Origin of the sequence: Desulfotomaculum sp. 1211_IL3151, from assembly GCF_036763075.1 — a bacterium.
In the GTDB taxonomy this organism is placed as follows: Bacteria; Bacillota; Desulfotomaculia; order Desulfotomaculales; family Desulfotomaculaceae; genus Desulfotomaculum.
This window is the reverse complement of the sequence record NZ_JBAIYV010000009.1, coordinates 1-57,671: the sequence shown is the minus strand read 5'-3', so window position 1 is coordinate 57,671 and position 57,671 is coordinate 1. Positions and strand designations below refer to the sequence as shown.

General features: G+C 42.4%; 47 protein-coding genes and 1 pseudogene (1 of these 48 running past the window's edge). 19 read left to right on the top strand and 29 right to left on the bottom strand.

Going from position 1 to position 57,671, the window contains the following annotated elements:
- Positions 1 to 124, top strand: the 3' portion of a protein-coding gene (locus V6C11_RS01315) for a LysR family transcriptional regulator (protein ID WP_333529276.1). It extends 791 nt beyond the left edge of the window; the window shows 124 of its 915 coding nt (coding positions 792-915); the start codon falls outside the window, past its left edge; the stop codon is at positions 122 to 124.
- Between the two features lie 54 nt (positions 125 to 178).
- On the opposite strand, the gene V6C11_RS01310 is transcribed toward V6C11_RS01315, so the two are convergent.
- Positions 179 to 985: a YkgJ family cysteine cluster protein gene (locus tag V6C11_RS01310; RefSeq protein WP_333529275.1), complete on the bottom strand. Its 807-nt coding sequence runs from the start codon at positions 983 to 985 to the stop codon at positions 179 to 181.
- A gap of 151 nt (positions 986 to 1,136) precedes the next feature.
- On the opposite strand from V6C11_RS01310, the gene V6C11_RS01305 reads away from it, so the two are divergent.
- Positions 1,137 to 1,379 carry a hypothetical protein gene (locus V6C11_RS01305; protein WP_333529274.1) on the top strand — a complete coding sequence of 81 codons (243 nt, stop codon included), beginning with the start codon at positions 1,137 to 1,139 and terminating at the stop codon, positions 1,377 to 1,379.
- Positions 1,380 to 1,491: 112 nt separating this feature from the next.
- On the opposite strand, the gene V6C11_RS01300 is transcribed toward V6C11_RS01305, so the two are convergent.
- From V6C11_RS01300 to V6C11_RS01290, 3 genes are all read right to left on the bottom strand, one after another.
- Entirely contained in the window at positions 1,492 to 2,772 is a 1,281-nt protein-coding gene (locus V6C11_RS01300; protein WP_333529273.1) for a [Fe-Fe] hydrogenase large subunit C-terminal domain-containing protein, read from the bottom strand.
- A gap of 130 nt (positions 2,773 to 2,902) precedes the next feature.
- Positions 2,903 to 3,289, bottom strand: coding sequence for a hypothetical protein (locus tag V6C11_RS01295; protein ID WP_333529272.1), 387 nt, complete (start codon positions 3,287 to 3,289; stop codon positions 2,903 to 2,905).
- A 65-nt stretch (positions 3,290 to 3,354) separates the two neighbouring features.
- Positions 3,355 to 4,491, bottom strand: a complete 1,137-nt coding sequence (locus V6C11_RS01290) for an FUSC family protein (protein ID WP_333529271.1) — start codon at positions 4,489 to 4,491, stop codon at positions 3,355 to 3,357.
- 110 nt (positions 4,492 to 4,601) lie between these two features.
- On the opposite strand from V6C11_RS01290, the gene V6C11_RS01285 reads away from it, so the two are divergent.
- The gene (locus V6C11_RS01285; protein WP_333529270.1) at positions 4,602 to 5,060 is read left to right on the top strand and encodes a hypothetical protein; all 459 of its coding nucleotides are present in this window, start codon (positions 4,602 to 4,604) and stop codon (positions 5,058 to 5,060) included.
- Positions 5,061 to 5,067: 7 nt separating this feature from the next.
- Here V6C11_RS01285 and V6C11_RS01280 read toward each other — a convergent pair whose 3' ends face one another.
- Together V6C11_RS01280 and V6C11_RS01275 are read right to left on the bottom strand one after the other, a co-directional pair.
- Complete coding sequence (locus V6C11_RS01280) at positions 5,068 to 6,309, bottom strand: NAD(P)/FAD-dependent oxidoreductase (RefSeq protein ID WP_333529269.1); 1,242 nt, start codon at positions 6,307 to 6,309, stop codon at positions 5,068 to 5,070.
- Positions 6,302 to 7,915: an NAD(P)/FAD-dependent oxidoreductase gene (locus V6C11_RS01275; protein WP_333529268.1), complete on the bottom strand. Its 1,614-nt coding sequence runs from the start codon at positions 7,913 to 7,915 to the stop codon at positions 6,302 to 6,304. The genes V6C11_RS01280 and V6C11_RS01275 overlap by 8 nt, the downstream gene beginning before the upstream one ends.
- Positions 7,916 to 8,193: 278 nt before the next feature.
- On the opposite strand from V6C11_RS01275, the gene V6C11_RS01270 reads away from it, so the two are divergent.
- Positions 8,194 to 8,364 (top strand): hypothetical protein, encoded by a 171-nt coding sequence (locus tag V6C11_RS01270; RefSeq protein WP_333529267.1) that lies wholly within the window; start codon positions 8,194 to 8,196, stop codon positions 8,362 to 8,364.
- 112 nt (positions 8,365 to 8,476) lie between these two features.
- Complete coding sequence (locus tag V6C11_RS01265) at positions 8,477 to 8,743, top strand: GIY-YIG nuclease family protein (RefSeq protein ID WP_333529266.1); 267 nt, start codon at positions 8,477 to 8,479, stop codon at positions 8,741 to 8,743.
- A gap of 150 nt (positions 8,744 to 8,893) precedes the next feature.
- Here V6C11_RS01265 and V6C11_RS01260 read toward each other — a convergent pair whose 3' ends face one another.
- Positions 8,894 to 9,727, bottom strand: coding sequence for an MBL fold metallo-hydrolase (locus V6C11_RS01260; RefSeq protein ID WP_333529265.1), 834 nt, complete (start codon positions 9,725 to 9,727; stop codon positions 8,894 to 8,896).
- A 292-nt stretch (positions 9,728 to 10,019) separates the two neighbouring features.
- Between V6C11_RS01260 and V6C11_RS01255 the strand changes: the two genes are divergently transcribed.
- Positions 10,020 to 11,918, top strand: coding sequence for an ABC transporter ATP-binding protein (locus V6C11_RS01255; protein ID WP_333529264.1), 1,899 nt, complete (start codon positions 10,020 to 10,022; stop codon positions 11,916 to 11,918).
- A 23-nt stretch (positions 11,919 to 11,941) separates the two neighbouring features.
- Here the strand turns inward: V6C11_RS01255 and V6C11_RS01250 are convergent, their stop codons facing one another.
- The 10 genes from V6C11_RS01250 to V6C11_RS01205 form a co-directional block, all read right to left on the bottom strand.
- Positions 11,942 to 12,697, bottom strand: a complete 756-nt coding sequence (locus V6C11_RS01250; RefSeq protein WP_333529263.1) for a globin-coupled sensor protein — start codon at positions 12,695 to 12,697, stop codon at positions 11,942 to 11,944.
- A gap of 46 nt (positions 12,698 to 12,743) precedes the next feature.
- Positions 12,744 to 14,060, bottom strand: a complete 1,317-nt coding sequence (locus V6C11_RS01245) for a replication-associated recombination protein A (RefSeq protein ID WP_333529262.1) — start codon at positions 14,058 to 14,060, stop codon at positions 12,744 to 12,746.
- A gap of 246 nt (positions 14,061 to 14,306) precedes the next feature.
- Complete coding sequence (locus V6C11_RS01240; protein WP_333529261.1) at positions 14,307 to 15,020, bottom strand: hypothetical protein; 714 nt, start codon at positions 15,018 to 15,020, stop codon at positions 14,307 to 14,309.
- A gap of 1 nt (position 15,021) precedes the next feature.
- Positions 15,022 to 16,308, bottom strand: a complete 1,287-nt coding sequence (locus V6C11_RS01235; protein ID WP_333529260.1) for a sulfite exporter TauE/SafE family protein — start codon at positions 16,306 to 16,308, stop codon at positions 15,022 to 15,024.
- A gap of 195 nt (positions 16,309 to 16,503) precedes the next feature.
- Positions 16,504 to 17,796 (bottom strand): hypothetical protein, encoded by a 1,293-nt coding sequence (locus V6C11_RS01230; RefSeq protein ID WP_333529259.1) that lies wholly within the window; start codon positions 17,794 to 17,796, stop codon positions 16,504 to 16,506.
- 486 nt (positions 17,797 to 18,282) lie between these two features.
- Complete coding sequence (locus tag V6C11_RS01225; protein ID WP_333529258.1) at positions 18,283 to 18,999, bottom strand: hypothetical protein; 717 nt, start codon at positions 18,997 to 18,999, stop codon at positions 18,283 to 18,285.
- Positions 18,999 to 20,282 carry a sulfite exporter TauE/SafE family protein gene (locus V6C11_RS01220; protein WP_333529257.1) on the bottom strand — a complete coding sequence of 428 codons (1,284 nt, stop codon included), beginning with the start codon at positions 20,280 to 20,282 and terminating at the stop codon, positions 18,999 to 19,001. Before V6C11_RS01220 ends, V6C11_RS01225 begins: the two co-directional genes overlap by 1 nt.
- A gap of 151 nt (positions 20,283 to 20,433) precedes the next feature.
- On the bottom strand, positions 20,434 to 21,798 hold the full coding sequence (locus V6C11_RS01215) for a hypothetical protein (RefSeq protein ID WP_333529256.1): 1,365 nt from the start codon (positions 21,796 to 21,798) through the stop codon (positions 20,434 to 20,436).
- Positions 21,799 to 22,190: 392 nt separating this feature from the next.
- Positions 22,191 to 23,990, bottom strand: coding sequence for a vWA domain-containing protein (locus V6C11_RS01210; protein WP_333529255.1), 1,800 nt, complete (start codon positions 23,988 to 23,990; stop codon positions 22,191 to 22,193).
- Positions 23,991 to 24,026: 36 nt separating this feature from the next.
- On the bottom strand, positions 24,027 to 24,863 hold the full coding sequence (locus tag V6C11_RS01205) for an AAA family ATPase (protein ID WP_333529254.1): 837 nt from the start codon (positions 24,861 to 24,863) through the stop codon (positions 24,027 to 24,029).
- Positions 24,864 to 25,072: 209 nt separating this feature from the next.
- On the opposite strand from V6C11_RS01205, the gene V6C11_RS01200 reads away from it, so the two are divergent.
- From V6C11_RS01200 to V6C11_RS01180, 5 genes are all read left to right on the top strand, one after another.
- Positions 25,073 to 25,351 (top strand): hypothetical protein, encoded by a 279-nt coding sequence (locus V6C11_RS01200; RefSeq protein WP_333529253.1) that lies wholly within the window; start codon positions 25,073 to 25,075, stop codon positions 25,349 to 25,351.
- Positions 25,352 to 25,393: 42 nt separating this feature from the next.
- Positions 25,394 to 25,717, top strand: coding sequence for a hypothetical protein (locus tag V6C11_RS01195; RefSeq protein WP_333529252.1), 324 nt, complete (start codon positions 25,394 to 25,396; stop codon positions 25,715 to 25,717).
- A 272-nt stretch (positions 25,718 to 25,989) separates the two neighbouring features.
- Positions 25,990 to 26,265, top strand: coding sequence for a hypothetical protein (locus V6C11_RS01190; protein ID WP_333529251.1), 276 nt, complete (start codon positions 25,990 to 25,992; stop codon positions 26,263 to 26,265).
- Between the two features lie 57 nt (positions 26,266 to 26,322).
- The gene (locus V6C11_RS01185) at positions 26,323 to 26,766 is read left to right on the top strand and encodes a hypothetical protein (RefSeq protein ID WP_333529250.1); all 444 of its coding nucleotides are present in this window, start codon (positions 26,323 to 26,325) and stop codon (positions 26,764 to 26,766) included.
- Between the two features lie 259 nt (positions 26,767 to 27,025).
- Positions 27,026 to 28,411 carry a trypsin-like peptidase domain-containing protein gene (locus V6C11_RS01180; RefSeq protein WP_333529249.1) on the top strand — a complete coding sequence of 462 codons (1,386 nt, stop codon included), beginning with the start codon at positions 27,026 to 27,028 and terminating at the stop codon, positions 28,409 to 28,411.
- A gap of 141 nt (positions 28,412 to 28,552) precedes the next feature.
- Here the strand turns inward: V6C11_RS01180 and V6C11_RS01175 are convergent, their stop codons facing one another.
- The 6 genes from V6C11_RS01175 to addB form a co-directional block, all read right to left on the bottom strand.
- Positions 28,553 to 29,410 carry a YitT family protein gene (locus V6C11_RS01175; RefSeq protein ID WP_333529248.1) on the bottom strand — a complete coding sequence of 286 codons (858 nt, stop codon included), beginning with the start codon at positions 29,408 to 29,410 and terminating at the stop codon, positions 28,553 to 28,555.
- 173 nt (positions 29,411 to 29,583) lie between these two features.
- Positions 29,584 to 29,754, bottom strand: a complete 171-nt coding sequence (locus V6C11_RS01170; RefSeq protein ID WP_333529247.1) for a toxin-antitoxin system HicB family antitoxin — start codon at positions 29,752 to 29,754, stop codon at positions 29,584 to 29,586.
- A gap of 11 nt (positions 29,755 to 29,765) precedes the next feature.
- Entirely contained in the window at positions 29,766 to 30,608 is an 843-nt protein-coding gene (locus V6C11_RS01165) for an SPFH domain-containing protein (RefSeq protein ID WP_333529246.1), read from the bottom strand.
- A 328-nt stretch (positions 30,609 to 30,936) separates the two neighbouring features.
- Positions 30,937 to 31,065: a hypothetical protein gene (locus tag V6C11_RS01160; protein ID WP_333529245.1), complete on the bottom strand. Its 129-nt coding sequence runs from the start codon at positions 31,063 to 31,065 to the stop codon at positions 30,937 to 30,939.
- Between the two features lie 121 nt (positions 31,066 to 31,186).
- Positions 31,187 to 34,912: a helicase-exonuclease AddAB subunit AddA gene (gene addA / locus V6C11_RS01155; protein WP_333529244.1), complete on the bottom strand. Its 3,726-nt coding sequence runs from the start codon at positions 34,910 to 34,912 to the stop codon at positions 31,187 to 31,189.
- Positions 34,905 to 38,378, bottom strand: a complete 3,474-nt coding sequence (gene addB / locus V6C11_RS01150; RefSeq protein ID WP_333529243.1) for a helicase-exonuclease AddAB subunit AddB — start codon at positions 38,376 to 38,378, stop codon at positions 34,905 to 34,907. Before addB ends, addA begins: the two co-directional genes overlap by 8 nt.
- Before the next feature lie 349 nt (positions 38,379 to 38,727).
- Between addB and V6C11_RS01145 the strand changes: the two genes are divergently transcribed.
- Complete coding sequence (locus V6C11_RS01145; protein WP_333529242.1) at positions 38,728 to 39,087, top strand: BlaI/MecI/CopY family transcriptional regulator; 360 nt, start codon at positions 38,728 to 38,730, stop codon at positions 39,085 to 39,087.
- Positions 39,084 to 41,288 carry a M56 family metallopeptidase gene (locus V6C11_RS01140; RefSeq protein WP_333529241.1) on the top strand — a complete coding sequence of 735 codons (2,205 nt, stop codon included), beginning with the start codon at positions 39,084 to 39,086 and terminating at the stop codon, positions 41,286 to 41,288. Before V6C11_RS01145 ends, V6C11_RS01140 begins: the two co-directional genes overlap by 4 nt.
- Before the next feature lie 118 nt (positions 41,289 to 41,406).
- On the opposite strand, the gene V6C11_RS01135 is transcribed toward V6C11_RS01140, so the two are convergent.
- Positions 41,407 to 41,751, bottom strand: a complete 345-nt coding sequence (locus V6C11_RS01135; RefSeq protein WP_333529240.1) for a hypothetical protein — start codon at positions 41,749 to 41,751, stop codon at positions 41,407 to 41,409.
- Between the two features lie 226 nt (positions 41,752 to 41,977).
- Here V6C11_RS01135 and V6C11_RS01130 point away from each other — a divergent pair, with 226 nt between their 5' ends.
- On the top strand, positions 41,978 to 42,952 hold the full coding sequence (locus tag V6C11_RS01130; RefSeq protein WP_333529239.1) for a LysM peptidoglycan-binding domain-containing protein: 975 nt from the start codon (positions 41,978 to 41,980) through the stop codon (positions 42,950 to 42,952).
- Between the two features lie 142 nt (positions 42,953 to 43,094).
- On the opposite strand, the gene V6C11_RS01125 is transcribed toward V6C11_RS01130, so the two are convergent.
- From V6C11_RS01125 to V6C11_RS01105, 5 genes are all read right to left on the bottom strand, one after another.
- Complete coding sequence (locus V6C11_RS01125) at positions 43,095 to 43,955, bottom strand: DUF6385 domain-containing protein (RefSeq protein WP_333529238.1); 861 nt, start codon at positions 43,953 to 43,955, stop codon at positions 43,095 to 43,097.
- A gap of 82 nt (positions 43,956 to 44,037) precedes the next feature.
- Complete coding sequence (locus tag V6C11_RS01120) at positions 44,038 to 45,585, bottom strand: glycosyltransferase (RefSeq protein ID WP_333529282.1); 1,548 nt, start codon at positions 45,583 to 45,585, stop codon at positions 44,038 to 44,040.
- Positions 45,560 to 47,089 (bottom strand): glycosyltransferase family 2 protein, encoded by a 1,530-nt coding sequence (locus V6C11_RS01115; protein WP_333529237.1) that lies wholly within the window; start codon positions 47,087 to 47,089, stop codon positions 45,560 to 45,562. Before V6C11_RS01115 ends, V6C11_RS01120 begins: the two co-directional genes overlap by 26 nt.
- A gap of 17 nt (positions 47,090 to 47,106) precedes the next feature.
- Positions 47,107 to 48,843 carry a glycosyltransferase gene (locus tag V6C11_RS01110; RefSeq protein WP_333529236.1) on the bottom strand — a complete coding sequence of 579 codons (1,737 nt, stop codon included), beginning with the start codon at positions 48,841 to 48,843 and terminating at the stop codon, positions 47,107 to 47,109.
- Complete coding sequence (locus V6C11_RS01105) at positions 48,836 to 50,797, bottom strand: glycosyltransferase (RefSeq protein WP_333529235.1); 1,962 nt, start codon at positions 50,795 to 50,797, stop codon at positions 48,836 to 48,838. Before V6C11_RS01105 ends, V6C11_RS01110 begins: the two co-directional genes overlap by 8 nt.
- Positions 50,798 to 50,916: 119 nt before the next feature.
- Here V6C11_RS01105 and V6C11_RS01100 point away from each other — a divergent pair, with 119 nt between their 5' ends.
- The 5 genes and pseudogenes from V6C11_RS01100 to V6C11_RS01080 form a co-directional block, all read left to right on the top strand.
- On the top strand, positions 50,917 to 51,933 hold the full coding sequence (locus V6C11_RS01100; RefSeq protein ID WP_333529234.1) for a DUF6385 domain-containing protein: 1,017 nt from the start codon (positions 50,917 to 50,919) through the stop codon (positions 51,931 to 51,933).
- A 158-nt stretch (positions 51,934 to 52,091) separates the two neighbouring features.
- On the top strand, positions 52,092 to 53,657 hold the full coding sequence (locus tag V6C11_RS01095; protein ID WP_333529233.1) for a CsxC family protein: 1,566 nt from the start codon (positions 52,092 to 52,094) through the stop codon (positions 53,655 to 53,657).
- A 119-nt stretch (positions 53,658 to 53,776) separates the two neighbouring features.
- Complete coding sequence (locus V6C11_RS01090) at positions 53,777 to 54,562, top strand: CsxC family protein (RefSeq protein WP_333529232.1); 786 nt, start codon at positions 53,777 to 53,779, stop codon at positions 54,560 to 54,562.
- A 356-nt stretch (positions 54,563 to 54,918) separates the two neighbouring features.
- On the top strand, positions 54,919 to 55,680 hold the full coding sequence (locus V6C11_RS01085; protein ID WP_333529231.1) for a CsxC family protein: 762 nt from the start codon (positions 54,919 to 54,921) through the stop codon (positions 55,678 to 55,680).
- 111 nt (positions 55,681 to 55,791) lie between these two features.
- Positions 55,792 to 57,671: pseudogene (locus tag V6C11_RS01080) on the top strand (hypothetical protein); the annotation flags it as partial.

The window sequence follows — 57,671 nt, the reverse complement described above, 5'->3', positions numbered from 1 at the left end:
TGTCAATATCTTCCGCAATTTCTCTGTTATTGTTAATAAGGAGAAGCCTTTGTCCTCCATCGTACAAACCTTCCTGGACTTTATTTCAATGGAGGAAACACAAAAAGTATTTAGCAATTCTTAATCAAAAGGGGAGTGTCTCTTACTACAAAGTAGTTATGCGACACTCCCTTCTATACTATCCGGTAACCAGAACTTCCTTCATTCGTTCCATTAGGCTGCCTGAAAAAACCTCACCAGCATTCGGACCAAAGCCAAAACCTGCGGCAATATCTGTTAATATAACTTTCAATGCTTTCATTCTGCGGCGGTAAAAATCCTCGTGGCTCACTTCTTCCTCGGATATCCCCAACTTTCCCCTCAGTACATCTGGACCATACAGTAGGGGCAACATCATTCTAGCTATATTTTCATTGCTCCATGCCTGGCTGTTTAGTTGAGTTGTGGCATAATGGATAACCTCTAAATACAGATCGGATAATTCATAAAACTTCTCACACTGGGCATCTGCAAACCACTCTTCAACTGTCCAAGTCTTTTCCGATTTGTGTCCCAGGCAAAAACCCATTTTTTCCACAACAAAGATGCGTTCTGATTTGGTCCCATCCTGCTCAAACCGCACCGCTCTGCCAATAGGATAGGTTCTGCAATTGCGAGAACGTACTGGGTATATCTCACATCTCCCATCCTCCAACATAAAAATACAGGGTCCATCTTCAGCATGTTTCAATCTGACATAGGGCCATTTTAATTGGTTATTAAACTCATATTTGCAGTACTGCGCCAAAAATTTCTGTCCTGACATACCCAGGTGTCTAGCCATAATTTCAACATCCCAAGGGTCTAACAGAATCGTTATTGAATTGCAGCATCTGCCCATACACTGGTTTTTACACTCAAAGGTGAAACGATTTGATGGATCAATTTCAGGTAATGAGCCGTTTTCTAACTGTTCCAATAGTTCCTGTTTATAGCTGTAAGTCATAATCTGAACTCCCCTCCTACTATCTTACTAAAGATAATTCGACTCAATCCAAGTAAATCCTTGTGAAAAAATTATTTTGCCGGCAGGGACCGGGACTTGTATATAGAATAAATCTAATGATAAACAATTAATGTCAATGGAGGGTGCAGCAATGGAACAAAACAAAGAATTAGAGCTTAACCTGTCGGAAGAAACAATAAAGATGTTAGAAGAGTACGCCTCAAAGAAAGGTTCAACCCCAGAAGATGTGGCAGAGTATATTATCTATGAATTTTTACGCAATCAAATACACGTAATTGAAAAACGTTCAGAAGAAACCGGCGTACCGGTTAGCGAATTAGTTAGTTTACAATTTACCAAAATTCTTCTTTACTTGATGGACCAGAAACAATAAATAGCCTAAAAAATGTAAGGGAGCGACCCCGTGTCGTTCCCTTACATTTAATCCTTCCGCTGTTGCCGGCGTTGCGTGAACAGAACGGTCAAGACCGCTCCCTACAGTTCCTCTAAAGATTTAAGCTCCGACTGAACATCTTGGCCTTTTCTTCATCAAACAAATCCTCTATTTCATCAAAACCAAGGCTTTTTAACAAAGCCAGCACATATTTATTATCTGCCGGTGTGAGGCTTATGGCCTCGTCGCCGTACCCATTCACCAGGTTTGTTCCCTGGGCCGGGTCTATTAATACATGGGGACCTCCGACACAACCACCGAAACAACCCATTCCTTCATAAAAGTTTGCCGATGTTTTTCCTTCCAGGGCCTCTTGCAGCATTTTACGGCATTCTTTAACGCCGTGGGCTTGTACAGCTTTTATTTGGATCGGTTTATCCGGTCTTATCCTCTTCAAAGCAGCAGCAACAGCCTCACTTACACCGCCGGTACGGGCATAGATCCTGCCACCTGTGGAGGAATGTTCCTTTTCATCTGCTTCCACCTCCGCAGGGTTAATACCCACTGCCTCAAAAATCTGTTTTAGCTCCTTAAATGTAATGACTACATCCACTGCATCCTTTACGTCTGGTTCCTTTGCCTCGGCCTTTTTAGCTATACAAGGACCGATAAAAACTACCTTCGCGTCCGGGTGCAATTTTTTAACCCCCCTGCCGCAGGCCACCATGGGTGACACGGAGGGAGTTATATGGGGTGCTAATTGTTTATATACCTTTTTGACCATGGAGACCCACATGGGGCAACACATACTGGTAAGAACAAAGTCACCTTCTTTGCGTACATGGGCATCAAATTCTAAAGCTTCTCGAAAGGTAAGTATATCAGCAAAAAGGGCCACTTCCACCATACCGTAAAAACCCAACTTTTTTAAAGCTGCTCTCATTTTACCCGGTGTAACCTCGGGGCCAAATTGCCCTATAAACGCGGGTGCAATAATGGCATATACTGGAATATTGCGATTTTTTAATACCTCTATCAGAGGGATAAATTCTTTTTTATCCACCAAACAGTTATGCTCACAAAGGTTCACACAGTGGCCGCAGTCATTGCAGTCACTACTTCTGATGACTACGTTTCCTTTCGCATCACGTTCAATAGCACCCATCAAGCAGGAAACCTGACACCCCTGATCATTGCAACCGCAATCAAGGTCACAGTCCTTTATCTTAAATACAACTTTATCGGGATCTCCCCCGCCCGTGGCGTAATGAATAAAGTCATTAACATGGCTATGGCCATCTTTCTTTAGTCTTTCAACCTCTTGCTCCAAGTCACCATCATAGGCTGATTTGACAAGGTCTTTAAAAATATCATCATAGGTTAATTTAGTCACTTTGGGCCTCCATAATCACGTTTCTCCTATTTTGCCACAAAATAAAAGAGACTATTAGAAAAAGCCTCTTTTGTCTTCCGCACTCCGCTCTAATGCTATCCTAAAGCTGAGGGCTAACGGCTGATGACGATTATTTCCTTTTCTTTCCCTGTTTCTTGCCACCCTTTTCCCTCTCAGTTACTTGTGCTTTGCTTCCTTTTTGGGCCTTCTTCGCCTCAAACAGCATCGATCCACTCTTAAACAGCAGGTAGAGGACGCCAATCCACGATACAACTGGTAAAATGGCTAACAAACTGACAAACCATACGGTGTGTTGTTTGAGACCGATGGCGTAGCCAAACCATAGGGAAAGAGCTGCCAAAGACAATCTCCAGCCTAAGACAACATATTGAAGTTGATGTTCCGTTAGTTTAGTCTCCCCTTGCCAGAAAACGAGACCATAAATAGCTGTAAAAGCAACAAAAAGCACGGTAAATACCCGTCTTTTTTTCTGAAGGTCATCCACAAATGTGCTCATATTTTCACCTCTGTGCCGCAATATTTTCTCATTATACCATAATTTAAATCATATTCTAAATTCTTCTAAGAACGGACGGCAGACTTATTTCTTTTAGCAAAGGTTCCTGCGCTTTGCTTTTCGTTGATCATGTTTAAAAATTCCTTGGTGGCACGGGTTCCATACTTTAAGTTATTAGCAACCACGGCTAAAAAAAGTAAAGCATGCATATAATAGGCACCGGTTAATTTCTCGTGCCACATATCTACATAATCACTCATCTCTTGCCAAAATTCATCGTCCACAGGATAGCTTTGGGCTGGCTTTCCTTCGAATATAGACCTTCTTAACTGCTCATTCAACCGTTGAAACTCAATTAGACCGTGCTGCAGCATCGCTAAAATTGCCGCAAATTCTTCGGATATGACAGGGTTTCCCATATGTTCACGCCAGGCAATACGTTCCTTTGTATTCTCATAAATATCTTTGCATTTATGGTAAAGGTTAGCATTAAAATCAATATAGCGTTCCAGCATTTGGTCTTGCCAGGGGAAGGGGGATTTGTGCCGTCCCAATTGTTCATTCCATAATTCAAGGTACAAGCGGCTTTCCTTGAGGATGCTTTTAACCTCCTGACGTTTTTCTTCGTAAGCTTCAAAGGGCTTTTGTTGGGGAATGATAAAATCATTCGTCATCTCCGTAAAGAAATCCACTGTTGCAGTATTGAGTTTTTGCAGACTTACCAGCAATCGGTCCCGATAACGGGGCGGGGCAACCAGTCCATTAACAGCCATACCCACGGCCAAACCTAAAAATATAACCAGACTTCTATAAAGGGCTTCCGATAAAAAGGCCTCTTCCGGTGAACTTAAGATAATAACCATCGGCATCAGTGCCATAACAACTTCGCCAAATCCCAATCTTAGGGCAGACCAAATGACCAGCGGTGTAGCAATCCCCATGGCCAGTGGGCCTGGTGACCACAGAAATCCGATGGTTAAGCCAATGATTACACCAACAATATGGACAATGATTTGTTCAAAAGCATTGTGCAGGGATCTACTTAAGGTGGGCTGCACATTGACAATGGCTGTTATAGCAGCAACAACTGCATTTAACTCAAATTCCCTGGCCAGAAAAACTGCTATCATCACCGCTAGGGCGGTTTTTATCATTCTTGCCCCAAAGGGCATCTTTAATTTTAAAATACTTAATCTTAGCATAGAACCTCTCTTTAATCTTATCTTTAATCTTAATTGAAATAAATCTTGACAATATAGGTGGGATAATATAATACTATGTCATCCTGAGATATCAAAGGGAGGTGACCTAGTTGAAAATCATTAATAACCAGAACATCATCACCAATAAACAAATTGAACAGCTTATAAAGCTGCTGGGTAAGGACTACCGGCCCAAAACCGTCGTGGTCTATGAAACCAGGCTAGATATTTTTAAATTCTTCTCCCGCAGCTTAAGCTTTTCATTAGAGGAATTGCGAGGTGATCTGGAAGGAACCTATGATGAAGCAACGGATACTGCCGCCATATACATTTTTGTCCAAACGGATGATGGAGATGATCGACACAGTAAACAGCTTTACTCCCTGCACGCCCTCGTTCATGAACTAAGACACCGATTCCAATATGTCAACAGCTTCTTAACCAATAACGATGAAAAATCCGAGCAGGACGCCGACCAATTTGCTACCCGCTTTATAAATGGCAACTCACATCGAATCAGTAAGATTATGAACTGGCCGGATGAATGGACTGTAGAGGAGGAAGATTAATAACCAATCATGCCAATACCGCATTTCTTCCTGCTGCATAACCAGAGGACCAGGCCCATTGTAAGTTATACCCACCACAGTCACCGTCTATATCCATTATTTCACCAGCAAAATATAATCCTGGAACAATTTTTGATTCCATTGTTTGGGGATTAATATCCCGAACATCAACCCCACCGGCTGTTACTTGAGCAGCAGTCCAGGTGTTGGTTCCGATGACTTCAAATTGCCAGTCTTGTAAAATATCAAGTATTTTCTCCCGTTCAGCAGATGTAACCTCTGCTACTTTTTTATTAATATCACGAATCCCCGCTTGTTTCAACAATACTGGTATCAGTTGCTTATTAATAAACCCTACAAAACTAAAAACAAGATTTTTTGTCGGGTTGTCCTGAAATCGTTTCAGAATATACTGGGCCAATTCTTCCCTGGAAAGATGGGTGATTATGCTTACCTTAAGCCACACCTGTTTGTTTTTATGCAGCCATTGGGCCGCAGTACGGCTAAGATCAAAAATAGGTGGTCCTGATATACCATACTCTGTAAATAGGATTTCACCCTGGGCCTGGGCCATTGGCCTTTTATGAACGATAATCGCAGCTTCGCCATCAATTTTTATGCCCTTTATCTGCTTTAAAAAGGACTCCGCTAATTTTAGTTGAACCAGGGCAGGATAGGGCTCAACTAAACGATGTCCCAACTTTTCCGCCAGTTGATAACCACTTCCTGTGGAACCCAAATTTGGAGCAGCTTTCCCTCCGGTGGCTAGGATTACTTTATGGGCAAAAAAATTATCTCCATTTTTTATGGTAACGTCAAAACCGTTTTTATTTTTCTTTATTTCCTTAACCTCTGCCTCTACGATGGTTTCTACTTCTAAACGTTCCAATTCGTGCCTTAATACGTCCAGAACACTGGAGGCTTGGTTGGAAAAAGGATAGACCTTGCCCCTTTCCTCTACTTTATGAGAGATACCCAATTGCTCAAAAAACTCGATGGCTTGATAATTATTAAACTGCTGCAAGGCAGTAATGGCAAATTTAGGAGAAGAACCATGAAAATGCCCTATATCCATTTCCATATTGGTTAAATTGCATCTGCCATTGCCCGTGGCAAGAATTTTTTTGCCAACTCGTTGATTTCTCTCTAAAATAGTAACATGGGCATCGCACCGACCAGCCACAATTGCTGCCAACAGGCCGGCCGCTCCTCCCCCAATAACAATAATTTTGTTTTTAGACTTAGACATAGGTTCCATCTCCTAGGGGTTTATACTTAGCTATAACCGCTTCTGCCACACGAATACCATCCACTGCGGCAGACACAATGCCCCCTGCATAACCTGCCCCCTCGCCCACCGGATAAAGCCCCCCCATGTTAGACTGCTGCTGCTCGTTACGCTCAATACGAATCGGCGAAGAACTTCTGGTTTCAACCCCTGTAAGGATTGCTTCTGGCAAGGCAAAGCCCTTTAACTTTTTATCAAAATCCAAAATTGCTTCCTTTAAAGTTTCCACCACATAGGTGGGCAGACAATGTTTAAGCTCCGCCAAAGACACAGCTTTGCGGTAGGAAGGTTCCACCTGTCCAATTTGCCGTGATGGTCTGTCTGCCAGGAAATCTCCCACTAATTGAGCTGGTGCCTGATAATTGGCTCCTGCTAGCTCAAAGGCCTTCCTTTCCCATTGACGCTGAAATTCTACACCGGCTAAGGGATGCTCACTATTAAAATCTTCAGGCCTTACTCCCACCAATAACGCACTGTTGGCATTTTCAGCACTGCGGGCATATTCACTCATACCATTGGTTACAACGCCACCCTCCTCAGATGCGGCAGCCACAACGACACCCCCGGGACACATGCAAAAGGTATAGGCCGAACGTCCGCTTGATGAGTGATAGGCCAACTTATATTCTGCCGGCCCAAGCTTTGAATGGTGGGCAAACTGCTTGTATTGGGCACGATTTATTAATTCCTGGGGGTGTTCAACTCTTACCCCAATAGAAAAGGCCTTTGGGGTAATCTTGACACCTTTGTCATATAACATTTTAAAGGTATCCCTGGCACTATGGCCGATGGCCAACAGTACCACTTCTGCTTTAATTAATTCTTCATCATTTACCACGACGCCGGTTAACTTTCCTTGATCTATTTTAATATCTGATACTTTGGCATTAAAACAAACTTCCCCACCCAGGCTTATGATCCGATGGCGAATATTTTTCACTACACACCGTAAAACATCTGTCCCTACGTGTGGTTTATGGGAATATAATATCTCAGTTGGTGCCCCGGAGGACACCATTTCCTCCAAAACTTTGCGACAGCGGGGATCACGTATTAAGGTTGTTAATTTACCATCCGAAAAAGTCCCCGCTCCCCCTTCACCAAATTGGACGTTACATTCGGTATCAAGTTTGCCGGTTTTCCAAAAGGTTCTCACTGCCTCGCTTCTTGTGTCAACATCCGCTCCCCTTTCCAGCAATAACGGCCGATAGCCCATAACTGCTAAAATTAATCCGGCAAACAGCCCCCCAGGGCCAGTACCAATAATGATTGGTCTGTTCTTTAAAGGAACCACTCCTGGTTTGATATATTTATAATCAAGATCTGGGGAGGAAGATACATCTTTGTCCCCGGCAAATTTCTTGAGGATTTTATCTTCATGGGCAACCACTGCATCCACTGTATAAATAAAACAGACCTGATCCCTTTTTCTAGCATCCACGGAACGCTTAAAAATACGATAGTCAAGCAAATCTCTTTCCTTGATTTTGAGTTTCGACAATAATCCTTTTCTAATATCAGCTTCATCTTGATCCAAGGTCAACTTTATTCCAGAAACTCTTATCATGGTGTTCTTCCTTCCTCCAGCGGCATACTACCATAATTTTACACGAAAAAGCAAAATCCAATTCCTTAAATTACTATTTTCTTGATAAAAAGACTTGTTCCTGCATTTTTTGCAGTTTTATATAAAGATGACGGGACAAACTCCCTTTCTTTTTTAATTAATTATTAATCCATTATGCCTTACATAAAATGTATCTATTTATTATAGGGGGTTGTTTTATAGCTAATTTTGGAATACAATTCAATATATAGTTAGTTATTTGACTAGGAGGGATATTCTTGGAAAAATTCTGTGAAAAGGTAAATGAAGTTGTTACCATCGAACCTAAAATGGATTATGAAACCAGAGAAAAACAAGTTGGTTGGTTATTTTTCACCTGTTATAATTTTTACCGCAAGTGTAAAGGGGCTTGCCCTAAGCAGGAACAATTGATTAAAGATACAGAATAAGATGATGGGCTGTAACTTTTTAAGTTACAGCCCATTTATTATTTTTACTACCTTTTTTTGTCTGCCATTACTATAATAAAGAAGTAATCCTAACAAAAGGGGTACTATTAAAGTGAATGATTGCTATGTAGTTTATATTCTGAAATGTTCTGACGATACCTTATATACAGGAATTACCAATGACCTGTACAAGAGACTACTCATGCATGGCCAAGGCAAGGCCAGCAAATATACCCGTTGCCGGCTGCCTGTGCAGTTAGCCTATGTGGAAGGGGATTATACCAAGGGCCAAGCACTGTCCAGGGAAAAGGCGATTAAAAAATTAAACCGACAAAAAAAGCTTACTCTATGTGCGGCATCCGAGGGAATATGTATTTAGTCAACAAGTCCCCAGACGTCAACCGTCGGCTATGTTACCAAAACTTCAACGCTGCCACCAATCTTTGGGGCTATCCCCAAGATCCTTCGCTATCGCTCAGGATGACATAAAGTTTTCATTTTCTGATAGTACCACTGGCGGCAAGGAGAGCTATTCTATTTTCATACAGTGACCGACATTATTTAATACAAAGTCGTCACCAAAGGCCTCTTTCAGTTTCATCTGGGCATGAAAGCCTGTACAATGAGAAACAGCCAGTTTTTCTACTTTCATTTCTTTTAAGGCCTCGATTGTATGAGAAAGTCTTTCATCCTTTGCTTCCACCAAATGGGTGCCACCCACCACAGCATAGATATCCTCCACCCCGGTTACTTGTTTAGCATAGAGTAATATATTTATCAAGCCTGAGTGGCTACAGCCAACTATAACGACAATCCCCTTGGAGGTTTTAATAAATAAAGCTTGATCATCGGGCAGGGGATCTACAGGATATTCCTCAGTCCTTTTGACTACAAAGTGAGGGTTTACTTCTTCAAAATCAGTTACCCGGGGAATCTGACCAGCCAGGATAATATTATTGCTTAAATAGATCGGTTTAGTACCCAGATGAAACTCAGCCCCCAGGGCCTCTAATTCCCTTTTACTAAAGGGTATCCCATTGGGGTGCAGTTCCCCTTCCTTGTCCAGATAAAACTTTTCATCAAATATTGCCGGGTGCCCATATACAGGTTTGGGCCCAGACAAAGCCAAAACCTTTTTAAGTCCCCCGGTATGGTCATAGTGGCTATGACTTAAAGCAATGGCATCAATTTGGGTAAGATCTATCTGCAGGGTTCGAACATTTGATTCAATGGTATAACCCTGTCCCGTATCAAAGAGCAAGGAAAACTCGGGAGTTTCAACCAGTAGGGACAAACCATGTTCTGCCATGAGATCTCTTTTATTTACGGAATTTTCAGCTACCACAGTAATTTTTAACTCCATGCTAACACACCCTTTCTTTTAGCATCCTTTAAAATGGCCATGAGCCGTGGGCCGTGGGCCATGGGCCATGGGCTTTAAAAACCGCTATCTCTGTCATCCTTCGCTGCCGCTCAGGATGACAAAGGTTTATGGAAGCCCAAAAAGGCTGATGGCTGACAGCTGATGACTGATGGCTAAAAGCCCATGGCCCACGGCTCATGGCCATTTTCCAGGATAGCTAATAGCTAAATTATACTTCTTTCTTGTAACGTTTCACCAGTTGGGTTAAACTTTTATACTGGAGGAGTTTAAAATGATATTACTGCAGACAAACAATATTTCTAAATACTTTGGTGTAAAACAGGTCTTAAAAAACGTCACCATCTCAATCCAGGATCATGAAAAAATAGGTCTGGTGGGTGTTAACGGCGCTGGAAAATCAACTCTCTTGAAAATACTTACCGCTCAGCATAGTCCCGATGGCGGAGATATTTTTAAACAAGCCGGTTTAACCATTGGTTACTTGGCACAGGACAGTGGGCTGGATTCCCAAAAATCCATTTATGAAGAAATGCTGTCGGTCTTTCAGCATTTAATGGATATGGAACATAAGCTTAGGCAACTGGAAGAGACCATGGGTCAAGCCCAGCTTAATAACCCTGCAGCCTATCAAAAAATTATGGAAGAGTATGCCCATCTCTCGGATACCTTTCGTGACCTGGGGGGTTATAGCTATCATTCATTGATTCGCGGTGTCTTGCAAGGTCTTAATTTTTCAGATCTAGACCATAATTCCCCCATTTCATCCCTGAGTGGTGGGCAAAAAACCCGATTGGCTCTGGCCAAAAACCTTTTAAGTAAACCAAACTTACTTATTCTTGATGAACCTACTAATTATCTTGATATACACACTTTATCCTGGTTAGAACAACATTTACAAACCTATACCGGGGCAGTTTTGGTGGTTTCCCACGACCGTTATTTTTTAGATATGGTGGTAAACCGCATTATTGAGTTGGAGCATGGTACTGCTGCCACTTATAAAACCAATTATTCAGGTTTTATTGATTTAAAGGCGCAGCAACAGGAAACACAGCTTAAGCAATTTGAACAACAACAAGAAGTAATTGCCAAAACAAAGGATTTTATCCAGCGCAATATTGTGCGGGCATCCACCACCCGCAGGGCCCAAAGCCGTATGAAGCTGCTAGAAAAAATGGAACTGGTGGAAGCACCTATATCCAAACAACAGGTCTATTTTTCCTTCGATATTAACCGTCAAAGTGGCAAAGATGTTTTGCAGACTTCCCGGCTTAGTATTGGCTATCCCAATACCAAGTTGGCAATTAACATTAGCTTTTCCCTGGAACGGGGTGAAAGTTTAGCCCTCTTGGGCCCTAACGGCATTGGTAAATCCACTTTGTTAAAAACCATCATAGGTCAATTATCTCCAATTGAGGGGAACATCCGCCTAGGCACCAATGTTAGCATCGGTTATTATGCCCAACAACAGGAAAAACTTTGCCCACAAAAAACGGTGCTGGATGAACTGTGGGACGATTACCGTCTGATGGACGAAAAGGATGTAAGAACAGTGCTTGGTAATTTCCTCTTTCGGGAGGATGATGTTTACAAAAAAGTTGCTGCTCTCAGCGGGGGGGAAAGGGCTAGACTTTCCCTGGCTAAATTAATGTTGGAAAAGGCAAATCTACTAATTCTGGATGAACCCACCAACCACCTGGATATATTAAGCCGGGAGGTTTTGGAAAGTGCTTTGCTTGACTATCCTGGAACCATTTTGTTTGTTTCCCACGACCGTTATTTTCTCAATAAAATGGCCAGCCGAATTATTGAGCTAAACCCCACCGGAGTGACCAGTTATTTAGGTAACTATGACTATTACCTGGCAAAGAAAGCTGAGAAAAGTTCGCAATCAAACCAAATTGCGACTGTCAAGGAGCAGGTTGGTAAGCAAAGTTATTTAGAAAATAAAGAATTGCAAAGACAGGAAAGAAAGCGCCTGAAAAGAATTGAAGAGTTAGAACAGTTAATTGCCCAAACCGAGGCGGACATTAACCAGCTGGAAATTTCATTGGCAAGCCCGGCAATCTCCCAGGATTATACTGCATGCTTAGAACTTAGCAGGGAAATCGATGGTAAAAGGTCTAAAATTGATTCTTTTCTGGAAGAATGGCTGACATTAACCGAATAAATAAAAGACCCCACGGGGTCTTATTATTCATCGGAGGTTTTTTTCATTTTCTCAATGACCTGCTGATTAGAAGCCACCATTTGGGCAATATCCTTGGCGGATTGTGAAGATCTCTGGGCCAGTTTTCTTACTTCTTGAGCCACCACCGCAAAGGTTCGGCCATGATCGCCCGCTCTGGCTGCTTCGATGGAAGCATTTAAGGAAAGCATATTTGTCTGTTCGGCAATGTCATCGATTATTTCTGCCACTGACCCGATATCCTTTTGAAAGGAAATAAGCTGTTGCAGTTGGTCTAAAATATAGGTTTCAATGGCTAACTGCATATCCAGGTTTATTCTTTTCAAAAAGGCTTGTAATGCCTCGGCATAGGTTTCCGTACAGCTTCCATGATAGTTAGCTAAAATGCGTTGAATTTGGCCGATATAAATTTGATAGGTACCTAAATACCAATTGGGATATAGCCCTATCTGTTGGTGCTTTTTACCAATAAATAACCTTCTTTGAAGGTAATCATCACTCAGTGGTTCACACAAAGAAATAAAATATATTTTTTGGGCTTCCTTTAAACGCTCCACCGTGCTATATCGATTCAAAAGTTCTCTTAAATAAGGAAAATTTAATACATGCTGATAAAATTTATCTACTACCCCTTGGGCTTCACTCATAAACAACTCTTTATGAGCCATCATCACTTGAACTTCTTTTTCCGTAATATCTAAATAGGCCAATTGGGAGCGTCTTTGGGCTAGGTTAATATATTGATTGGTTATCTCTGACACCTCTTTACCCCTTTCATCTTTAATATGTAATTCCCTGTCTAAAAGATTATTCCTTTTTGCTTTTTAGAGACAAGCGTTTTTTTATTAATTTTTCCCTACCCTGCTCCGTAGGTCTATAATAGGTTACTCCCTGTAAAGCATCCGGCAGATACTGTTGTTCCACATAATGTCCAGGGTAGTTATGGGGGTATTTATACCCAGTATGCCCCAGCTCCCTGGCACCTCTGTAATGAGTATCTTTAAGGTGAAGTGGTACCCTGCCTGCAGCTTTATTCTTAATATCTCCCATGGCTTCATCAATGGCTGCTATGACACTGTTACTTTTTGGTGCCGTGGCTAAATAAAGAATACATTGGGCAATGGGAATGCGAGCCTCTGGCAGGCCAACTGTTTCCAAGGCATTCCAAGCAGCATGGGCCATCAACATAGCTTGGGGATCAGCCATACCAATATCCTCGGAAGCGTGAACAATTAAGCGGCGAACGATAAAGCGCTGATCCTCACCTGCGGCAGTCATTCTTGCATAATAGTGCAGGGCCGCATCCGGCGCAGAACCTCGAATGCTTTTAATAAAGGCCGATATCACATCATAGTGATTATCACCAGACTTGTCATAGCGAATATAGCGTTGCTGGGTGGAGTCCTCCGCCACTTCCAGGGTAATGTGGCGGCAACCATCCTCTGAGGGTGCCGTTGAAAGCACCGCTAGCTCCAGGGCGTTGAGAACATTTCTGGCATCCCCACCAGACATTTCGATAAAGTGTGTTACCGCATCCTCCGCAAGCTGCACCCGGTACATACCCAAACCATTTTCTTCATCCATAAGACTACGCTGAATCAATTGTTTTAGGTCATTGGAGCTGTGTTCCGCCAATTGAAATATCCTGGAACGGCTCAATAGTGCCCCATTAAGCTCAAAATAAGGATTTTCTGTGGTTGCCCCGATAATAGTAACCACACCCTTTTCCACCGCTTCCAGCAAACAATCCTGCTGAGCCCCTCTTTTTAAGGCATGAATCTCATCAATAAAAAAAATGGACCGTTGGCCGTAGAAATTTAAGTTATCTTGGGCCTTTTTTATTTCTGCACGAATCTCTGCTACCCCGGCAGAAACCGCATTAATTTTAACAAAGTTAGCCTTCGTCATTTCTGAAATAATGGTGGCTAAGGTGGTTTTGCCACTGCCCGGTGGACCATACAAAATAATGGACCCTAACTTATCGGCCTCAATGGCGCGGCGCAGCAACCTCCCTTTACCCACAATGTGTTCCTGACCAATAAAGTCATCCAGGTTCCGAGGTCGCATTCTTTCGGCCAAAGGGGCAGCCTGTAAGCTGCTTCTGGATGAGCTAAATAAATCCATAAATTCACCTCGTTTAAACTAAAAATAACCGCTCGTAAGCTGGATTAACCGTACACTGATAAAATACTATGGGATATTGCATCAGCGAGGGGGGATAACTAGCCCTGATAATTTGACGGGTTTTATCATTCTCTCAAAAATATATCACTACAATATTACCAGATTCGTAATCATCTTGCCATTTATCGTCACTCTGAAGGCCAAAAAAAAACACCCTGGCAGGCACAGGGTGTTTGGAGTATTTCGTTACGCTTCTTTCTTGGCACTCTTGGTCATCGTAATGCCAAAGCCGCCACAGATGTAGTAGATTGCAAAGCCGTACCAGAGGGTGTAAACCATATAGAAGATTAACAGGAAGGTCATAACGCCTTTGTTATCTTTAACAAATTTGGTCTCTACCCCATAGTAGTTATAGGCGGGCTCGATAACTTTTTTCTGATAGGTTTGCAGGTAGATTGACTCTTGGAATTTTTGCTGTTTTTCCAGATCCTTAGAGATGGCTTTGGTAATACTGTACCAACGATTCGTGGCATCTCTGGGATCGGTGTTATATTTTTGCTGTAAAACATCACCTTTGTTATCATACATTACGACACAATCTTCGGAGATATTAGCCAGCAGTTTGCCAAAATCGGTCTTCAAAGAGATTTTTTCTTGATCCACATTTATTACAGCACCATCAACCTTTTGCATGGCAGCGGCCCATCTCTCAGCCTGATCTGCATCCTTGCCTGTGAGATTTACCTCAATTTCTGTGCCAATCCATTTTTCTGCCTTTTTCACTTCACCTTGCACAACCTCTTGGGCAGAGCCTTTGGAAATGGAGTTGAACATATCATCAGCAAATTCCAAACCGTTTCTGCCATCACCAAAGGATGGACTCATCATATAGATGTAGATACCTATGAAGGATAGTAACATAACCATTCCGATTAAAAATGATTTGCTATCTCTTATCATATTATTGGCTCACTCCTTTCCCATCGGATACTGCAGCTTCGGCAGTTTCCGCCCGTAAGGTAGGAATACCTTTGATAAAGCTTAGAATGATCCAACCAGCAAAGAGTAATATCAATCCAAAGAAGAGCCAAGTTCCAATGGTGTTAAGGACTGCACCTGTTTTAGGAGCAATACTGATATAACCCATTTGACCCATTTTCTCTGGCAGAGCAAAGGCTCTGTTAACAAAACCGGCCATAATTGCAATGGCGTAGAAAGCTCGGATGTAAATGCCGGGAACTACCTTGGTGGTAGCTGCACCGATTTGAATACCAAGCAGAGAACCAACCAGCATACCCATGGCCAGAGTATAGAAAATGTAACCGTAGATAGCATATTGGGCGATGGAACTGTAACCAGCAGTAAAGATAATTTGTAGAATATCAGTTCCCACTGTGGTGAAGGAGGAAACCCCCAGACCATATACAAACATCGGGAAGGTAACGAAGCCGCCGCCTACACCCATGATGGCTGCCAGAAAACCAGTGACGCAACCGCATAATGCTACAAACCAACCGGATATTTTACGTCCACCAGGAATAATATCCTCATCAAACTTAATCATCGGTGCCAGGTTAACCTTTTGCAGTTTAATAGCCAGGGGAGTTAATCCTACGGGACCACCGTGGGCATCACCTTGATTCATTTGACCTCTGGTCTTAATAAAGTCGTACATGGAGTAGAAACCCAGAAATCCTAGGATCACCACATAAATTGTACTGATAACAAAATCACTCATGACGGGGTTAGCATTATATAAGGATCGATTCAAAGAACCGCCACCGGTAACACCAATACCGGAACCAACCAGGAAGGCAATGGCCAGAGATACGTTAACATTCCCTAATTTTCTATGAATAACCGTACCCATGATAGCCTTAGCAAAAATGTGGAATTGGTCTGTACCTACGGCCAGAATCCCCTTTACGCCTAAGCTCATCAGGGCAGGAGTAATAACGAAACCGCCACCGGCACCAATACACCCGGTAATAAGCCCGGCGCAAACACCCACTGCCATGGACCCATAAAACATCACTGGAGTAAAGTGCGAAGGTCCAAAAGCACTTTTTCCACCCAGGAAGGAGGGTAAATCAGCGGCATGACCAATGGCTGGAATAATTAAAGGTAAACTCATGATGAGTAAAATTAATAAGTGTTTTCTGCTTCTTACGATGTTATTAGACATTTCGATTTCCCATTTTGCATGGGCTCGGGAGGCACTCATTAGGGCCTCATATAATCCTCTCATGCAGACTACTCCCTTCGAATAAAATTTTGTTTAAAAGGTGCTTGAAACTGGTTTACTGTAATGACAAATTTTCTGTTAATTCACACGAAAGTATTGATCAGTTCATAAAAATGTGCTAAAATCCAAGTTGGGAAGAATTTTATATTGACAATTTTTTAAACATCACCCCCGATCTTAGGTATTTTCTAACCTGGGTTATTGGGTTTTTATAATCTCCAAGGCTATATGACCAGAGATTATTTCTGTAGAGTAATGATAATCAGCATACATACTAATGGGTGGTATAACTAGCTGATCAGTTAAGTTCTCGTAGGGTTCTGTTTTAATCTCTACTCTATTTATCTGCCAACCTCCTTTAAATTTTTCCTTCGGTGCCCCCCAAGTGGTTGTGACAACAGAGAATGTTTTTTCCTTTAATGCAGCCTCCTTAATTTGGTATTCAAATGTATGGGTGGCCTCATGATATTGATAATTAACGATGTCTGCAAAGTCATTTAATTTTATTACCGAATCTGCCCTTTTTCGTACTGCCGATTCCCTGCTAAGCTTTCCCAATAAAATATCGGCCTTTATATTTTCTAAACCGGCAGTTACTTTTGCTAGGCTTGCTTTAAATTCCTTAACCTTTTCTTTGCTTTTTTGTTCTAACTTTGTCGTTTCAAAATAAACCACATCATTCGAATTTTCATCCTTCACTGGTTGTGCAGTTATATACTGCATTTCTTCATCGACCAGCTGCCCATTGGGGTCTAGGACGACAATATCCCCCTTTACTACTTTCAACAGCGATTTAACCAATACCCCTAGATGCTCTGCTAATTTGGCTGTATCCTCAACTACCTCAAAACTCAGCGGATTACCTTCAACGTCACATGCAAGCAGCAATTTAAAGGTTTTTTTATAATCTCTGGGTAAAAATGAATTTCCATCCATATCTACCTCAAAGGATGTTCCACTGAAAACACTTTCCACCAGATGAACAAAAACTGTGTTCGATTTGGAGTAAGTGTCTAAAATCAATTCTTTTGTACTTCTTTGGCCTATAATTTTTAATGCCTTGTAAAAATCAATGCTGTTTGCTTCGACTAACCCCATTTCTTTGCAGGCATCCTGGATTGGGATATTCGTTTCCGCTGCTACCACTACCTTTATAACCATTGCTTCTATGATTTGATATTGCTTCGGATTAAGTCTTTCTTTTAAAGCTTTCATTAATGGCGAGTTTCTAACCCTACCTGTCACCGCTGGAATCCTTGCTATTACCTCCGTGAAAATCGGTTTGCTTTGTTCCTGGGACTCTACATCTTTACAAAGTTTTTTTAAACTTTGTATCAAATCATTTATTCTTTCAGGCGAAAGGTTTTCAACACTACCAAAGTTGGCAACAACTCGTTGTTTGATTTTTCCGTTGGTACGATAATTCTCTATTAGCTTTACGTACGCATATTCCTTACCATTTTTCTTGGTAGTAATTTTTCGAAAAAACAAACCTCCACCTCCCATCATTCCGTTCATAATAGTAATATCCTAATTTCTAAGATCCTTTTGGATCATCTTTTATACTCGCACAATCTTTAGGCTTGCGCAAATAGTAGCAAATAGGTTTTATAAAGGCAAGAGCTTTTTTACACAAAAACAAAATTTTTATATTGTTTTTTAATAGTATCACTACATTTTTTAATGAAAATGCTGATTATATAAGGTATGACATAATTTTTTTGTCATTGTACATAAAGGTCAAAAAGGGTAATGTTTTCACTTGTTCCTTCATTTTTAGCCTTTGGGAAGGAAAGCTAGATGATTTTTATATGTATCAAAAAATAATATTGACAAAAAATCCTCCATATACTTTGTAGCCAAATTAACTAAGGCTTACGCCAAGTCCCCCGTACACGAAAGAGTGTCGTGCCCCAAAGGGTATGGCGTAAGCCTTTAGTGTTTCCTATCGCGTTTGATTTTTTAGAGAATTTAAAGCTATGCCTCTTGCTTTTTACCAGATTTGCTCATGGTAATTCCAAAGCCTTGACAGAGGTAGTAGATGGCAAAACCATACCACATGGTATAGACCAGATAAAACAACATCATGAAGGTCATAATACCCTTATTTTCTGACACCTGTTTGGAATCTACACCATAATAATTATAGGATGGTTCAATAACTTTTTTCTGGTACTGCTGAATGGCGATTGATTCCTTAAATTTTGCCTGTTTATCCAAGTCCTTCACAACGGCTTTGGAAATATTATACCACCGGTTCGTGACTTCCCTTGGATCTGCGTTATATTTTTGTTTTAATGCATCCCCATTATTTTGGAACATGTAGGAACAATCCTCAGAAATATTGATCAGTAATGCCCCAAGATCCCCTTTAAATATAACCGTTTTTTCTGCTTGACTAACTTCCGCACCATTTACCCTTTGCAGTGCTGCGGTCCATCTAGCAGCCTGCTCCTCGTCTGTGCCGGTTAGAGTTACATCAATAGTATTACCCTGCCAACTGTCAACCTTCTTAATTTCACCCTGGATTACATTATACACAGATCCCTTGGATATGGAGTTGAACATATCATCGGCAAATTCTAAGCCATTTCTACCATCACCAAAGGAAGGACTCATCATGTAGGCATAAATCCCCATGAAAGATATCATCATAACCAGACCAATAAGAAAAGCTTTTGTATCTCTAATCATTAATGGCCCACTCCTTTCCCTTCAGACGCGACGGACGCCTTGGCAGTTTCAGCTCGCAGGGTGGGGAGACCACGAATAAAGCTTAGGATAATCCATCCTGCAAAAACAAGAACTAAACCAAAGAATATCCAGGCACCAATATTAGCAAGTAAAGCACCGGTTTCACTGCTCATAGAGATATAACCCATCTGAGTCATTTTTTCAGGTAATGCAAAGGCCCTGTTAACAAAACCGGCTAAGATAGCGATCGCATAGAAAGCACGGATATAGATACCGGAAACCACTTTAGTGGTTGCTGCGCCAATCTGGATACCCAGCAGAGAACCAACTAACATACCCATTGCTAAGGTATAGAAAATGTAGCCATAGATAGCATATTGGGCGATGGAACTATAACCAGCAGTAAAAATGATCTGCAGAATATCTGTACCTACTGTGGTAAAGGAGGATACACCTAAACCATAGACAAACATTGGGAAGGTCAGGAAACCGCCGCCAACACCCATGATGGCCGCTGCAAAACCAACCACCGCACCACAGAAAGCCACAAACCAACCAGAGATTTTACGTCCGCCGGGAACCAAATCCTCATCAAACTTAACCATAGGAGCAAGATTAACACTTTGTAGTTTTTGGGCTAACTTAGTCATGCCGGCAGGCCCACCATGGGCATCTCCATCCGTATGTCTATTCTTAATAAAATCGTACATGGAATAGAATCCGAGGAATCCCAGCATAATTACGTATATTAAGCTAATAACAAAATCGCTGAGGACTGGGTTTGCATTAAACAAAGCACGGTTTAATGTACCCCCCGCGGTTACACCAATACCTGACCCCACCAGGAAGGCAATGGCCAGGGAAACATTTACGTTGCCAAGTTTTTTGTGAATGACAGTACCCATAATGGCCTTGGCAAATATGTGAAACTGGTCGGTACCAACTGCCAAAATACCTTTAACACCAAGACTCATTAAAGCTGGCGTAATTACAAAACCACCGCCGGCGCCAATACAGCCGGTAATTAGACCAGCACAAACACCAACTGCCATCGAACCATAGAACATCATTGGATTATAGTGAGACGGCCCATAGGCACTCTTGCCTCCAAGGAAACTAGGTAGGTCTGCAGCATGCCCAATGGCAGGAATGATTAGTGGAAGCATCATGAGTGCTAAAACAAATAGGTGTCTTCGATTTCTCATAATATTATTGGACATTTCGATTTCCCATTTAGCATGGGCTCTCGATGCGGCCATTAACGCTTCATACAAACTCCGCATATAGGTTACCCCCCTGTCTAATCTTTTGTAAAAGGTGCATTAGACGAAAATTCAAAAACCGTAGTGACAATTTTTTGTATTTAAGTATTGATTGTTCAGGCTAAAGATGATAAGATTTCTTTGACGAAAAAATAACTTTGTATTGACAAATTTAATTAATGGCCTCACCCCCCTGTGCATTTTTGTGCAGTGCGCTTTGTACTTGGGTTTTTAACATCTCAAGCTGTATATGGCCTGAGATAATTTCTGGAGAATAATGATAATCCACGTACAAATTAATGGGTGGGATATTTAATTGATCAGTTATGTGATAAAACTGGTTTGTTTTTATATGCAGTTCATTTATTTGAAGTGGCATTACTAAGTCTGAGTTAATAATACCCCAAGGCTCATTAAGCTTAGATTGCTTTTTTTGCATAAGTATTTCTTCATTTATTTCATAGTTAAAGGTCTGGATACTTTCATTAATGGAATAGGACACTAAATCCCCACACTCATTACTTTTTATTATCTGATCAGCTTTCTTTCTCACTGCCTGTTCCTTGGTCATTTTCCCCAATAAAACATCTGCTTTGATATGCTCCAAGCCTGCTGCGACCTTTGCTAATTTGGCCTTGATTTCTTTAATTTGGCTATCACTTATTTGACTATACCGGATAACTTTAATCTCATTCGTGTTATTCAGTTGCTCTGAAGTCTCCGTGATCCTTTGAGCCAAAAGATAATCTCTGTGTTCTTTCACACAGTTTTCCTCATCCAAAACTACTATTTGACTGCTTATGTGCTTATTAAGTCTGTGAATTAAGTAACTTAATAGCTCAGATAATTCCTTTTGATTGTCAGCATGTTCAAAATCCAACAAATTCCCTTGGTAATCCAAAGCCATCAAAACATAGATTTGTTTACAGTAATTTTCAGGTAAATAGACATTATTGGTCGTATCTACATCAAAGGAGTGTCCTTCAAACTGACTCTTAAAAACGTGAATGACAATGGGATTGTGAATGTTTTCATTTCCCTTAGCAAAAGCTAACCTGTCCTTAAGCAAAACCTCCTTGGTATCCTCCTCGCCAATTCTTTTCATAATATTATAGAATTGTAAGCTAGTCGTATCCACCAGGCCTAAACCCTTACATACTTCTTGTATGGGTTTTCTAACCTCACTGGCCATAATTGCCTTGACCAGTATCGCCTCAGCCATTTGATACATTTTATCTCCAAATAACGAACTCATTGTCTTTTTAATGTTACAATTGTCAATTGCTTCCCTAATTTCGTTAACTTTTGTTGTAAGTCCCACAGGAACGTCTTGATCAGACGGTTGTCTAACTTCATTGTGAAGTTTTCTAAGACTGGCAATTAAATAGTTAATTCGGTCAGAAGATAGATTCTCCATACTACCAAAATTTGCAATAACTCTTTGCTTTACCTTACCCTCTTGGCGGTAATTCTCGATTAACTTTACATAAACGTATTCCCTGCCGTTTTTCTTGGTAGTAATTTTGCGAAAAAACATAAATTCACCTCCTGTGCTGCAGATCTTTTTTTATTTAACTTGTTTTTATTTTCAATCCTAGTTTACTTTGTCATTCTCTATTTTCGGTTATGCTACCAAAAGCTTTTTTTGATTTCAAGTGTTTTTTTGCAAATAATTTAAATTTATTTTTATTGTTTTAGCTTTTTTCACGCTAAGAAACTCTTTCATGTCAGTCTAAATGCGGTCTGACATATATTATTTGTCATTACGCTGTAAAAAGTAATAATTTCCGATTTGGTCGCAAATTTTCTAAAAGCGGTTATTTATTTTTTCATTAGACATATAAATTGATTTATTTATAACTTTTATTCCACGCTATTGACAAACAAAAAGCCAGACTCCCAAAAAGAGAAATCTGGCTTTATATCAATTTACTTTTCCTCAACAAGTTTTTTTAGTAAACGACCAAATTCAGTGGTAACTGTAAAATAGTCGGACCAAGGAATAATATTTTCATAGCCATATTCCGGTGGCCTGTCCCCCAATAAAATACTAATGGTTTTGCACCCCAAGGCTTTTAACCGTTTTACTTGCTCTTTTACCAGCTTAGTTTCCGGGCCGGGATTGGGATTGCCGTCGGCAATAACAATTAATACTTTTTGCACAAAGGGTCGTCCCTCAGCCATCATCCTTAGGGCAGCATATTTTACTGCCGTACCCTCCGGTGTGGTACCCTCTGCATCGGTAACGCCAAGACGAGCTTTGTTCATTAAGTTTGGGGAGTATAGCTCATACATATTGACAGCACCTTTTAGGTTAAAACCAAAAACCCATGTTCTAATCGATTTTACCGGTTCTAAAGCTTCCACAAAAAGTGCTGCTAAATTTCTGGCCAATTCAACCCTGGAAAGCCCCTCTCCGGCAGAATAAACCATAGAGGCACTGGTATCCACCAACAGACATATATCCAGGTCTCTGGTTCTGGTATCGATAATCTCAGTACGACGGAATATTCGGTTGGAAAAACTAGCTTGATACAGGCTATCTTCATCCAATTCCCCACTGGGCAATTGATATTGATTGATAACCTGCCGGGTGTTTGCCCAACTTAAACGATTTCGCAGCCGAATAACAAAGGGATTTACAACACCCCTAGCCTGTTCATATCGCTCGGTGGCCCCCTCGCCCAATAAAGGTCTTCTAAAAACCACCATGGGTGGCGGAGGTGGCGGATAGTCAGGATCTAAGCCAGCTTCCATCAGTTCGCTCATGTTAGCAACCTGTAACTTTTCCTGACGCATATTTTGGATTAAGTTTTGTAAATCACTAGGAATGTTTGTCTTATTGCTATTGTCGCTGTTGCCTGATTCAGCCTGATGATTTCCCCTATTGTTGTAGTCCAGCAGTGAACTGGGTAAAGAATAAGCGATATCATGTTGGATCAGGTTACCAAATAATTCTTCATAAATCCTTCTACTGACGGTTCTGGTATTTAATTTCTCCAATCTAGCAGGACTGTCAATATTTATATATTTTTTTAGAAGATCCGCTACTTTGTTGACCCTAGCTACCTTGGAGGTATAACCCCTGGTGGAACGCATAACCAGCAAAAACTCAGTGGTGCGAAGGTGTAATTCATTTTCCATTAAGTTTTTACGGGGTTTGTGTTCCCATTTGCCTGAATTCAGATCAAATTCATAATGACGATATTTCCAAAAATAACCAGAATAGCCAGGGTAATAAAGGGAGGTAAGTTGTTCCACATAAACATCCTCAACTACATTGCGAATGACCGCCATAAAGGAATTGCCAGGCATCTCTGTATAGTACTCCGGTTTGCTAAATTGGGCATGGGCCGCTTCATGTAGGGCCATCCCCGTAAGTACATCCACAATATCCGGCATCATGTACCCGGAGGGTGGATTATACAGCGGTTCCCCACTTAGGGCAATTTTTTTTGCCGCAAAATCTGTTCTGGATTCCTTGGAGCTAAAATCTACGGTAAATTTATTTTTTCCATGTACAATATCAACCACCCGGGAAATGGCCCCTAGGATGGCAGTCATAGCCATAGCTTGGGCATCTATATCCTCGGACCCCAACAGTTTATGGCTAAACATGGCATAGGTCTGTCCCCTATCCCCTTTGTTATTATCCAACCCCCTGCCTGTTAACCAAAAATCCGACAGGCTTTTGTTACGCCATTGTTCTCCATCATGTTCTAGCGTCACCGACTCACCTCCAATAATGAGGTTATGATTCGTTTATTATTTTAAATAAGCTTGAATAACTTGTAAAACCGTGGTTTGTTCACTGTCTACACCGCCATCTGGGGAAAAGCGATTGACAAAGGTATATTTCAGTGCGGTATTTAAAGGCTGTCCCCTTTTTATTAAGGCCGTGGCCGCGATGGCTGGTCGGAAGCCAGTGGGACGACTGAGACTTTCCTCATGGTAAAGACTGTTTAATTTATGCGTAATTCTAGCCAACAAAAGTGCCTGTTCTTCATTTACTCCGTAAACCTTTATTAGCAATTCAGCCATGATTTCAACCGGGGGTAATTCCAGTTTGATGGTTTCAAAACGATCCTCCACCGCGGTATCTTCCATAAAGGTGCCGGTGTGGCTGCGTCCACGGTTCTCCGTGGCCACAAAGATACACTGGGGATGTACCGTAATATATTGTTTCGTTTCTTCAATGTAAACTTCCCGGTTGTGGTCTAGGATGGTATAAATGGAATTGTGAATATCCGGGGTAACCCGGTTAAATTCGTCCAGGGCAATAACACCCGGCCTTTGAATGGCATTGACAAATTCTGACTGGATAAAGACAGTTTGGCCGCCAATAAACTCCCAATGACCAAACCAATCCCTGGGAGTCCGAATGGCCCCTACATTGACCCGATGAAAGGGAAGATGATGGGCATGGGCCAAACGCTTGGTAAGCTCGGTTTTACCAGTACCGGGATCGCCGGTAAGCATAACGTTAATGCCAGAAAACATGAGGTCTTGGATAACGGATAATTTCTCAGTATCAACCCAAAAATTAGGAAGAAATTCTATATTTTTTCCCCATTGATCTTTCAGAGTTTGTTCTGCTGTCATAGCCAACCCTCCAGCTAATTATTTTCTCCTCAATCTAGCTTCGACGTATATTTAGACATACCCTGCCGTGTAAGAAAAATGCAAGGTTTATTAAAAATACAAAATAATTTCCGCTAAAGCAAAGCCGGATGGCATGTTGCAATAAATTAAAAAAACAAAATATATCGTACCCTTCACACGGGGAAAGAAAACGCTATGGCGAAGCCATCTTGAACGCGCTGGATAACCATGTCGGCATGAACACGGCTTTTTGTTCTTCCCTATGCGAAAGTAAGAAGCACATTGAAAGAAGATTGATAAGAATGTTGAACGTTAAGAAAACGAAGAAGTCTATTGCGGTTTTAGCTGTTGTAGCAATCCTGGTAATCGGCGGCACAGGATTAGCATTGGCCGCCAGTTCGGCAGGGGACAACATTGACAATGTTATCAATGTCCATGTTGATAAACAGGCAAAAAAACCAATGATAGGGTCTACAGAAACCAAGTAAGCCATTAACGTTGATGTAAAGTCTTTAGATATTGATGAATTTGTGGCGGTAGGAGGGCCATATACCCTTGAAGAAGGCGATATAATTCTATATGACATAACGGCAGAAGGAAACGGGAATTTGAATGCCGATTTTCGCAAGACGAACGATTCGAATGACGACAAGGGATACCTCGGTGAAACCGGACTTTCAAGCAACTTTATGAAAGATTCTAATTCTTTCATCGTTCCTAAGTCATTAGCAGGCACATACTATTTGTGGATTGGAAATTTCGACGGTAAAAGATTAGACAAAAACAACAACAGCGGTGTGTTGAACAATGTAAAAGGTACGGTTGCGATAGCAGTTGAGCGCGCATCAAAATAACGACACACCGCTAACGGGTGACTGCTACACCGTGGGCGGGATTTTTGGCCACACCTTAAACGGCATCGGCATACAGTTGGGATTGTCCAGCAACCCCGTAAAATCTATCAGAAAAAACGGCGGAAAGCCTGATATGTAAGGCTTTCCGCCGTGTCGTTATAAAATCTTATACGGCATTGTAAGGGCAAAAGGCTGCGGAAAGTAATTAAAAAACAGGATTTTCTAGGTTTATGGCGAATGAATAACTGAATTGCTATTTTGGGGGTACTTGGGTGGATATAACAAGCCTTGACCAAGAATACATCTATTGGAAATATAAAGGCCAGTGGTGCGTAGCCAGGGTTCAGGTCAATGCAGCGGCGGATAAGGTTTTTTTATATCTTTGGCAGTTAGATGGAACTTTTATCTGCATGACCGCCGGAAAACAACCAGAAACAATTTTCCAATCCCAGGGCTATAAACTATGGTTACGGGAAGGACGACCCCACCTTAAAGAAAGCCTTGACCAAAAAGCAAAAACCAAGCTAGAACAGATTGAATTGTTTTAAGATGGGAATAATGTCCACAGGACTATTTGTTAAAAGATTTTTGGGAGGAGAAGATTTATGTCACAGGAACAACAATTTGATATTATTAAAGAATATGGTGGTGCTGCCTACAGCCCCGATTTCGGAGCCTGGGCGGATCTAAATTATGAAGACGATGGCAAGGAATATGCACGTACCACAATGGTTTTAGTTCACCCTGCTTGGACCGAACCCCTGGAAGCCGCCGGAGGTGAATATTCTCCCCCAAGCTGGGCCTACGACCCTGAGTCAGATATGTATCTGCTGCTGGTAAAATGGCAAAACGGTGTACGTTTACCCATTGCCTTTAGCAAAGAAGACGCAGGAAAATTGCTCTTTGATGAATACGTTAATCAATCCTTTGACATTATGATTTCTAACAAACAATTGTCTGGCGAAATTAGTGAAGACGGCAGTTTAAAATTCCACGTAATTTGGGATGCCAAATTCAGCAAATCACCCCAGGCAGCTTGGCCGGAATAAATATTCAGCGGGGACGGTTTTTGAAGGAAACAATCGGAAGTTTTACATTAAACAAGGCCAAACTACCAGATATTATCTGATGGTTTGGCCTTATGTGCTTACATACAATAGCGGGCCACCGGTTTTTGGCATATCTTCGTTTCGTTCATACCAATTTCATCAGAAGGCAGTGTGCCGCCTTTTCTCTAAATTTTTTGAAATTTAAAGTTTTTTGACCTTGATTACAGGGTCTTTAAACTTATTTCAATAGGAGGTAGCTATGAGAAAGACCCCGCTTACACTAATATTATTAACCATCATTACAATTTTATTTGGTATAACAGCTTTTCCCTCTCTAGCAAAGGCTGAAATATCGATTGTCATCAATAATTCTCCGCTGCATTGTGATACACCTCCCCAAACCATAAAAGGAAGTATGTTCGTGCCATTAAGGGCTATCTTAAACGGTTTGTCCATTAGTAATCAAAACATTCGTTATAAGAACGGGGTTATTTTGATTCATCAAGAACCAACCAAGCTTAAACTAACGATTGATAGTTTAACTGCGACAGTTAATGGTAAAAACATAACTTTATCCGTTCCACCCACAGTAATTCAAGGCCAGTCCTATGTTCCCCTTAGGTTTATAGCAGAATCCTTCGAGGCAGAAGTCAACTGGGATGACACTACCAACGCTGTGTATATTACAACGGCTCAAAATAGGTCTCCCCAAAGTAAAATGGACACCGTTAAGGTAGCCCAAAATGAACCAAGTGTTGTAACTGTTTTTTGTACCGATCAAGCAACAATGTCTCAGGGAAGCGGGGTCATCATAAGCCCCGATGGATTATTATTAACGAATTACCATGTAATTGACGGGTACGACACCATTCGGGTTTTGCGCAGCAATGGTACCCAGTACCCTGTTTCAGTCGTGAAATATGATGAAGGTATCGATATCGCTATTTTAAAAATTTATGACGCAAACTTAAAACCTGCATTGATCGGTGATTCGGATGATCTAAGGTTAGGAGAAGAAGTAATGGCCATCGGCAGTCCAGAGGGACTACAAAATACCATTTCAACTGGTATCGTTAGTGGTATTCCTACCATTCAAGGGATTCAATTGATCCAAACAACAACACCCATTACACATGGCAGTCATGGTGGTGGATTGTTTAATCGTCATGGACAATTAATCGGAATCACTTTTGCCGGCGGTGAAGGAAATCTTAACTTTGCTATCCCAATAAATGCGGTTAAGGATCTATTAGCAAATATTCGTAGTTTTAAACCACTGATAGATCTTGAAAAATCCAGTCAGCTAATAGAAGTCCCAAAACTGATTACCTGTGAGGATATTAATATTGACTGTGCACCGGTTAATATTACCAACCAGTTTTCAACCCAATCTAAAAGGGTATGTGTCTATGCCGAACTAAGCCAACCCTTATCACAGGATATTTCTGGTGCAGGTAATTGGTATTATAGGAATGGTCATCAGAGAGAGCTAGTTTTTCACTCCAAATTAAATCTCTTTAAGGGTGACGACAAATTCTACTTTTGGTTGGATGCCAGTGATGACTACCCCTTTGACTGCGGCAGGTGGGAATTTGAATTATTATTGGGCGATTATCATAAGAAAATAGATTTTTCAATTAACTAGTTGACATGTCAGGTGCATAATTCAAGGGGAGGTTCTTGAAGGGAGCAATCGGAAGTTTTGCATGAAATTAGACCAAACTGTCAGTTATTAACTGACGGTTTGGTCTTAGACTCTTAGACTCAAGGGGACGGTTCTCCTGAGTCAGGATTTGTAGCCACCAAATCCGTTCCCCGTCACTTCGGCTGTTTCGGTAACAAACATAAAGGCAAATTCATCACTGCGGATAACAATCTCCTTTAGCCTACCAATTTCAAAATTGTTGACTACACAGGTTATTACCTTCTTGGAACTCCCCGAAAATCCACCCTGGCCATCTAAAAGTGTTACACCCCGATGTAATTCTACAATTATTCGTTTAGCGATAACCTCACTTTTATCTGAAATGATCGTTACTGACTTATTACGGTTAATCCCCTCAATAACAAAATCGGTCACTTTACCGCTTACCCACATGGAAAGGGCCGTATACATCACTATTTTTAAATCAAAAAAGAAAATAAACAGAGCTAACACGGCAATATTGCTATAAAATAAAAATGTCCCTATGGCAATATTTTTCTTTTTTTTCATAACCATTGAGATAATATCCGCACCACCAGTGGATGCCCCAAACCGAAAAACTAATCCAGCACCGAAGCCACCCACCACACCTGAATAAATGGCTGCCAAAAACAAGTCTATTTGAGGTGCCTTAATATACGGTTTCGTTAAAGGAAGGGCTAGAACCATAATAAAAGTCCCCAATAAGCTGTAGATAATTAATTTTTTATTCAGTTCCTTTAATCCCCAAATAAAAATAGGAATATTTAAGAAAAAAATTCCCAGAGCAACTGGCAAATCCAATAGGTAATTACCCATTAAAGCCAGTCCCCCAACACCACCCGATAACAGGCCATAGGGAATAACCAACCCATTAAAGGCTACCGCCATGATAACTGCACCCGCTGTAACACCCAAAATCTTTTTGCCAATATTGACTGCTTCTTGTTTAAATGCCAATAAAACCACCTCTCATGCTATAGTTTAACCCAAAAACCAAGAGCAATTGGAGCAGGCCGTAAAAATTCATAGAGAAACTCGGCGGCATTATAGAAAAGGTTTATGCACCACAATAACCAAAAATGTCGCTTACCTACTAAAATAAGTGGGCAAGCGACATTACTTTATAATTCTTATTTAGTTTCAGGTTCTTTCTTTGGTAGTCTGCCAGCTTTCTTGACCGCTTCCCTGAGTAGATACTCAATATGTGCATTAACACTGCGCAGCTCATCGGCTGCCCATTTTTCCAGGGCCTCATGCAGTCGAGGGTCGATTCTTAAAGGGAAACTTTTTCTTGGTGGCACTTTATCACCTTCTAGTACAGGCTTCCTGCATTAATGACCGGCTGGGCTGACTTTTCAGAAACAATGGCCACCATTAAATTGTTGATCATGGTAACCTTGCGTTCATCGTCAAGCTCCACTGTACCTTCTTGAAGCAGTTTCTCAATGGCCATTTGAGCCATTCCCACTGCCCCTTCGACAATCTTTTGGCGGGCTGCAATAATAGCAGAGGCCTGTTGACGCTGCAACATGGCACTGGCAATTTCAGTTGCATAGGCCAGATGTGTCAAACGGGCTTCCATCACCTGAACACCTGCTACTTCCAAACGTGCTTGTAACTCTTTGCCTAGCTCAGCAGCAATTTCCTCTGTATTGCCACGCAAGGAATAGCCTTCACTTTCGAAATTATCATAGGGATATTTCGTAGCCACATGGCGCAAAGCCGTTTCACTTTGGATCTCCACAAATTGTTCGTAGCTATCAACATCAAACAAAGCTTTGGCCGAGTCCACTACCTTGAAAACAATTACAGCAGCAATTTCAATCGGATTCCCTTCTACATCGTTTACCTTTAATTTGGCACTGTTAAAGTTTCTTACCCTTAAGGAAACCTTTTTATTAACGGAAAAGGGAATGGTTAACCAGATGCCATTTTCCCGAATGCTACCCATATAGCGCCCAAAAAAAGTGACTGCCCTGGCCTGATTAGGCTGCACGATAACGATTCCACTGGCCAAAATGACAAAGGCAAAGATTACAAAGGCCCCCGTAATAAAGTGAAGCTTGAGGAAGAGATAAACGGCACTCCCTACTAAGGCAAGTAAAACTAAAATAGCCAAAAATCCATTTACCTTCCAAACATTCTTTTCGGTCATTTTATCGCCTCCAAGTTATATTTTACCGATACCAATATGATATCATTTTTATATTAAAAATAATAGTTGTAAGATCTCCCAATTCATTGGTAACAAGTGGTTTTTATAGATATATTCATTTATTGTTCTCGTAGGGAATGGTCAAGATCGTTCCCTACGCAGTATTTTTCAAATTATTTTTGCCCGTGTATGATGCAGAGAATACTTTATAAACGTAAATAAAAAATGCCAGCTCACCTTCTAAGAGGTGAAACTGGCCAAAACCGGAAAAGTTCAATTAAGGTATTCGATAAAAATAGGATATCTCCTGTCGCAAAATTGACAAATTTTACTCTTCTTCGTTAAAAGTTGCCAGGGGATTTGTTTGGTCATCTAATACATCTTTTAAGCGAACTAAACCGGGGCCGGCTAGCGTATCGGGCTTTGGTATAACAAGATCTTCAAAGTCTAGCAGCACAATCACCTCCCGATTTAGTAATGCTCATTGTGAAAAGATTCATGCTGGAAATTTCTTTGTTGTCAAGGGTCTTTTTTCAACTTGATAATATGGGTCACGGCCCATAGCTCATGGCCATTAGCTAAATATAAACAACTGCCCCATTATCAAAGAGATAAATTACCCGCTCCTTCACTGGTTTTCTTAAAATATCCTGCACAGCACGGGTATACAGGTTGATTTGCCCCCGGTACCGTTCCATTGGGGAAGCTTGCCCCTGGTATACCGAATCGGACTTATAATCAATCAGCAGATAACCATCCTGCTCATCCACCAGGCAATCAATAACTCCCTGAACCAAAACCATCTCCTGGGCATAGGCCCCGGGGAGATCCTGATAGATTTCCGTGGCGGGCAAGGCCAGACTAAAGGGCAGTTCCCGCTCTACCCGGGGGGCTTGCAGCACTCTTTGGCCGATGGGGCTGGCAAAGAAGCTTAAAATCTGGGCTGGATTAATCACCGCCGCCTGCTCCGGCAGGAGAATTTCCCTTTGCATCAGCTTTTCCAGAAGATGCTGAACAGCCTCTTCATCCGGCACCTGATCTAAGGATATATGCTGCATGACCAAGTGAAGGGCTGAACCCCTTTCGGCAGACGTCAAACCCTTGGCTTGCTGTAAAAATCGAGGGCGGCCAGTGATTTGAGGCCGATAGGGCATTATTCCTTCTTCTTGTTGAACAAATTGATCAAACTTGTGTTTTACCTCCGTCACAGCGGCTTTGGCCGGTCGGGTAGTGATCAAAGACCGTCCGTAGGTCCAGCTTAAGCGGCACTCAATTTCTGCTGCCAATGGTCCAGCCTCCAAGGGTTGGAGATTTTTTATTTGGGTCAAAAGTTCATGGGCCGGCCCGCTTTTTTCTTGATCCTTTTTTTGCATATCTTTCGTGGCATGGTATACTACCTGCCAATCCGACGGGTCCTCAGCCACTGCCCCGCAGGGCTGCATGTCTGCCTCCAGCAACCTGCGCAGTTCATGGCCCTTGCGGTGCCGGGCAATGGCTGGACAAAGCCAGTCCAGATAACACTTGGCGGCCATTCGTTCAGCATCCGGCAGAGGCCAGCCAGCCTGGGCCACGGAGGTACCCCACCTTTCCAGGGATTGTGCCAAATCTCGCACAGACCCCACCAGGATTAATTTTTCCCTGGCCCTGGTCAAGGCAACATACAGCACCCTCATTTCCTCGGCCACAGACTCCCTGCGAATCTGCTGCTTGAGCATAAGTTTCGGCAGGCTGGGGTAGGAAACCCGCTTACTTAGTTGAATAATCTGAGGCCCCAGGCCAAGTTCCTTATGCATGAGAACCTCTTTATTTAAATCCATTAGGTTGAACTTTTTGCCTAAACCTGCCACAAAGACAACGGGAAATTCCAAGCCCTTACTTTTGTGTATACTCATGATGCGAACCACGTCTTCATTTTCTCCCAATGATCTGGCTGCCCCTAAATCATTGCCGGCATTTTTGAGCCGTTCCACAAAGCGCAGGAAACGGAATAAGCCCCGAAAGGACGTGGCTTCATATTGTTTTGCCCGGTGGTAGAGTACCCGTAAATTGCCTTGTCTCTGGGTTCCTCCCACCATACCGCCAACATAATCATAGTAACCGGTTTCCCGGTACAGCAGCCAAATTAATTCTGCCAGCGAGCCCCGCCTGGCCCGGGAGCGCCACTCCTCCAGTTGGTTGAGGAATTTGCTTAGGTTAACAGATAAGGCACCGAACTCCCCCTGGGCAGCTGCTAAGACCGCATCGTAAAAATCCCCTTCCTTGCTGCAAAGGCGTATTTCAGCTAAATCCCCAGCCCCAAGGCCCACCATGGGGGACCTAAGCACCCCGGCCAAGGGGACATCCTGTCTGGGATTATCCAGTATTTTTAAGAGAGAGAGAAAGGTTTCTACCTCCACTGCCTCAAAGTAGCCCGTGCCCAGTTCAGCATAAGTGGGCACGCCCATATCCCTTAGTTCTTCCAGAAAGGTATTGGCTCGTCCCGTGGTGGCCCTCAGTAAAATAACGATATCACGATAACTTACCGGACGGTATTGACCCACAGCATGATCCCACACCTTAAATTCCGAACCCTTGACCATTTCTAAAATGCGCCCGCCGATTAGTCTGGCCTCAGCTTGATCATTATCTAAATCTTCCTGATCTTCAGACTCACCGCCAGTTTCTTCTGGTTCCGGCACCTCGACATTGATTATTTCTGCCTGCTTGTCCTTACGATCGATTAAATGAACTTCCACCGGACCCCCTGCTGTGATTACCCCATCCTGCTGGGGGTAATCAGCACCATAATGAAGCTCCTCCAATTGATCATAAAGTATTTCACCAGCAGCCTTGGTCATAATTTGACGGAAAATAAAGTTAACCCCATGCACAATCTCCAATCGGCTGCGGAAGTTTTTACTCAGTCCGATGCGAATACCCTCTGGTTTGTCAGAGTGACGATAGCGTTCCGATTTGCTAAGAAATAGTTTCGGTTCCGCCAACCGGAAGCGGTAAATACTTTGTTTAACATCTCCCACCATGAAACGGTTATTTGTTTTAGAAACCAGCCTTAAAATCGTCTCCTGCACAGCATTGATATCCTGATATTCATCCACCAGTACTTCGGCAAACTTTTGTTGTAATTCAAGGGCCACAGCCGAGGGGTGCAGTTCACCCTCAGGACTGTTTTTATCGAGCAGGATGGCCAGGCAATAGTGCTCCAGGTCCCCAAAATCCACCAACCCCTTGGCCTGTTTTTTCTGCTGGTAAAGCGCCATAAACTCAATGGTCAGATTGGCTAACTCGCTGATGAGGGGCTGTAAAGAACGTAAGTCCTCTAAAATAACGGAGGGCTCGGCACAGAAATAAGTGTTTAATAGCTCATTAAACTTATCTTTGGCCTTATTCCTTAGGCCCTGGGCTTTATTCTTCAAATTGTCATCAATCTCACCCCGGCAAGGGCTTAATTTACCCCACTTAACCAAGGTCAAGGAACGGTATAATTGATCCCAACAAACACTACTTGAACTATTGGCCAGGGGCTCAATAGTGATCATATCTACCCCCAGGGTTTTGCCATAGGGTTCCGGTCCGCCTGGCTGTCTGGCCAACCGATCTGCCTGTTTGAGAAGGCCTAAAACTCCCCTCAGTTCCTGAATAACATATTCCTTTATCTGCGTTAGCCAGGGTAGATCATCTAGGGTTTTATCCTCGGAAATAGCATAGTTTTCCGCCAGTCCCTGCAACCAATGTTTAGGCAGGGGATGACTGCCAGAAAAACGATATAGTTCCAGAACTAATTCCTGTAATTTGGCATCATCCCTTGGGCCACCGTAACTATCCACCAAAAGGGCAAAGGTTTCTGACCCTTCCCGATTATAACGTGCTTCAAAGAGTTCCTCCAGCACATCCAAGCGCAAGAGTTCCGACTCGGATTCATCGGCCACCCGGAAACCCGGGTCTAAATCCAATTGGTAAAAGTAACGTCTTAATAAATCCAGACAGAAGGAGTGCAGGGTGGTAATGGAGGCGTGGTTCAACATGGTTAACTGTTTCGTAAGTTTTTTAGAAAAGGGGTTATCCTCGATGGCCTTTCTCAAGGCCTGGCCAATACGTTCACGCATTTCCGCCGCTGCGGCATTGGTGAAGGTAACAACTAATAGTTGGTCCACATCTACCGGCTTGTGGGGATCGGTAATTAATTGAATAATCCTTTCCACCAGAACTGCGGTTTTACCGGCACCGGCGGCGGCGGCCACTAATAGGTTATGATCACGGGTGGTAATGGCAGCCAGTTGTTCTTCGGTCCATCTTTTATCACTCATGTTTATCACCCAGGCTTTCCTTGATCAGCGACCAGAGTACCTGCTCCTCTTGATCTGCCAGCAGTCGGAATAAGTTATCCTCCAGCAGTGGGTCAAACTGGCAAACTGCTTTAAAGATGCAGTAAGAGCAAGCCTTTTCTTTCCCTCTCTGATAGGGACTTAGACTAACATCTCCGTTAAGCAGACGCTGACCAATGGACTTTAATTTAACCTCTAGGTAATCTCTTAACAGCTTAAACTGTTCTTCCGTAAGAACCTTGGAATTAGCATAAAAGTCCCCATTCTTCTTCAAACCCACAGGCAATAATTCCGATTGCCCGCTCATCCCTTGATCCATTTGGGCAATCACCAATGGATCAGCAAGTAACAGACCTTTCATTTTTAGCTGTTTAAGAAGACTTTTCTCAGCCTCTTCTTCTGTTATGGGACCGGCAGTGGTCAACAAAGGGTCCCGGACACTAAAATAAAGCATACCAGCGGGCAAAGCCTCATGCTGGGTCAATCGCTTTGCCTGACGCAGGGCTACATCCAGATAGGTAAGCAGTTGCAGCTTTAAACCGTGGACAATATCGTTTAATCGAATGTCCGGTTGTCCCGACTTATAGTCAATAACCGAAAAATAGTGCTGCCCACCCTCACAGGCACTATCAATGCGGTCAATACGCCCCACCATTTCCATTTGATAACCCTCCGCACAAGTCAATTGGACTGCCGGCAATTCAGCCTGAGGACCAAAGCCCAGTTCCACCGCTATTGGTCGAAAGGCACCCCTTCTGGCATGTTCCGTCAGAGTAAATATCGCTCTTTCTAAGGTTCTTCTCAGCTTCTTAATTAAATAACGATGCCGGGCGGTACTGAGAAGAATTTCATTTTGCAATTGAGGTGCCAGTTCAGCCACTATTTCCCCGGTGAGGGTGACTATCTGGGTACGGGATAATTGGCCCCAATCCATTTTTAGAAGCTTTATTTGATCCGCAAATTGTTTAAGGGCTGCATGGAAGAACTGCCCCAAATCCGGTGCGGCTAATTTAAACTGGCCGCGTTCCTTTAGTTTTAGGCCATGGGCTAGAAAATGGGAAAAGGGACAGGTGATAAAACGTTCCAGGCGAGACACACTGGCCCTTAAAGGATGGCCATACAATCTACGCCCCAGGCTCGCAGGCAGAGGGGTTTCCTGATTTACATGATAGAGGCCAGCCAACGCCCTAGCACAGGATTCCTGATACTGGGGGTGCCGGACAAACCAAGAATAAACATCCCGCCACACTGGATCTACCGGATGGCCAGCCACCGTTTCTCTAAACATAGAGGCTAAATAAGATAGGGTGCGACCCGGACTGGCCACAAAAGACAGATCCCCCTCTCCCCCGGCAGCGGGCGGTTCCACTGACAAAATATGTTCTTCAACAAGGGGCAGCAGTTCCTTAACCCGCTGCACGACCTGGGATGGTCTAAGGGCCTTTCCCTCGTCATCCGCCTGGGGATAGCTAAGCCACAGCTTTTCACTGGCCCTGGTTAGGGCCACATAGATTAAATATTGCTCATCAAAAAGCTTTCTTCTGATCCCCGGTGCTATATTTACACCATTTTCCCTTAATGTTTCCCGCTCAGAGTCACTAAATAATCCCTCTTCCGTTGGCCGAGCCGGTAAAACACCGTCACTGATACCAAGCACCAGCGCTGCCCTAACATTGGGGTTCCGAGAACGCTCCAGTGTCCCTACCACCACTTGATCTAGTCCCGGTGGAATAAGGCCCAGCTTTAAACCTTCCAGCCCAGCCTCCAGAACCTGGGCGTATTCTTCCAAACTCAGTTCCTCATCTCCCATGGCCTCGACAATCTCATCCAACAACAGGATGACATTATCCCAGATCTGGGCATGTTCTCTGGCCTCGATTAACCGACCGGCCTTCTCTGCTTCCTTCGCCCAAACTTCCATACGCTCGGCCACAGCCAAAGATTCCAGTAATTCAAAAAGGGCCGTGGTGATATCACGGACCTGACGACATTTCGTTGCCTTTTTATAAAAATCATTTAGCTGTGCAATGGCAGCATAGCGTATCTGATTAATTTGGGCCAGTTCCTCTGCCGCACGGTCATTAAACTCCTGATCCTCACCCAGGGTATACTGCTTCCGATAGGTCCAAGCCCTGTTGTCAATCCAACGATTACCCCGGATGCCGTGGGATAGGACGTAATTTTCCAGCCAATCTATTTCGTTGCGCTGTACGGGAACCAAATCTGTTTTTAAATAGCGAAAGACCGGGTCATAGGTCCACCGTTGACAGACCACCTCCAGGGCACTGCGTATCAGTTCCACCAGTGGATGATGGAGCACCTGCCTTTTTTGATCAATAAAAACAGGTATCCCATAATCAGCAAAAATGGTACTGACGAGGTCACCATAATTGGCTAAATCCCTCAGCATGATCACAATATCCCGCCAATGCATGCCCTCTTCCCGGCAGAGGCGAATCGTTTCCCTGGCCGCAGCCTCCACCTCCGCCCGGCGGTTGGCACAGGCCACCAGGGTTACCCCCTGGGCCGTGTTCCCGGCTTGCAGTGGGTGATTGAAGTAGTTTTTCTCTAAATGGGCAATGGCAGATTCCCTGGCAAAGCGAACCGGCGTATCAGCCTGGCATAATCTCGGTTCCTCCAGGGGAACTCTTAAAGAGCCAGCCAGATCCCGTAGGGTATGATAGGTCTCCACCGTGGGGTAAAACAGCTCCAATTCCTCGCAAGCTTCCACTAAGTAAATGGGATCAAAGCAAAGTGCCACATGTACCCTGGCTGCGGTACCTAGAATTTGCTCGATCACCCCGTATTCCTGGGGTGTAAAACCAGTAAAACCATCGATGTATATTTCTGCTCCTTGAACAGTAGGAGACCCCTTAAGGTGCTGGGCCAGCAAATTTAAATAATCATCTGGATCGATAAAACGATCTGCTAAAAATTCTTCAAAATCTTTATAGAGCAGATTAAGATCCTGAAGTTTATCCAAAATGGTACTGCCCTTTGCACCCTGCATATGATGTAAGCCCTTTTGTAAGTCCCCCGGTTCAACGCTGTAAAGTTTTAACTCCGACAAGGTACTGGCCAAACTGTCGGCAAAACCAGGCTGCTTTGCTGCCCGGTGAAATATTCTCAACTCTGACTTACGACGCTCAATAATTCGCCGGAGTACCATCTTTTTACCTAATTCACCAAGATGGGCCCTGGCGGACCCACCCATCTCTTGGAGAACCCGGTAGGCCAAACGACGAAAGCTTAAGACCTGGGCTCGGATCATGCCCTTCAGTTCCGGGGTGGTGGCCAGCATGTATTCATATTGAAAAGTGGCTTGTTCCGGTACCAACAGAATAATGGGCCCTTCCCCCTGATTTTCCCGCAGCTTCTGTTGTACCTCTGCTAAACAGCTATGACTCTTGCCACTTCCTGCCCTACCAACGATAAAGCGAAGGCTCAAAATTGCTTCCCCCTTCGTAAAACTATCCATTTCAAAATTCGTGCCTGTTTGGCTAAATCCCTTTTCCTTTATTGCTTGACTTACTGTTAATAAGTGCCTAAGAAGAAAAATGACTGCCAGCCAAAGGCGGACAGTCACAAGAAACAATGGTGAACCTACCCGCTAACAAGCTGAATACGGAAAGAAAGCACCTCATTTCCAGGCGATCCTCTGGGAATAAGGCGTTTTCGTCTATACAGAGAGATAAAGGAGGTTGCCCGAATAAACTTTTTTCTTGACAAATACAGGTCGAATGCGTCAGACTCAAAATAAGGTCTAACACATTCGACTCTGCAAGGAGGGGCTTCAAATGGGGGACATAAAAATATTCGACGCCGAATACCGTTTCATGTGTATTGTCTGGGAGAAAGAGCCGATTAACTCAACGGAACTTGTCAAGCTGTGTCAGAGCAAATTCGGGTGGAAAAAATCCACTACGTACTCCGTTATCAAGCGACTGTCGGAGCGGGGTGTGTTAAAAAACGAGAAAGCCGTTGTAACGGCCCTCGTTAAACGCATACAGGTACAAAAATACGAGAGCGAACAGATACTCGAAAAGGCCTTCGACAACTCTTTACCCTGCTTTGTCGCTGCGTTTTTGCAGGACAAAAAGCTCACGCGGGACGAGGCCGAACAAATCAGGAAAATGATTCAGGAGGCGACGAAATGAGCGGATTGCTGATCGGAATTCTGAACATGAGCCTGAGCGCGAGCTTCATCGCGCTGATCGTCATCCTGATCCGTCCGGCCCTGAGAAAAGCACCGAAAATCTATTCGTATGCGCTTTGGGCGGTGGTATTCTTTCGGCTTGTTTGCCCCTTTTCGATCCAATTGCCGATGAGCGCCGTTCCTGTGCAACCACAAACCATACCACACGATATCATTTTTTCCCAGAACCCATCCATCCAAAGCGGGGTACCGGCCGTCGATCATGCCGTCAATACCGCTATTGAAAAATCCCTGCCGCCCGTAAGCCCCATAAACAGCGCCAATCCTGTTCAAATTGCGCTGGAAATCGGATCGTATCTTTGGCTGGCTGGCATTTTTGCGCTGTTGCTGTATGGGCTGATCAGCTATCTGCGTTTGAAAAAACGGGTCATGACCGCAATCCTGGTAAGTAACAACGTTTACGAAACCGATCTGATCAAAACACCCTTTGTGCTGGGCTTTCTGCATCCCAGAATCTATATCCCCACAGGGCTTGGTGAAAAAGAGCTTGAATATGTGATAGCACATGAGCGGACGCATATCCGACGCCTTGATTATCTGATCAAGCCGCTGGCCTTTTTGATCACATGCGCGCATTGGTTTAATCCCATCGTCTGGGTTTCCTACGCACTGATGGCGAGGGACATGGAGCTGTCAGCGGACGAGCGTGTGATGAAACGCTATGATTCCGACATCCGAGGCGATTATTCCCATTCCCTTCTCGCTCTGTCGGCTAAAAAAAGCGGGCTTCCCAGCCCGCTGGCTTTTGGCGAAACGGGAGTAAAGGCAAGGGTGAAGAATGTGCTGCATTATAAAAAGCCCACGTTTTGGATACGCGCAGCGGCGACCGTGGCTGTCGTCGCAATCAGCATTTTTCTTTTGGCCAGCAGGCCAATGGAACCGACCCTCGAAAACCCGTCAAATCAAGGCACCCGGCCAAACTCATTACCGGAAAGTGCTTCAGGGCTTTCGGAAACAGCCTATGCAACCGATTATGATAGGGTGAAAATTACGTTTCATTCCGAAAACAAGGGTTTTAAGACGGCAGACGAGTTTGAGACAACCGACACCAAAATCGTGGCATATATTGATACAACCCTCCGAACGAGCCGGACGTCAGCACAAGAGGATGATTTGGAAAATAATCATACCAATCAGTATACGATAAAATTGTCAAATGAGATCGGTGGATATAGCTGCGGGCTTTACTACGATACGCTGTATGATAAGGCTTACATCGTAAAAGACGGCGGCCTTTACGAAACAGGGACCGATTTTGCGCGTTATATCGATTCGTTTCTGGAGAATGCAAACATTACCGTCCATATAGATGACCCCGATGCCGCAGCTCTGTTTCATGCCTATGGCTGGACACTGGATTATCAGCTTGGCGGGATAAATTATGGGTTAAACAAGATCAAAGTTTTATCTGAATTTGACCCAGGTACATATTATTTTGCCTATAATAACGAGCTTTCAAAGGATATCGGCCTGGACATGAACAGATACGCCACCGCCAACATTGATGTAGAAATCTACCGAATCCATGAGCCTATGCCGCAGGAGTTCCACCCGATAGAGAATTGCAGAGGCATTGTCGTCAAAAACGGCGGCAAAATCATCGGCGCTTTCATCAGCGCCGGTCGACACAGCACTTTTAACGCCTGCAGTCTGAAAGGCAACAGCTTTGAAAAAGTGACTGGGCAAACGCTTTATGAATGGCTTGCGGACAGGATTGAAAGGGATAGCGTCGAAAAAAGGTTATCCAAATTACAGCCGGAACAGGTCATTGAGAAATATTTCGCGGCACTGGATCGAAAAGACACTAAGACCGCGCAATACTGCATCTCGAAAAAAACGCTGCTGGAGAATTTGACGATCAATATACCAAACGATGCGTTATTTAACGAAAGAATCGGACTGCCTTTAACAGATGCCAATATTGGAACAAAGTCAAGTTTTGATAACCCGAAATTCGCAAAAATTTTGAAAACAGAACGGATTAAAGAGGAGCCCGATAAAAAAACGAAGGTCTTTAGGGTAACGGTGGATCTTCGATACAATGAAGCGTGGGATGGTATCAACGGAGAACAGTATTGGGATTGCGGTATGGTTTACGAATCTCCTCAAACGGGATGGAAAATAGAATGGTTTGGACATTAGAGCTTAAGCATTAAACGCGCTTGTTTCATCGCCGCCTCAACCCAACAGTGATTAACACAAGGCGGGCAGTCACAAGCAAAGGGTAAACGGAATACGGAGAAAGGGGCTGTGCCGAAACTTAACGTTTCGGCACAGCTTTTTCAGGTTTCTTCTGCTTGCCAACCGCATTGAAGGCCGTTAGTACCACTGAGTTGCCCTCCCGGCTTACCTCCAGCCGATAATCAATAATTCCCTGTTTATAAAGCTCTAGTTTAAGTTCCAACAAAGCTTTACCAACCTGTTCTTGAAGTTCCGGGGTGAAAAAGGAATGCATGCCCTCCTGATCGGAATCTTTCTTGACAGGTTTAATTTTTGGTTTATGGACAATTGTATCCTCCCAAGTATTTTCAAAGGTAGCCTCTTCCTTGTAACCGGCAAACATTTCTTGATCCGTAAGGTTTTTGCGAATTTTGTTTTTACTCATTGTTTATCACCTATCTTATCTTGTTCTCTAAATAGATATTTCTCACCCATCATAAAAAATCCTGTCTCAATTTAAATCTCCTTTGATAAACCGTAGTAAAAAACGAAACTTTTTTCTGCTTGAAATAACATTATCCTATCGTTAAAATGGTAGTAATGGATATTTATGGATCATCCTGTAGAATTTATGAAGCTTTATATAAACATTGCCTAAAGGAGTTTGCCAAATGATAAAAAAGAAATATATCTTACCAGGACTCCTGTTCTCACTTTTGTTAAGCACAAACCCTGTCTTTGCTTCCAATCATACCGTCAAAGAAGGCGATTCCCTTTGGAAAATATCCCAAAACTATAGTATTTCTGTAGAGAAAATAAAAGCCTTAAACAATTTAAAAAATGACTCTCTTACCGTGGGACAAGTTCTTTATCTTGATGAAATTTCAGGTGCCCAGCAACCAGTGGCAAAGGAAAAAATACAACCCACCACGAATAATACCAACCAGAATGGCTGGCTTCCTCTCACTTCCCCGGCGATAACCCAGGAAAAGCCTGAGCCTGCTTCTACCGTTGCAGCTTACCGCCCAAATAATACCCTTTATACGGTGTTACCAGGGGATACCCTAGGGCTGATAGCAAATAAACACGGTCTTAGCGTTGAAAACCTGCGTCAGTTAAACAATCTCAAGGGTGATCTTATCTATGCAGGACAAACACTAGTTTTAAAGGGCACGGTATCCCGTGGTAGCGATATCAACCGCAGCGATGCCTTAGAGGAAAATTCTTCTGCCCGTTACGGTCAATTAGTTGATTGGTTTGAGGAGGGCATTCATATCCTTAAACCAAACCGAACCTTTTCTATTACAGATATAGCAACCGGGAAGGTTTTAAAGCTTAAAGTATTAGGGGGAAGCAATCATTGTGATGTGGAGCCCCTAACTAAAGAGGACACGGAGATCATGCTAAGTCTTTTTAACACTTGGACTTGGACACCCAGACCAGTTTGCATTCATATTGATGGCAAAAATATTGCAGCTTCCCTCTCTGGCATGCCTCATACAACCATCGAAAATATTCAAGACAATGAGGTCACTGGACACTTTGATATGTATTTACATAATAGCAAGCCCCACGGCAGTGGCGTATCACAAAGTTATGTACAAGAACATTATGATGCACTGAAAAAAGCAGTTGAGCGGGGCTAACCACCCCTGGTGGAAAAGCAACAGGAAGCCGGTACAATTTTTATGTACCAGCTTCCTGTTGCTTTCCTTTAAGTTTAAAAGTTGTTTTTACAATTAATGCCAGACAAATTCCCCAGGCACAATTTAACAGCACTTTTACATTTTATTGTCTGCCCTGTGCCCAAATCCTAATTGATCCTTCGGCACATTTATCAACCTTTAAGCGAAACGTAAGCCTTAGATAACGAGTAAAAAAATTGCTAACCACGACCTTCGATTGTCCCGGAACCAACTCAATTTCAGGCTCTTCATCAATGAAAGTCTCGTTGTCAGGACTATCCTGTAGTTTTATCAGTACATTCTCTGAGCCAATGTTTTTAACAATAAAACTAAAAACAGAGTAATTCCAGACCTCCACTGTGCTTGAATAGGTTGCCTGTTCCTTTACAGCATAGACCTTCTCCCAGTTTATCTTATTAGAAGGATTACCAGTAAAGGTTTTTATTTTTAGTAAAGGTTGTTTTAGTTTATCATTTCCATCGGAACCATGGAAAAGTAAAACGCCGTTCGTACCCTTATGTACGGGTACCAGTGCAAAACCGAAGTTCTTAACTCGACCTGTTCGATAGGCTTTAACAAAATCTGTAACTGGTATGACCAAGCAATTCGCTTTGTGATGAATGGGTATTATCCTTAAAGTTCCAGGTATGATCGGCGGCCTATTATAAAAATCAGTACCACAGTCTTTAAATGGTCCAGCCAATAATTGAATACCTAGATATTCTGGCGGTAACCCCAGAAAAGGTGGGTCAAAAAAATAAAAATATAATGCAGCTTTAGAAATCCCTTGGTTTTCAGGTACTTCCGCAAGATCAAAAAAAACATAGGAAATATAATTTGTATCTTTAATAAATCCTGAACGGATTTTCCCAACAGGCAGATACGGCGAATGACACTGGGGCTTTGCCAATTTATCATTAAATACAAAGGTATCCTTAATGGCACCCATGTTATAAATAGACATCGGGACTACACCTCATGTCCTTTTATATACGTTATGTTAGAAAGGCATATTTTGTGTAATAACTTAAAATTTCAGGAATTCTTCATCTTTGTTTTTCCTCCACCCATTCTACAAGGTTTGGGCAGGGATCCAATATGGACTCATACTGCTCTGCTATGCCATATCTGCTTTGTGGGTCCAATTTTTTATAGCGATAATACTTAGCCAGGCGGTCTTCTGGTTTCAGCCACCCCAGGTGTTTAATTCTCAAGGGGTGGTTCTCTCCATTCATACCACTTATATTAAGGGGGAACCTGCCACAGTGAAGGGGTGCTTCATGCCACCGGTAGTCATGGCCTGGTATATAGCGAACCATCAAGGGACGAAAGAATTGGTGGGCACACCAGTGTCTGTCTTCCCGATAATGACGCTCCGTCCACATATCAAAAAGACGAAAGGAATACCAGTAAACATCTTTCCTTTTAGCTAAATTTTTTAATATTGCAGGGGCACTGGCTTCAAAAACCTCATCCGCATCCAGTATTAGAATCCAATCTGGCTTCGTCCCAACGGCCATTTGCCAAAGCTGTTTTCTGAGACTTACTTCATTATCAAAACCTGAAACCGGGTTAGAAACCACCGTCAGGGGTATCCCCTCCAATGCCTGCTTGCACTCCTCAATGGTATTATCTTCGCTGGCATCATCCAGAATTACTGCATTATCAATGTATTGCCTGGCCTGAGCTAAAACTTGCGCTAAAAACCGGCCAGATTCATTGCGTACTAACATGGCCAGTGTGATTTTGTCGCCCTTTCCCTGCCCGGTGTCCTTCTGACTTTGCTTTTTTTTCCTGATTAAACCCATCTTTCTCTTATACATTTTAAGCTCTGCCAGCTCTGATTCTCGATAGATATGAAAGGGCGGATAAAAAGTATCTGCATAGAGTTCCAGGCCTAAAGCCGCTGCTCTGACACAAAAATGCCGATCCTCGCCCCAGAGGCTGATATTGTATATTTCATTAAAAGAAACCCCTTTTAATAAGGCCTGCCTGCTAATTAAAGTACATGCTCCCAAGCCACCAACTTTATAGGTCCCTGGCCTTTGCAACAGCTCAATAAACGCCATCATTCGTTTTTTAACTTCTTCTTCGTCCAGGGGCTCCCCCCTTTTCGAATCAAAAAGTTTGTATTGATCCGCTACCCATACCTGTGGCATGGGTGCTAATTCCGGTTCCCAAGTAGTCCAAAAGACCTCGGAAACAATATCCTTATTTAGGCTGACTAGATGACGTATGGTTTTAGGCTGCAGGTACAAATCTGAATCAACAAGAAATAAATAATCATACCCTTCCTTAATGGCCATATCGATGAAAGTGTTTTTAAATGAGGCTACCTTCCAGATTAATTGTTCATTCCATTGATGGGTCTTTTCATCACATACATATAAATCCTTTCCATCATTTTTTAAAATCAAAACATGATCCCTTTTTCTTGCAAATTGCTCCAATAAATTATGGTCGTTGTTATCATCAATAAAAACAAAATCAAGCTGCAGACCACGCCTTTCCAGCTTCTCTAAAGAATGTAGAAATTCTTGCAAAATTGCTTTCTTCTGTTTTATCGGACTACCGATCAATACTCTCTTTTTCAGCACCAGCCCCCCCTAACGCACTCCAGCCCAAGACATTTAAACCTTTGGCAGCAGCCCTTGGGCAGTAATCCTTGACAAACAGAATCATTAATTCCTTCATTAACTTGCTTACTCGATCATTTATTGGAAAATCAGCATAGCCCTTTTCCAACATTAAAGAATAATAATATAACTGTCTAACCGAAACACATAAATAGTTAAAGGATGCCCTCTTAAGAAAAGGCTCAAAATGAACGAATTGATATAATTCAAGTACTAATTGGCTCGGCATAAATTCTGGATCAGGCTTTTTCAACAATAAACCAATCTCTAAAAAAATAATGACAATTGCATAAGAAGGTTTTTGCTCCTTTAATAACTGTCTCCATAAACGATCCAATCGGTTTACGGACATTACTCTGCTCAATTTCTCGTCAATTAACGGATAAGCACACCCAAGTAAATCGACAATTTTAATTAAGGGATAGATATACCCACTTTCATGCTTTAATGAAGCTAGATACAGTTCCACCGCTTTATCAACATGCCCCAAAGACATCAAAACATCACCAACCAGACATAGATGTTGATGCCTTGGCAGAAATTTACCTTCGTCTTCTCCCAAGGACCTTACTAAATCTTCGGTAGCCTGAGCATACTGCTGCGCCTGCAGCTGCCCCAGACCCCTGCATATCAGCAACTGTTGGTGATTGGGAAATACCTTCAAAAACTCCTCTAGGAACCTAAATAATGGATCCAATTGGCCAAGATTTAATAAACCGTTAGCCGTGGCAACGATAACATCCTGGTAATAGCCCTCTGATCCATTCATTTGTGGGAGAGCTTTTTCCAAACATTTAACACCCTCGGCTATCAAACCCCGCTGAAAATATTCCAAGGCCAGAGAATATAAAAGAAAGGGATCAGCGGGGCTTTTTTCCAGCTCTTTGATAATAATGAAGGTATTACGTTTAAATTTTTCCTTCTTTTTGATTTCAATATCAAGATAGCCGAAATGGTTAATAAGGAGGGAGCAGGCCCGCAGACCCTTTCCAGCCGTTTCTTTGAGAATGGACGGTGCCACCTGTTCATGAATAGCACCGCTAAATCGGTATAAGGGGTTGTTTTTAAAGAGTCTGACAACATTGTCCGTCATAATCTCTCCGCCATCGCCCTGATAACTTTGAATCGAAACGAAGTAACCTTCAACCTGATCAGCGGCAAGCAGCTTATTAAAGTAATTCACGTCCAGCGGTGCCAGAACCTCATCTGCATCCAGTACCAGTATCCACTGGCCTGTAGCCTGCTCCAAAGCATAGTTTCTCGCATCAGAAAAGTTACCCTGCCAGGCATAGCTAAATACCCTGGCCCCTGCTGCCCTGGCAATCCCAACGGTGTCATCTGTGGAGCCCGTATCTACCACGACAACCTCATTAACAATTTGTCTCGCACTATTAATACAATTGAGTAAACGTTCTCTTTCATTTTTTACGATCAAACACAGACTCACGGTTTTTCCTGACAATTTGCCATTCACCAACTTTAAAACTTATAATCAACAAACCCTTTTATTTCATTCATTTTTTCTAAGTAGTAACGATTCAGTCTGTGGCCGCCCCCAGGAAGAAAGGTTACCGCCCTTTGCAATGTTGTCAAAAGATTGTGTATCTGAGAAACATCCCTGCTGGGATAGTCCGGCAGATAGTCATGGCAGATAGCAAGTAATTTTAGATAAAAGGTGATGACATCTTCCTTTTCATATTTCAGATAATTGTCAAAGGGCAAACCCCTATGAACAAACTGACTCAAATGATTAAGCACCCTGGCAGCAAATCGATGCTCTTTTTTCCTCCAAAGCTCTAAACTCATCGTCCTAGCCAAGTGGTAATTCCCCTTTAAGAGTAACCCCAGTGCCATATATGTTTTGGCCTCAAGGTAAAGGTCACTCTCATCGGGCACTTGTTCCATAAAGTCTAGGCCTTGCTTTATGTCGCCAGATAAAATATGGTACTTTCCCAGGCCGTATAGAAGTTCAATGGTTGGTTCAAACTGATCCTTCATCTCCACTAAACACTGTTTGGCATACTGGGGTAATTTCATTCTATTAAAGAGCTCAGCCACTGTTAGGGCTATGCGAGGATTATTAAAGAAGTTTTTTTCTCTGAAGTATTGTAATGTATCGTTCCAACCGCATCGATAAAGTTTAACCAGAAACAAGCCGTTGCTCGGATAGTGATACTGGTTATTGTGATTGATTGCTTGCTCGTAACACTGTTCGGCACCTTGCATGCTATTAATTTTTTCGTGACAAAAGCCTAAATGATAATAGGCTAAAAAATCATTTGTACCCTGTTGGTGACTAAAAAGTGCTGCCGGTGCATCACATTGGGTAGCTTGCTTAAACCATTTAATGGCCAGTTTATATTCTTCCTTTTCCTCCAAGGCACAGCCGGTCAGGTAATAAACATCTGGATAGCCCTTGTAACGTAACGCTGCTGCCTGACCCAGGATGATGACTTTGTCAAACTCCTTCATTAGGTTCAGACAGGTCAGTAAATAGCGCAAGGCGGCTGACTTAAACATAATGGAATCATCCGTTAAATCTCTATAAGCTTTTTCCAGATATGGTAGAGCCAGGTTTGGTTTGCCTAGACCTAGCCACTCCACACCCAGATAATAATTAACAAATGAATTCTCGGGATCATGGCTACTTTCATTCCTTAATGCGATCAGGTTTCGTCTCTTCTTCTTGTTGCGTTCCTTTGACGATAGCATCCCGTGTTTAATCTTTATGCCCTCTGCTACGGCTACTACCTCCGGGTTGTTAACAACGATCTGTTCATGAATCCTGCCCATAAAATAATAATCCGCTTTCCGCCTAAACAAGCGAAGAACTAGAAAGTTATTGAATTCCCCGGTTTGTTCGTTAATTGGATGTTCAAGGGGTACCATGTATGCTTCAACATTTTTGTCACTTCTGATTAAATCCCTAAGGTTAACAAAATCACAAATCAATGCCTCATCTGCATCAAGGGAAAGGATCCAGTCACCGGATGCTTGGGAAATGGCATAGTTACGGGCAGCACCAAAATCCCCCTGCCACGCATAAAAGTATACCTTCTCAGTATATTGGTATGCGATCTGAGGGGTATCATCGGTAGAGCCAGTATCCACTATAACAATTTCATCAACTAGAGCTTTGACACTTTCCAGGCAGGTACTCAGACGGGAGGACTCATTTTTAACGATCATAGCTAAACTTATGGTCATTTCACTCATGTTTAAATGCCCCTCCATCCGCTATACCCTCGTTATTATCCGAAGAATTTGTCCTTAGAACCTTCCTCCACTGCTCGTAAAACTCAATTTGCTTCATATAATAATGGGGTACGTCCGGCTCCATTTCTAATGCATAGCGGTAATGCAGCTCGGCCTCAACGTAACGTTCTTGCTTGCTGTATATCTCAGCCAGAAGAAAATGTCCCTCTCCTGTGGGTTCAAGTTCTAAATGCTCCTCAATTAATTCAACCGCTTTTTCATGGTAACCATATTCATAGAAAATTAGAATAAAATCCCGTTTCTTATCCTCCAGGCATCTGGGAACAACTCCGGCCAGCATCTCAGAAGCCCTTTCAATTTGCCCTAAATCAAGCAGTCTCTTAACAATGTCCAACAGCAGAGCAACGCCATCCGTCCCAATATGAATTTTTCGTGCTGTCTTTCTCTTCTCTTGGCATTTCAACATCAATTTAAGAATGCTTTCTGTATCCTCCGAAAGTCCCATGCTTAGGAAAGTATCCGCTATCCCGCGAACCTTTTTTTTCTTACCTTGAACCCAATAACAAAATAACTCATTAAATTTAACCAGGTGGTAAAGAGGGCTTTCCGGGGTAAACTCCCCTAAAATTCTTAGTGCCTCAAGATCCCTTCTCCTTTGAATCAAACAAAAGGCTTTCCGGAGCATAATTTCCCCTGAGACAATTCCCCGGGCAATAACCTGGTCAATAAATTCAAGGCATAACGGATAAGCACCCTGGTCATAAAAAATATTGGAGAGTGCCAACATGGCCTGGGTACTGTTGAAATCAAGAACCTTCTCTAAACATTCCTTCGTGTAATCTGGGTTTTGACGGGGCTCTAGTATCTTTATAATCCTTTCCAGTGAATAGATAAAATGAGGATTATCCCTTAGACTAGCCAGGTAGTGTTGCAGAGCTTCTTCAAGGTTTAAAAACTTTTCGGCAATTTGACCGAGATAATAGTAGGAACGGAAGCCCCTGACCCCGGCAAAGGATGCAAATTGGGGCGGCTGTTCCGGCAAGGCCACAGCCTGCAGGAAAAATTCAGCGGCTTTTTTATAACGTTTTAGGTCCAGACAACATAGGCCGGCATAATGATAAAGATCCGCATAGTGAGGAAAAAATCTGCTGCCAAGCTGCACTACCTCCAGGGCCTTTGCCGGCTGTTTGGCTGAGTAATAAGAAAGAACGATATATCTTAACAGCTTAGGGAAGTAAATTGTACCGGTGTCCGTTTGGTTAGCCACCTGTATGAGGACCTTTGCAGCCTCTGCAAACCTCTCTAAACGAAATAATTCAATCCCATAGTGATATTGTAAAATGTAGTTATTTGGGCTTTCTGACATTTCCTTTTCTATGATTTTTAGATTTCTTTCTTTTTTATTTTTTTCTTCTATTTGACTATCTAAGTAGCCATAATGATTGATTACAATCCCTTCAGCGATTTGATAGGATGCCGTTTTATTATTTTTGAGAATTACATCGGCAATTTGTTCATGAATAGCACCGTGAAAGCGGTACTGCGGTTTATTTCTAAAGAGGCGGAACACCAAGTCAGGGCAGGTTTCTACCCACCCCTCTTTGCCTATATAATTAATTATTTTAATAAAATACCCCTCACACTTTTCTTCCCCAACATATTTTTCCAAATTACCTTTGCTCTCATTCGTCAATTCCTCATCTGCATCTAAGAATAAAATCCAGTCTGATTTTGCCTGCTCCAGTGAATAATTTCTAGCTTCGCTAAAATTATCGTTCCACTCATAGTGAAAGATTTTAGCTCCCAATCCCTTTGCAATCTCTAATGTCCGATCGGTTGAACCAGTATCAACAATAATCATTTCATCCACAACGCCAGTTACACTTTGTAAACACCTACCAATGTTTGCTTCCTCATTTTTAACAATCATGCATAAACTAATCTGGTTTGCCATCGCGAATACTCCCTTAAAATTAACATTCTTTTTTAAAATATGCATAAAAAGTGTAACTTTCTACAATCCACCGAAATATTCTAAGGTGAGGTAAAATTTAACAAAGGGGGCAGCACAATATGCCTAACTTTAAAATTTTTCAGGACAATCCGGATTACGCTCGCATCAAGATTTATGGGGGCAATAATACCGCATTAAACACCGATTCCAGCGGTAATCTGACAATTACATCAACTGGTTTAGCCATTACACCGCCTACGGACGGTTTAGCTATCACCTCAACGGGGTTGGCTATCACGGCACCTGTCAATGGTCTCACCGTCACAGCCTCTGCCGATGGTTTAGCCATTACACCTCCTGCGAGCGGTTTAGCCATCACCTCAACGGGGCTGGCCATCACCGCACCTGCCCATGGACTCACCGTCACAGCCTCTGCCGATGGTTTAGCCATTACACCTCCTGCGGATGGTTTAGCCATTACCTCAACAGGGCTGGCCATTACCGCACCCGCCCATGGACTCACCGTCACAGCCTCTGCCGATGGTCTAGCCATTACACCTCCTGCGGGCGGTTTAGCCATTACCTCAACAGGGCTGGCCATTACCGCACCCGCCCATGGACTCACCGTCACAGCCTCTGCTGATGGGTTAGCCATTACACCTCCTGCGGGCGGTTTAGCCATTACCTCAACGGGGCTGGCCATCACCGCACCTGCCCATGGACTCACCGTCACAGCCTCTGCCGATGGGTTAGCCATTACACCTCCTGCGGGCGGATTGTTGGTAACTGGTTCAGTTAATACAGCTATCGGTACCACCGAAGTAATTATCGTGGTGGCAGATAACGCGGATGTAAACGGCGGTCCCATCGCTGAAACAAATATCTTTACGGTCAATGCCTGGACCTACGGGGTGATTAATGCTTCCCTTGAGGAAAACGCCCAGGCACTGGTTAAACTGCAAATAAGCCCCGACAACATTCATTGGATTGATGATGTAAGCAACACCACCATTAACCAAAACAGCATGCAAACCTTTGTCAATACTACTTTCCTAAAATATGCACGGTTATATTACAGTGCCGTAAATGCTGCCAGTGCTATCACACTTAACATTTACTTCCAGGGTCAACTATAATAATTGCAAAAAAATGAAGCTGCCGGTATCGTCAGCTTCATTTTTGCAACGATAGTATTTAAAAAGTAATTGACAATAATCTTAATTTTTAAAGATTTTCAATAACCTGTTCAAACAGTCTTGAATAGCATGTTATAAAAAGTTGGAGGAGGATAGACATGTTTGATTTTAAAAACTTCTTCCTACCTGGTAGAAGTCAATATACAAATAAAGAAATACTAAAGGAATTTGAAAAATTATTAGTCCAGGTAAACCCAAACATACAAAATAGCTCCTTTTATAGCAGCCCTAATGATGAAAAGGAAAGTGAAACGATTGAAGTCCTTAAAGAGGAAGTCCTTAAAGAGGACATTATGCCAAGCCAGAGGAACCAGGAAGATGCCTTTGAAGATGAATCTCGTGATTCACAGATCACTCAAGCCTTTGTCCCGGATGAGGACATTTATCAAATTCTTGAACCAGAAATCATGGATGATATCCGTGTTGATTTGGAGGAATTATCTCAACTCGATATTATCTCCGCAAAATGGATAAAGGCAGAGACCTTCGATAAAATTAAAGATGTTTTACCTAAAAAAGAGGACTCCTTAGAAATAAAAGAAGAACCCCTAGAAATAACTCAAGAAATTAAAGCCCTTGCAATATTTGACGATCCTGAGAAGGCCGTGGCCCCTTTAGCTGAATCTAAAGTAACAAAAACAGAAATCTTTCCACACAAAAAAGAATCGTCTAATCTCCAAAAATGTGCTAAGGTCACTGGTCAAATTTTAAATAATTGTACCAGTGAGATATTTAGCGGTAATCTCTTACCAATTGTTGGCCCATTTAAAGCTAAAATCCCGGTGGTTTTATCAGAGTTTCAGATACAGTTATTTTTAAATTCCACGATCAAACTTCCTGAGTCCGCCTTAGAAATAAAAGAAATTAAGAAAAATGTAAAGCTGACCCAATGTTTACTGCTCCAGGAACCTGGAACGGTTACCAATCCAGGTAACCTCTTCATAAAGGGCTTTATCCGCAAAAATATTGACTATGCAACTTCACAATGTACGAACTCTGAAGGTGTTTGTGGCGATATCCGTCATTGTACGGTGGACGTTCCTTTTAACTGTGTAACTACTGTTACCTATCAAACCTTACCTTTACCGATACTGGAAAATAGTGTTAGTCAGTTCCAGTTTAGTCGTAAAGAAAAATTACAAGGCAAGGGTTTTTCTGAAAAGGACCAACTTCTTTCCGGAGATATGAGTGAATTTAACCAAATTAGCATGGAACATTTTAACGAATTGCCTTATTGTGAAATGATCAGTGCCAAGATACTCGAATACGATGAATTTATTGAGGGATCCCACCCTGATAATGAAGAAGCCCTTATCGGAGAGAAGGAATTTGAACAAATCGAGGAAAAAATGGTTCTTAACCTAACCCTTAAACTACTGCAAAATCAACAGGTTTTGCTTTCTCCCTTTCAACCACCGCCGCCCCCCATCGTACCTCCAAAAACGGTAGACCAAGACGATGAAATGATGAAGGAAGAATCTGAGGGGATAGAATCTGAGGAGGTTTCCATAATCGAAGAGGACTCCGTTCAACAGGGGAACTCCGAAGATAATATTCATTGCGAATTGGATAATATCGTAAAGTTACAGCAGGCAATGGAGGAATTTTTGGATAACGATGGATTTGCAAATACCACAAAGGATTGCCCCAAGGATTACACATGAACCATAGTTAACAGAAAATAGCTTGCAGAACAAATTTTTCTTGATTTTTTCCCATAATGTAACACCATTGGTTTGATTTGAATACCATGCACTATAAAACATTAAGGGGGATTAGAGACATGTCCAATAATGATGCTTTTTGTAAGCAAGCATGTGTTAAAGTAATTGGCGGTGGCTCCCAGCCAACCTGTGCCAGTACATTTCCAGCCGTATCCATACCAGTTGCTACTTTGCCTGTTACAGTTAAAATTCCTGTGGTAATATCAGAGATAACTGTAAAGGTAAATCTGGATTCCGTCATCACTTTACCGGAACCAGCACTGGAAATCAAAAATATTAAGAAGCGTGTAAAAGTAACCCAATGCCTGCTGCTGCAAGAACCCACCGTGGGCGGCGTTCCAGTAGAAACCACCACAGGAACCTTATTCCTTAAGGGCTTTGTACGTAAGAACATTGATTATGCTACCCGGTCCTGCTCCAACGCTGAAGGGGTTTGCGGCGATATCCGTCACTGCACAGTTGATGTGCCTTACAGTTGCACAACAACCATTCCCTTTACTACACCACCCCAAGCCCCCATTGCCAATACCCGGGATGAGTTTGAATTTTTCCGCAGAGAAAAGTTACCCCGTAATGCGGGCTTTGCCGAAAAAGACCATCTTCTTTCCGGTGATTTCTCAGAGTATAACCAAGTTAGTGAAGAATTCTTTACAGAATTACCCTATTGCGAACTGATCAATGCAAGAATTGTTGAGTATGATGAGTACCTTAACCGCACGAGACCAAATACCACCATTCCCTTTGAAGAAAAAGAATTTTCCCAAGTGGAAGAAAAGATGGTTCTCTACATTACTCTTAAAGTACTGCAAAATCAACAAGTACCCATTACCAATGGTACTCCCTAGCAATTAATCAGACAGCCAAGGTTTTTTCAAGACGTAACCAGGGATTTAGTCCCTGGTTATTTTGTTTTACATTTCTTACCATATAGTATTTAACTTAATAGGAATATGTTACCAATTTTAAATTTTATATTAAAAAAATTGTATTTATACTTTAGTTATCAACCTTCAGCCTAAGGTACCCTTAAAGCTGATGTCGTGCTTTGTGAAACTAGTTTATAGGGGTTTGTTAAAAAAGCATGGTTGATAAGAGATTATCTTCCTAAAATTAGTTTTTTTGGCTCCTCTTCCAATTTTTTGTATCAAACCTTACCTATGTTGAATAACATGCAGTATCATATAAAAGGAGGTTTGATAATATGTCAGGATGCTGCCCACCCTTTAAACCCAGTAAAATTGTTACTGGTGGAACACAATGTCAATGTTCCAGTACATTTCCTTCTATAACCATACCTGTTGCTACATTACCTGTTACTGTAAAAATTCCCGTGGTTTTGTCCGAATTGCAAATTACTATTCCAGTAAACTCCATCATTAAATTACCGGAACCAGCGCTGGAAGTAAAATTCATCAAGCACAAGGTAAAGGTTACTCAATGCTTGCTGTTGCAAGATCCCAATGGCACGGGTGCCATCACTGGTCCCGCCATGCTTTCCATTAAAGGATTTGTCCGTAAAAACATCGATTATTCTACCCGCCTTTGCTCAAATCACGAAGGAGTATGTGGTGACCTTCGTCACTGCACCGTGGATGTTCCCTTTAGTTGTATGACATCGGTTACCTTTACAACACCACCAGCTACTTTGCTAACAAATACGACACAAGAATTTGAGTTCTTCCGCACCGAACAACTATCCGGCCCTGGCTTTGCCGAAAAAGATCATTTACTTTCCGGCGATTTTTCTGAATACAATCAGGTAAGTCAAGAATTCTTTAATGAACTACCTTACTGTGAATTAATTAGTGCAAGGGTCTTAGATTACACCGAATATCTAAATCGCCAACGCCCCTGTGGTATGAATCTTCCCTTTGAAGAAAAATTTTTCAAAGAAGTAGAAGAAAAAATGACGATAACCGTGATTTTGAAAATTTTACAAAAACAGCAGGTTCCCATCGCATAAAAATTAAACTAGAAAAACACCCGCTTCGGGTGTTTTTTTAGTTTATGGTGTAACGGATTCCAGGTTAGTGGAATAAATTAACATGAATACGGAAAGGAGGTACTTTTTATAATGAATCAAACGGAGTTCAAGAAACATATCAAAACAATGGTTGAATCCATGCTTGATAAGGTCCCAAATTATTCCGCCCAAGATTTAACCGGTGATATTCCCGACCATGTGCTTAAGTCCTACCCAAATGGTTTGCCCGATGACATTGCAGAGCAAATCATTGAAGATCTATCCAGTAGCCTAAGTAAATTAGAACAATCCTTAGGCTTTGGGGACGATTGGGGGAATGCACAGGATTGGGGTAATATGCTCGATTGGGCAGGGTCCAATGATTTTGGTGATTTTGATGATTTTGGCAGCCACTGTGGCTGCAATGATGGAGCATGGAATGATTCCTGTACCCCCCATAATCCCTGTAAACCTCATAATCCTTGCAAACCACAACCCCCCCATGATGACAAATTGTTAAAGTGCTTTATTTTTACCTGTATTAAGCTAAAACTTATTTTCTGCTTGTTAAATCACAGGAAATTTGGCTTACAGGAAATTAAAAGGGAAATTAGAAATATTGAATGTGCCATCTTCAGTCCAACCTTTGGCTTACAGGAAATTAAACGAGAAGTACGCAACATCGAAAGGGGCGTATTTAGTCCCACCTTTGGTTTACCAGAAATTAAGCGTGAAATAAGAAACATCGAGAATGGTATCTTTAATCCAACCTTTGGTCTGCCAGAAATTAAGTCTGAAATCTCCTTCATCGAGAGCATTATCGGTGGCATCCTGACCGAGATTAACAACCCATCCTTTGGGCTTAGTGAGATTAAGGCTGAGATTTCCAATATCGAATCCGCAGTCTTCAACCCCACCTTTGGTCTGGAAGAAATTAAGTCTGAAGTATCTGAAATACTCTCCATTGTAAGCACACTTAATGTTGAATGCCCAGGTGCTTTGTTATCGGATATTAAATCAGAAGTTTCCGCCATTGAATCTGCTGTATTTAGCCCAACCTTTGGCTTACAGGAAATCAAATCCGAAATCTCTAATATTGAATCCGCTGTCTTTAGCCCTACCTTTGGTTTACCAGAAATTAAGTCTGAAATCTCCTTCATCGAGACCATTATCGGTGGCATCCTGACCGAGATTAACAACCCATCCTTTGGGCTTAGTGAGATTAAGGCTGAGGTTTCCAATATCGAATCCGCAGTCTTCAACCCCACCTTTGGTCTGGAAGAAATTAAATCCGAAGTATCCGAAATACTCTCCATTGTAAGCACACTTAATGTTGAATGCCCAGGTGCTTTGTTATCGGATATTAAATCAGAAATCTCTGCCATTGAATCTGCTGTATTTAGCCCAACCTTTGGCTTAGAGGAAATCAAATCTGAAATCTCTTTTATCGAGACCGCTGTTGGTGGCATCCTGACCGAAATTAGCAACCTGACCTCTGGTTTCAGTGAGATCATTGCCGAAATCTCCAACATTGAGTCCGCTGTCTTCAGTGAAACCTTTGGACTCAGTGAGATTAAGGCGGAAGTTTCCAATATCGAATCTGCAATCTTCAACCCAACCTTTGGTTTGCCGGAAATCAAATCCGAAATCTCTTTCATCGAGACCGCTGTTGGTGGCATCCTGACCGAAATTAGCAACCTGACCTCTGGTTTCAGTGAGATCATTGCCGAAATCTCCAACATTGAGTCCGCTGTCTTCAGTGAAACCTTTGGACTCAGTGAGATTAAGGCGGAAGTTTCCAATATCGAATCTGCAATCTTCAACCCAACCTTTGGTTTGCCGGAAATCAAGTCCGAAATCTCTTTCATCGAGACCGCTGTTGGTGGCATCCTGACCGAAATTAGCAACCTGACCTCTGGTTTCAGTGAGATCATTGCCGAAATCTCCAACATTGAGTCCGCTGTCTTCAGTGAAACCTTTGGACTCAGTGA

Coding starts and splice junctions, on each gene's coding strand:
- V6C11_RS01310 (WP_333529275.1), bottom strand. CDS start 985: ATGACTTACAGCTATAAACAGGAACTATTGGAACAGTTAGAAAACGGC.
- V6C11_RS01305 (WP_333529274.1), top strand. CDS start 1,137: ATGGAACAAAACAAAGAATTAGAGCTTAACCTGTCGGAAGAAACAATA.
- V6C11_RS01295 (WP_333529272.1), bottom strand. CDS start 3,289: ATGAGCACATTTGTGGATGACCTTCAGAAAAAAAGACGGGTATTTACC.
- V6C11_RS01290 (WP_333529271.1), bottom strand. CDS start 4,491: ATGCTAAGATTAAGTATTTTAAAATTAAAGATGCCCTTTGGGGCAAGA.
- V6C11_RS01280 (WP_333529269.1), bottom strand. CDS start 6,309: ATGTCTAAGTCTAAAAACAAAATTATTGTTATTGGGGGAGGAGCGGCC.
- V6C11_RS01275 (WP_333529268.1), bottom strand. CDS start 7,915: ATGATAAGAGTTTCTGGAATAAAGTTGACCTTGGATCAAGATGAAGCT.
- V6C11_RS01260 (WP_333529265.1), bottom strand. CDS start 9,727: ATGGAGTTAAAAATTACTGTGGTAGCTGAAAATTCCGTAAATAAAAGA.
- V6C11_RS01255 (WP_333529264.1), top strand. CDS start 10,020: ATGATATTACTGCAGACAAACAATATTTCTAAATACTTTGGTGTAAAA.
- V6C11_RS01245 (WP_333529262.1), bottom strand. CDS start 14,060: ATGGATTTATTTAGCTCATCCAGAAGCAGCTTACAGGCTGCCCCTTTG.
- V6C11_RS01240 (WP_333529261.1), bottom strand. CDS start 15,020: ATGATAAGAGATAGCAAATCATTTTTAATCGGAATGGTTATGTTACTA.
- V6C11_RS01235 (WP_333529260.1), bottom strand. CDS start 16,308: ATGAGAGGATTATATGAGGCCCTAATGAGTGCCTCCCGAGCCCATGCA.
- V6C11_RS01225 (WP_333529258.1), bottom strand. CDS start 18,999: ATGATTAGAGATACAAAAGCTTTTCTTATTGGTCTGGTTATGATGATA.
- V6C11_RS01220 (WP_333529257.1), bottom strand. CDS start 20,282: ATGCGGAGTTTGTATGAAGCGTTAATGGCCGCATCGAGAGCCCATGCT.
- V6C11_RS01215 (WP_333529256.1), bottom strand. CDS start 21,798: ATGTTTTTTCGCAAAATTACTACCAAGAAAAACGGCAGGGAATACGTT.
- V6C11_RS01205 (WP_333529254.1), bottom strand. CDS start 24,863: ATGACAGCAGAACAAACTCTGAAAGATCAATGGGGAAAAAATATAGAA.
- V6C11_RS01185 (WP_333529250.1), top strand. CDS start 26,323: ATGTCACAGGAACAACAATTTGATATTATTAAAGAATATGGTGGTGCT.
- V6C11_RS01180 (WP_333529249.1), top strand. CDS start 27,026: ATGAGAAAGACCCCGCTTACACTAATATTATTAACCATCATTACAATT.
- V6C11_RS01165 (WP_333529246.1), bottom strand. CDS start 30,608: ATGACCGAAAAGAATGTTTGGAAGGTAAATGGATTTTTGGCTATTTTA.
- addA (WP_333529244.1), bottom strand. CDS start 34,912: ATGAGTGATAAAAGATGGACCGAAGAACAACTGGCTGCCATTACCACC.
- V6C11_RS01145 (WP_333529242.1), top strand. CDS start 38,728: ATGGGGGACATAAAAATATTCGACGCCGAATACCGTTTCATGTGTATT.
- V6C11_RS01140 (WP_333529241.1), top strand. CDS start 39,084: ATGAGCGGATTGCTGATCGGAATTCTGAACATGAGCCTGAGCGCGAGC.
- V6C11_RS01135 (WP_333529240.1), bottom strand. CDS start 41,751: ATGAGTAAAAACAAAATTCGCAAAAACCTTACGGATCAAGAAATGTTT.
- V6C11_RS01130 (WP_333529239.1), top strand. CDS start 41,978: ATGATAAAAAAGAAATATATCTTACCAGGACTCCTGTTCTCACTTTTG.
- V6C11_RS01125 (WP_333529238.1), bottom strand. CDS start 43,955: ATGTCTATTTATAACATGGGTGCCATTAAGGATACCTTTGTATTTAAT.
- V6C11_RS01110 (WP_333529236.1), bottom strand. CDS start 48,843: ATGAGTGAAATGACCATAAGTTTAGCTATGATCGTTAAAAATGAGTCC.
- V6C11_RS01105 (WP_333529235.1), bottom strand. CDS start 50,797: ATGGCAAACCAGATTAGTTTATGCATGATTGTTAAAAATGAGGAAGCA.
- V6C11_RS01100 (WP_333529234.1), top strand. CDS start 50,917: ATGCCTAACTTTAAAATTTTTCAGGACAATCCGGATTACGCTCGCATC.
- V6C11_RS01095 (WP_333529233.1), top strand. CDS start 52,092: ATGTTTGATTTTAAAAACTTCTTCCTACCTGGTAGAAGTCAATATACA.
- V6C11_RS01090 (WP_333529232.1), top strand. CDS start 53,777: ATGTCCAATAATGATGCTTTTTGTAAGCAAGCATGTGTTAAAGTAATT.
- V6C11_RS01085 (WP_333529231.1), top strand. CDS start 54,919: ATGTCAGGATGCTGCCCACCCTTTAAACCCAGTAAAATTGTTACTGGT.